This is a genomic window from Desulfovibrio intestinivivus, from assembly GCF_053570665.1.
On record NZ_JBRBQT010000001.1, the window covers coordinates 1,309,115 to 1,365,951 of the forward strand.

General features: G+C 56.3%; 49 protein-coding genes and 2 tRNA genes (2 of these 51 running past the window's edge). 22 read left to right on the plus strand and 29 right to left on the minus strand.

What is annotated here, in order from left to right; all coding sequences use genetic code 11:
- The 3 genes from ACUZ9P_RS05570 to ACUZ9P_RS05580 all read right to left on the minus strand — a co-directional run.
- On the minus strand, window positions 1-399 hold the 5' portion of the coding sequence (locus ACUZ9P_RS05570) for a hypothetical protein (RefSeq protein ID WP_022659880.1). The gene continues 72 nt to the left of window position 1, outside the view; 399 of the gene's 471 nt are visible here — the first part of the coding sequence; its start codon is at window positions 397-399; its stop codon lies off the left edge, out of view.
- Window positions 396-1,286 (minus strand): rod shape-determining protein MreC, encoded by an 891-nt coding sequence (gene mreC, locus ACUZ9P_RS05575; RefSeq protein ID WP_022659879.1) that lies wholly within the window; start codon window positions 1,284-1,286, stop codon window positions 396-398. The genes ACUZ9P_RS05570 and mreC overlap by 4 nt, the downstream gene beginning before the upstream one ends.
- 121 nt (window positions 1,287-1,407) lie before the next feature.
- Window positions 1,408-2,448, minus strand: a complete 1,041-nt coding sequence (locus tag ACUZ9P_RS05580; RefSeq protein WP_022659878.1) for a rod shape-determining protein — start codon at window positions 2,446-2,448, stop codon at window positions 1,408-1,410.
- A 226-nt stretch (window positions 2,449-2,674) separates the two neighbouring features.
- On the opposite strand from ACUZ9P_RS05580, the gene ACUZ9P_RS05585 reads away from it, so the two are divergent.
- The 4 genes from ACUZ9P_RS05585 (at window position 2,675) to ACUZ9P_RS05600 (ending at window position 6,956) form a co-directional block, all read left to right on the plus strand.
- Window positions 2,675-3,676 (plus strand): TIGR01212 family radical SAM protein, encoded by a 1,002-nt coding sequence (locus ACUZ9P_RS05585; RefSeq protein WP_449248970.1) that lies wholly within the window; start codon window positions 2,675-2,677, stop codon window positions 3,674-3,676.
- Between the two features lie 252 nt (window positions 3,677-3,928).
- Window positions 3,929-4,585 (plus strand): GntR family transcriptional regulator, encoded by a 657-nt coding sequence (locus tag ACUZ9P_RS05590; protein WP_022659876.1) that lies wholly within the window; start codon window positions 3,929-3,931, stop codon window positions 4,583-4,585.
- A gap of 67 nt (window positions 4,586-4,652) precedes the next feature.
- Window positions 4,653-5,888: a dicarboxylate/amino acid:cation symporter gene (locus tag ACUZ9P_RS05595; RefSeq protein WP_027181017.1), complete on the plus strand. Its 1,236-nt coding sequence runs from the start codon at window positions 4,653-4,655 to the stop codon at window positions 5,886-5,888.
- Between the two features lie 12 nt (window positions 5,889-5,900).
- A complete protein-coding gene (locus ACUZ9P_RS05600) occupies window positions 5,901-6,956 on the plus strand; it encodes a GntG family PLP-dependent aldolase (protein ID WP_449248971.1) in 1,056 nt (351 codons plus the stop codon).
- 95 nt (window positions 6,957-7,051) lie between these two features.
- Here ACUZ9P_RS05600 and ACUZ9P_RS05605 read toward each other — a convergent pair whose 3' ends face one another.
- Entirely contained in the window at window positions 7,052-8,176 is a 1,125-nt protein-coding gene (locus ACUZ9P_RS05605; protein WP_022659873.1) for a TOBE domain-containing protein, read from the minus strand.
- 154 nt (window positions 8,177-8,330) lie between these two features.
- Between ACUZ9P_RS05605 and modA the strand changes: the two genes are divergently transcribed.
- The 3 genes from modA to ACUZ9P_RS05620 all read left to right on the plus strand — a co-directional run bounded on the left by modA (window position 8,331) and on the right by ACUZ9P_RS05620 (window position 10,687).
- A complete protein-coding gene (gene modA, locus ACUZ9P_RS05610; RefSeq protein WP_449248972.1) occupies window positions 8,331-9,098 on the plus strand; it encodes a molybdate ABC transporter substrate-binding protein in 768 nt (255 codons plus the stop codon).
- 150 nt (window positions 9,099-9,248) lie between these two features.
- The gene (gene modB / locus ACUZ9P_RS05615) at window positions 9,249-9,929 is read left to right on the plus strand and encodes a molybdate ABC transporter permease subunit (protein ID WP_449248973.1); all 681 of its coding nucleotides are present in this window, start codon (window positions 9,249-9,251) and stop codon (window positions 9,927-9,929) included.
- Window positions 9,926-10,687 carry an ATP-binding cassette domain-containing protein gene (locus tag ACUZ9P_RS05620; RefSeq protein WP_449248974.1) on the plus strand — a complete coding sequence of 254 codons (762 nt, stop codon included), beginning with the start codon at window positions 9,926-9,928 and terminating at the stop codon, window positions 10,685-10,687. The genes modB and ACUZ9P_RS05620 overlap by 4 nt, the downstream gene beginning before the upstream one ends.
- Window positions 10,688-10,778: 91 nt before the next feature.
- Here the strand turns inward: ACUZ9P_RS05620 and ACUZ9P_RS05625 are convergent, their stop codons facing one another.
- The 3 genes from ACUZ9P_RS05625 to ACUZ9P_RS05635 all read right to left on the minus strand — a co-directional run bounded on the left by ACUZ9P_RS05625 (window position 10,779) and on the right by ACUZ9P_RS05635 (window position 14,203).
- Window positions 10,779-12,386, minus strand: a complete 1,608-nt coding sequence (locus ACUZ9P_RS05625) for a diguanylate cyclase domain-containing protein (RefSeq protein WP_449248975.1) — start codon at window positions 12,384-12,386, stop codon at window positions 10,779-10,781.
- Window positions 12,387-12,595: 209 nt separating this feature from the next.
- Complete coding sequence (locus ACUZ9P_RS05630) at window positions 12,596-13,666, minus strand: sulfite exporter TauE/SafE family protein (RefSeq protein WP_449248976.1); 1,071 nt, start codon at window positions 13,664-13,666, stop codon at window positions 12,596-12,598.
- 123 nt (window positions 13,667-13,789) lie between these two features.
- Window positions 13,790-14,203 (minus strand): hypothetical protein, encoded by a 414-nt coding sequence (locus ACUZ9P_RS05635; protein ID WP_449248977.1) that lies wholly within the window; start codon window positions 14,201-14,203, stop codon window positions 13,790-13,792.
- Window positions 14,204-14,462: 259 nt separating this feature from the next.
- Between ACUZ9P_RS05635 and ACUZ9P_RS05640 the strand changes: the two genes are divergently transcribed.
- From ACUZ9P_RS05640 to ACUZ9P_RS05650, 3 genes are all read left to right on the plus strand, one after another.
- Window positions 14,463-15,935: a sensor histidine kinase gene (locus ACUZ9P_RS05640; RefSeq protein ID WP_449248978.1), complete on the plus strand. Its 1,473-nt coding sequence runs from the start codon at window positions 14,463-14,465 to the stop codon at window positions 15,933-15,935.
- Window positions 15,932-17,497 (plus strand): sigma-54-dependent transcriptional regulator, encoded by a 1,566-nt coding sequence (locus ACUZ9P_RS05645; protein WP_449248979.1) that lies wholly within the window; start codon window positions 15,932-15,934, stop codon window positions 17,495-17,497. Before ACUZ9P_RS05640 ends, ACUZ9P_RS05645 begins: the two co-directional genes overlap by 4 nt.
- A gap of 281 nt (window positions 17,498-17,778) precedes the next feature.
- Window positions 17,779-18,246 (plus strand): pyridoxamine 5'-phosphate oxidase family protein, encoded by a 468-nt coding sequence (locus ACUZ9P_RS05650; RefSeq protein ID WP_449248980.1) that lies wholly within the window; start codon window positions 17,779-17,781, stop codon window positions 18,244-18,246.
- Between the two features lie 201 nt (window positions 18,247-18,447).
- On the opposite strand, the gene ACUZ9P_RS05655 is transcribed toward ACUZ9P_RS05650, so the two are convergent.
- Together ACUZ9P_RS05655 and ACUZ9P_RS05660 are read right to left on the minus strand one after the other, a co-directional pair.
- Window positions 18,448-19,401 carry a glycosyltransferase family 2 protein gene (locus ACUZ9P_RS05655; RefSeq protein ID WP_449248981.1) on the minus strand — a complete coding sequence of 318 codons (954 nt, stop codon included), beginning with the start codon at window positions 19,399-19,401 and terminating at the stop codon, window positions 18,448-18,450.
- A 37-nt stretch (window positions 19,402-19,438) separates the two neighbouring features.
- The gene (locus tag ACUZ9P_RS05660) at window positions 19,439-21,094 is read right to left on the minus strand and encodes a DUF6056 family protein (protein ID WP_449248982.1); all 1,656 of its coding nucleotides are present in this window, start codon (window positions 21,092-21,094) and stop codon (window positions 19,439-19,441) included.
- Between the two features lie 285 nt (window positions 21,095-21,379).
- Between ACUZ9P_RS05660 and ACUZ9P_RS05665 the strand changes: the two genes are divergently transcribed.
- Entirely contained in the window at window positions 21,380-23,692 is a 2,313-nt protein-coding gene (locus ACUZ9P_RS05665; protein ID WP_449248983.1) for a methyl-accepting chemotaxis protein, read from the plus strand.
- Between the two features lie 93 nt (window positions 23,693-23,785).
- Here the strand turns inward: ACUZ9P_RS05665 and ACUZ9P_RS05670 are convergent, their stop codons facing one another.
- Window positions 23,786-24,250 (minus strand): VOC family protein, encoded by a 465-nt coding sequence (locus ACUZ9P_RS05670; RefSeq protein ID WP_449248984.1) that lies wholly within the window; start codon window positions 24,248-24,250, stop codon window positions 23,786-23,788.
- A 438-nt stretch (window positions 24,251-24,688) separates the two neighbouring features.
- Here ACUZ9P_RS05670 and ACUZ9P_RS05675 point away from each other — a divergent pair, with 438 nt between their 5' ends.
- Window positions 24,689-25,939: an HD-GYP domain-containing protein gene (locus ACUZ9P_RS05675; RefSeq protein WP_449248985.1), complete on the plus strand. Its 1,251-nt coding sequence runs from the start codon at window positions 24,689-24,691 to the stop codon at window positions 25,937-25,939.
- Window positions 25,940-25,992: 53 nt separating this feature from the next.
- Here the strand turns inward: ACUZ9P_RS05675 and ACUZ9P_RS05680 are convergent, their stop codons facing one another.
- From ACUZ9P_RS05680 to ACUZ9P_RS05690, 3 genes are all read right to left on the minus strand, one after another.
- Window positions 25,993-26,733, minus strand: a complete 741-nt coding sequence (locus tag ACUZ9P_RS05680; protein WP_449248986.1) for a hypothetical protein — start codon at window positions 26,731-26,733, stop codon at window positions 25,993-25,995.
- A 304-nt stretch (window positions 26,734-27,037) separates the two neighbouring features.
- Window positions 27,038-28,072 (minus strand): glycosyltransferase WbsX family protein, encoded by a 1,035-nt coding sequence (locus ACUZ9P_RS05685; protein ID WP_449248987.1) that lies wholly within the window; start codon window positions 28,070-28,072, stop codon window positions 27,038-27,040.
- A gap of 741 nt (window positions 28,073-28,813) precedes the next feature.
- Window positions 28,814-29,035: a hypothetical protein gene (locus ACUZ9P_RS05690; protein WP_449248988.1), complete on the minus strand. Its 222-nt coding sequence runs from the start codon at window positions 29,033-29,035 to the stop codon at window positions 28,814-28,816.
- Window positions 29,036-29,108: 73 nt separating this feature from the next.
- On the opposite strand from ACUZ9P_RS05690, the gene ACUZ9P_RS05695 reads away from it, so the two are divergent.
- Complete coding sequence (locus tag ACUZ9P_RS05695; protein ID WP_449248989.1) at window positions 29,109-30,533, plus strand: diguanylate cyclase; 1,425 nt, start codon at window positions 29,109-29,111, stop codon at window positions 30,531-30,533.
- 345 nt (window positions 30,534-30,878) lie between these two features.
- On the opposite strand, the gene ACUZ9P_RS05700 is transcribed toward ACUZ9P_RS05695, so the two are convergent.
- Complete coding sequence (locus ACUZ9P_RS05700) at window positions 30,879-31,241, minus strand: diacylglycerol kinase (protein WP_449248990.1); 363 nt, start codon at window positions 31,239-31,241, stop codon at window positions 30,879-30,881.
- 37 nt (window positions 31,242-31,278) lie between these two features.
- The gene (locus ACUZ9P_RS05705; protein WP_449248991.1) at window positions 31,279-32,757 is read right to left on the minus strand and encodes a sulfatase-like hydrolase/transferase; all 1,479 of its coding nucleotides are present in this window, start codon (window positions 32,755-32,757) and stop codon (window positions 31,279-31,281) included.
- A gap of 416 nt (window positions 32,758-33,173) precedes the next feature.
- Between ACUZ9P_RS05705 and ACUZ9P_RS05710 the strand changes: the two genes are divergently transcribed.
- Window positions 33,174-34,349 (plus strand): ISL3 family transposase, encoded by a 1,176-nt coding sequence (locus ACUZ9P_RS05710; protein WP_449248906.1) that lies wholly within the window; start codon window positions 33,174-33,176, stop codon window positions 34,347-34,349.
- Between the two features lie 162 nt (window positions 34,350-34,511).
- Here the strand turns inward: ACUZ9P_RS05710 and ACUZ9P_RS05715 are convergent.
- A tRNA-Ser gene (locus ACUZ9P_RS05715) sits at window positions 34,512-34,606 on the minus strand.
- 207 nt (window positions 34,607-34,813) lie between these two features.
- Here ACUZ9P_RS05715 and ACUZ9P_RS05720 point away from each other — a divergent pair.
- A complete protein-coding gene (locus ACUZ9P_RS05720; protein ID WP_449248992.1) occupies window positions 34,814-36,547 on the plus strand; it encodes a glutamine--tRNA ligase/YqeY domain fusion protein in 1,734 nt (577 codons plus the stop codon).
- 92 nt (window positions 36,548-36,639) lie between these two features.
- A tRNA-Lys gene (locus ACUZ9P_RS05725) sits at window positions 36,640-36,715 on the plus strand.
- Window positions 36,716-36,966: 251 nt separating this feature from the next.
- Here the strand turns inward: ACUZ9P_RS05725 and ACUZ9P_RS05730 are convergent.
- Window positions 36,967-38,829: a DEAD/DEAH box helicase gene (locus ACUZ9P_RS05730; protein WP_449248993.1), complete on the minus strand. Its 1,863-nt coding sequence runs from the start codon at window positions 38,827-38,829 to the stop codon at window positions 36,967-36,969.
- Window positions 38,830-39,107: 278 nt separating this feature from the next.
- Between ACUZ9P_RS05730 and ACUZ9P_RS05735 the strand changes: the two genes are divergently transcribed.
- Both ACUZ9P_RS05735 and ACUZ9P_RS05740 read left to right on the plus strand, forming a co-directional pair.
- Window positions 39,108-39,731 (plus strand): ABC transporter ATP-binding protein, encoded by a 624-nt coding sequence (locus ACUZ9P_RS05735; protein WP_449248994.1) that lies wholly within the window; start codon window positions 39,108-39,110, stop codon window positions 39,729-39,731.
- Between the two features lie 2 nt (window positions 39,732-39,733).
- A complete protein-coding gene (locus ACUZ9P_RS05740; RefSeq protein ID WP_298998460.1) occupies window positions 39,734-40,507 on the plus strand; it encodes an ABC transporter permease in 774 nt (257 codons plus the stop codon).
- A gap of 153 nt (window positions 40,508-40,660) precedes the next feature.
- On the opposite strand, the gene ACUZ9P_RS05745 is transcribed toward ACUZ9P_RS05740, so the two are convergent.
- The 3 genes from ACUZ9P_RS05745 to ACUZ9P_RS05755 all read right to left on the minus strand — a co-directional run bounded on the left by ACUZ9P_RS05745 (window position 40,661) and on the right by ACUZ9P_RS05755 (window position 43,097).
- Window positions 40,661-41,047, minus strand: coding sequence for a hypothetical protein (locus tag ACUZ9P_RS05745; protein ID WP_449248995.1), 387 nt, complete (start codon window positions 41,045-41,047; stop codon window positions 40,661-40,663).
- Window positions 41,048-41,186: 139 nt separating this feature from the next.
- Window positions 41,187-42,122, minus strand: coding sequence for a TIGR01777 family oxidoreductase (locus tag ACUZ9P_RS05750; protein ID WP_449248996.1), 936 nt, complete (start codon window positions 42,120-42,122; stop codon window positions 41,187-41,189).
- 72 nt (window positions 42,123-42,194) lie between these two features.
- Window positions 42,195-43,097 (minus strand): LysR family transcriptional regulator, encoded by a 903-nt coding sequence (locus tag ACUZ9P_RS05755; RefSeq protein ID WP_449248997.1) that lies wholly within the window; start codon window positions 43,095-43,097, stop codon window positions 42,195-42,197.
- Window positions 43,098-43,236: 139 nt separating this feature from the next.
- On the opposite strand from ACUZ9P_RS05755, the gene ACUZ9P_RS05760 reads away from it, so the two are divergent.
- Complete coding sequence (locus ACUZ9P_RS05760) at window positions 43,237-44,229, plus strand: DMT family transporter (RefSeq protein ID WP_449248998.1); 993 nt, start codon at window positions 43,237-43,239, stop codon at window positions 44,227-44,229.
- Here the strand turns inward: ACUZ9P_RS05760 and ACUZ9P_RS05765 are convergent.
- Entirely contained in the window at window positions 44,157-44,618 is a 462-nt protein-coding gene (locus tag ACUZ9P_RS05765; RefSeq protein ID WP_449248999.1) for a winged helix-turn-helix transcriptional regulator, read from the minus strand. The genes ACUZ9P_RS05760 and ACUZ9P_RS05765 overlap by 73 nt on opposite strands.
- 119 nt (window positions 44,619-44,737) lie before the next feature.
- Here ACUZ9P_RS05765 and ACUZ9P_RS05770 point away from each other — a divergent pair, with 119 nt between their 5' ends.
- Window positions 44,738-45,400, plus strand: coding sequence for a flavodoxin family protein (locus ACUZ9P_RS05770; RefSeq protein WP_449249000.1), 663 nt, complete (start codon window positions 44,738-44,740; stop codon window positions 45,398-45,400).
- Window positions 45,401-45,483: 83 nt separating this feature from the next.
- On the opposite strand, the gene ACUZ9P_RS05775 is transcribed toward ACUZ9P_RS05770, so the two are convergent.
- The 6 genes from ACUZ9P_RS05775 to ggt form a co-directional block, all read right to left on the minus strand.
- Complete coding sequence (locus tag ACUZ9P_RS05775; RefSeq protein ID WP_209819340.1) at window positions 45,484-46,206, minus strand: ABC transporter ATP-binding protein; 723 nt, start codon at window positions 46,204-46,206, stop codon at window positions 45,484-45,486.
- Window positions 46,206-46,976 (minus strand): ABC transporter ATP-binding protein, encoded by a 771-nt coding sequence (locus ACUZ9P_RS05780; RefSeq protein WP_192112140.1) that lies wholly within the window; start codon window positions 46,974-46,976, stop codon window positions 46,206-46,208. Before ACUZ9P_RS05780 ends, ACUZ9P_RS05775 begins: the two co-directional genes overlap by 1 nt.
- 78 nt (window positions 46,977-47,054) lie before the next feature.
- Window positions 47,055-48,218, minus strand: a complete 1,164-nt coding sequence (locus tag ACUZ9P_RS05785; protein ID WP_449249001.1) for a branched-chain amino acid ABC transporter permease — start codon at window positions 48,216-48,218, stop codon at window positions 47,055-47,057.
- 13 nt (window positions 48,219-48,231) lie between these two features.
- A complete protein-coding gene (locus ACUZ9P_RS05790; protein WP_022657564.1) occupies window positions 48,232-49,146 on the minus strand; it encodes a branched-chain amino acid ABC transporter permease in 915 nt (304 codons plus the stop codon).
- A gap of 377 nt (window positions 49,147-49,523) precedes the next feature.
- Window positions 49,524-50,693, minus strand: a complete 1,170-nt coding sequence (locus ACUZ9P_RS05795; RefSeq protein WP_034604807.1) for an ABC transporter substrate-binding protein — start codon at window positions 50,691-50,693, stop codon at window positions 49,524-49,526.
- A gap of 755 nt (window positions 50,694-51,448) precedes the next feature.
- Window positions 51,449-53,113 carry a gamma-glutamyltransferase gene (gene ggt / locus ACUZ9P_RS05800; protein WP_449249002.1) on the minus strand — a complete coding sequence of 555 codons (1,665 nt, stop codon included), beginning with the start codon at window positions 53,111-53,113 and terminating at the stop codon, window positions 51,449-51,451.
- A gap of 317 nt (window positions 53,114-53,430) precedes the next feature.
- Between ggt and ACUZ9P_RS05805 the strand changes: the two genes are divergently transcribed.
- Window positions 53,431-53,931, plus strand: a complete 501-nt coding sequence (locus ACUZ9P_RS05805) for an AbrB family transcriptional regulator (protein WP_192112144.1) — start codon at window positions 53,431-53,433, stop codon at window positions 53,929-53,931.
- A 107-nt stretch (window positions 53,932-54,038) separates the two neighbouring features.
- Here ACUZ9P_RS05805 and ACUZ9P_RS05810 read toward each other — a convergent pair whose 3' ends face one another.
- Together ACUZ9P_RS05810 and ACUZ9P_RS05815 are read right to left on the minus strand one after the other, a co-directional pair.
- Entirely contained in the window at window positions 54,039-54,776 is a 738-nt protein-coding gene (locus tag ACUZ9P_RS05810; RefSeq protein WP_449249003.1) for a sulfite exporter TauE/SafE family protein, read from the minus strand.
- A gap of 140 nt (window positions 54,777-54,916) precedes the next feature.
- Window positions 54,917-55,900 (minus strand): TDT family transporter, encoded by a 984-nt coding sequence (locus ACUZ9P_RS05815; protein ID WP_449249004.1) that lies wholly within the window; start codon window positions 55,898-55,900, stop codon window positions 54,917-54,919.
- 103 nt (window positions 55,901-56,003) lie between these two features.
- On the opposite strand from ACUZ9P_RS05815, the gene ACUZ9P_RS05820 reads away from it, so the two are divergent.
- Window positions 56,004-56,837, plus strand: the 5' portion of a protein-coding gene (locus ACUZ9P_RS05820; protein WP_449249005.1) for a LysR substrate-binding domain-containing protein. It continues 45 nt past the right edge of the window; 834 of the gene's 879 nt are visible here — the first part of the coding sequence; it begins with the start codon at window positions 56,004-56,006; its stop codon lies off the right edge, out of view.

Sequence of the window (56,837 nt, forward strand, 5' to 3'; positions counted from 1 at the left end):
TGCCTGAATCAGGCTTGTGTCCAGGGTTCCCTGCACATCGAAAGGCAGGTTCTGCAAAGGGGCCATGAGCCACGCAATGGCGTAGTATGCGGCGCCCAGACAGGCTGACAGCAGAAAGACAAAAATGAAATTTTCCACTTCAAACAGCCAGCGGCCCATCTTGAACAGCAAAATGACTGCGGCATACCAGACAATGACGGCCCCGAAGGGGCGCGTGCCCATGCCTTCCTGCAACAGGATGAACACGGGCAGCAGCCAGAGCATATTTTTATAATCCCGTTCCTGCAACAGGATGATCAGGCCCACCGTGAGCACGTCAAGCCCCGGTACCGCCGCCTGCAAAACAATGGCGCAGGCCATGAAAAAGGCCCACCATGCAATGCTGCGGAGCGTCCTCATGGCGTGGCGCTTTTGGGCGCGGGCGGGCCCACGAATTCTTTGGGAGCTTCGCTGGGTTCCAGCGGGCGGGGCGCGCCGGTGGATTCGAGCAGCAGCACTTCTTCAAGGTGTTGCAGGTCAACCAGCGGTTCAGCCTTGATGGCCATGAACTGGGTGTAGTCCGAAGGAGCCACGCGCAGTACGCGCGCCACGGGTATGCCCTTGGGGTACTTGCCGTCCAGACCGGAGGTGATGATTATTTCGCCTGGCTTGACCTTGGCATCGCGCTGCACAAAGTTGACTTCAAGCTTCTGGCCCGTGCCCATGCCCATGAGGATGCCGGGAGCCCGGCTTTCTTGCGAAAAAACGGCTATGCGGCTGCTGGGATCAGTGAGCAGCAACACAATGGAGCTGTGGGCGCTGGCCTTGAGAACGCGGCCAACCAAGCCAAGGTGGGTAACCAGCGGCGTGCCCGGCCGCCCGCCCGTGCTGTAACCCCGGCTGATGGTGATGCTGTCAAGAACGGCGTTGGGGCCCATGCGGCCGGAAAGAACGCGGGCGCCAAGGGGGCGCCATGTCTGGTCTACCGGCAGTTGCACCAGTGCGCGCAGGCGTTTGAGCTCGGCCAGGTCTTCACCATTGGCAAGCAGGCGCGCTTCAAGCTCGTCCACCTTTTGCTTGAGGGCTTCGTTTTCTTCACGCACGCCCACAAGGTCAAAGTAGCGATCCCACATGGTTTCCGCAGCGTCCTGCGCGGAACGAACAGGCGTGAGCACCGCGCCGGTGATTTCAAGCCCCAGTTTCGCGGCCAGGTCATCCAGAACGCGCGTGCGCTGATTCCAGGAGTACATGCCCAGAAACAGGATGAGCAAAATGCCCGAAAGGAGGAGAAGACGCCGCAGTGTCACAGGCGGAAGCTCCTGAAAGCCGGTGCGGAATAAACCGCGCCCCTGAGCCGGAGACGCAAAACCGGAAGCTTGTGTTCCGGCATTGCGTCAGCCGCACAGGGGCGCGAGGACAAGGTCGGTTCTAGTCGATGCACACTTCTTTGAGAATGTGCAGGTTGTCCAGCGCTTTGCCAGTACCCACCACAACCGTGGACAAGGGATCGTCCACAACCGTAATGGGCAACGAGGTTTCTTCGCGCAGCAGTTGGTCAAGGCCCTTGAGCAGCGCGCCGCCGCCCGTGAGCACAATGCCCCTGTCCACAATATCCGCCGCCAGTTCCGGCGGGGTCTGTTCCAGGGCGATGCGCACAGCCTGAACGATGCTGTCCACCTGTTCAGAAATGGCTTTGCGCACTTCTTCAGAGGTGATGATAATGTTCTGCGGAATACCCGTCACAAGGTCGCGGCCCTTGACTTCGATCTGTTGTTCCGGATCGAGCGGGTAGGCGGATGCGATCTTGATCTTGATTTCTTCAGCGGAAGATTCACCGATGAGCATGTTATACTTGCGCTTGACGTGGGTCATGATGGCTTCGTCCATCTTGTCGCCGCCCACGCGCACAGAGCGCGAGTACACAATGCCCGAAAGGGAGATGACCGCCACTTCAGTGGTGCCGCCGCCGATATCCACCACCATGTTGGAGGTGGGTTCCTGAATGGGCAGATCCGCGCCGATGGCCGCTGCCATGGGTTCTTCGATGAGGTACACTTCACGTGCGCCAGCGGACTGGGCCGACTCTTTCACGGCGCGCTTTTCCACCTGGGTGATGCCCGTAGGTACGCAGATCATGATACGCGGGCGCACAAGACGCCGCGAATTGTGAACCTTGGCGATAAAGTGGCGCAGCATGGCCTCGGTAACTTCAAAGTCGGCGATAACGCCGTCTTTCATGGGGCGGATAGCCCAGATGTTGCCAGGGGTTCTGCCCAGCATGCGCTTGGCATCGTGCCCAACGGCAAGAACTACATTGTTGCCGCGCGGGTCTTTTTTGACCGCGACCACCGAGGGCTCGCGCAACACAATTCCCTGCCCCTTGACATAAACGCAGGTGTTGGCTGTGCCAAGGTCAATGGCCAGATCATTGGAAAACAATCCTAGTGCGAAATCCAGAATTTTGGACATTACTCTAACTTGCCTCGCTGTGCTGGTGTGCTACCTTACCGTCATGTTGAAACAACTCCCGCACCCGGCGAGGCGAAGAGGCCTGGAGTGGGGGCGCTGTTGGAATTGGTAACGTCAGGCTGAAAACTGTTCTGCTAAAACTGGCATGAAGTCAAGACGGTGGACGCAGGGTTAAAATATTTGTCCCGCCGGAAGGCGCGGAAATAAGCCTTCAAGGGACGCAAACATGCAGCGCTGGCATACTCTGGCCGCTTATTATAATCGACGCTATGGCAGCCGGGTGCAAAAAATTCCACTTGACGCCGGGGCCTCCTGCCCCAACCGCGACGGTACGCTTTCATTTTCCGGCTGCACGTTTTGCAATGCCGATGGGTCCGGCTCGGGCCGTGCAAAACAAGGCGATTCCCTACTGCAACAGTGGAATTTCTGGCGTTCCATATATCTGCGGGACGACCCCAATACGCGCTTTATTGCATACCTGCAATCCTTCTCTAACACGTATGGGCCATCAGAACGCCTGCAACAACTGCTCCAAACGATTCGCCAACTGCCCGGCTGTTTTGGAATTGCCGTGGGAACCCGCCCCGATTGTCTTGATGACGAGAAGCTCGACCTGCTCGCAGCCCTTGATTGCGACCTCTGGCTGGAGCTGGGCTTGCAGACGGCCCATGACCAAACCCTGGCCCGCATTAACCGGGGCCATTCCGCAGCCAGCGCTGAAAATGCCGTGCGCATGGCCGCAGCGCGCGGCATTGCCGTAAGCGCTCACCTCATGGCCGGGCTGCCCGGTGAAGGCGAAGGCCATTTTCTGCAAAGTCTGGACTGGGCGCTCTCCCTGCCGATAAGCGGCCTCAAACTGCACAACGTTTACGTGCCCAAGGGGACGGAACTTGCCCGCCAGTACGCCGCAGGCCAGTATCATCCCCTCTGGCGCGATGAATATGTCGACCTTCTCTGCGCCGCCCTGCCGCGCATCCCTTCGCACATTGTCATGCACCGCCTCCAGAGCGACCCAGCCCCCGGTGAACTGCTGGCCCCCACCTGGGCCACGGACAAGCGCGGCCTGCTGGGGGATTTGCGGCGGGCGCTGGGGGCGAGGGAGTTGTGGCAAGGCAAGTTCTGCGACTCCCCTGAGGGGTGTCCGACGGTCTTTTTGAGCGCTGGCTGCGTCAGAAGTAATTTTGCTCGGGTCGAGTACTGTCAGAGTACACTCCCTTCGCAAAAATAACTACTTCCTTGCCAGCGCCCAAAAATCTTTGTCGGACACAATCGTTGGCTCTGGGGGGCTGGTTGCGTCATTAACGGCTTTGCTCAGCTGGTTTCATAAGAATTCCTGTTGGTTTCACTTGGTGTTGCCGCAAATCAACTCGTTTATTCTCGGTCAAAAAACTCCACCCCTCTGTAATATTATAAGGTTAACATGCTGGAGCCGCCCTGTGGCGTATGGACATTTATTTGGCTTTGTGCTGGTATACCAGTTATGAAGCAGACAAACACCAAGGCATCTTCCACAGCGTATGAGGCCATCCGTTCCATGATCGCGCAAGGGCAGCTCAGCCCCGGCGAAGAACTGTCGGAACGCAGCCTGGCTGAAAGCCTGCAACTTGGGCGCACGCCAGTGCGCGAGGCCATCAAGGATCTGTGCAGGGAGGGCGTTCTCATGAGCGTGCCCCTGCGGGGTACCTTTGTGCAGCGCCTGTCTGTGGAAGACCTGAAAGAAATTCACGAGGTGCGTCTGGCGCTCGAAGGCATGGCCGCCAAGCTGGCGGCAGAAAAAGGCGGCAGCCCTGAGCTGCGGGCCTGTCTTGCCGAACTTCAGGCCCTGCCCAACGGGCCGGAGCTTGATACCTTTGAAGCGCAGCGCATCGGCTGGGATTTCCACAAAGCCATATTTCAGGCCGCTGGCAACACGCGGCTGGCAAAACTCTATGCAGACGTGCGCGTGCAGAACTCCTTGGCCATGCAGCGCGTCAAAAATTACGATGCAGAACGGACACGCGTGGTGATCAAGGAACATATCGCCATTGGCAACGCCATTCTGGATCGCAATCAAACCCTGGCTCACCAGCTTGTCTGGGATCATCTGCAAAAGGCCATGGAAACGAAACTGCGCTCACTGCTTGCAGTTCTCGACTAAACTTGGCCGCTGAGCATCACAAGGCGTTTTACGTGCAAGGAACAGAGGGGGAAGAGAGGCGATGGAAATGACAAAAACCAGCAAAAAGCGGCCCATTCCGCTGCCAATTCAGATGGTGCTCGGCCTTGTTCTGGGCATTGTGTTCGGCTTTATTGCGCCGCACTTTTCCCAGGCTCTGGCCCCGGTGGGTACGGCCTTTGTGCAGGCCATCAAGATGATCGTGGTGCCGCTGGTGTTCACGGCCATCACCCTTGGCATCTACCAGATGGGCAACAGCGCCAAGCAGTTGGGCAAGGTTTCCGTTATCAGCCTGCTCTATTTTTTTATTGCCACGGTGGTGGCGATCATCATTGGCCTTGCCCTCAACGGCATGTTCCACCCCGGCGTGGGCGTCAATCTGTCGCACACCGCAGAACTGCCCAAGAACATCAATACCACGGTCAACTGGACAAAGTTTTTCCTCGACATGATCCCCTCCAACGTGTTCGCGGCCATGTCGGGCACCAACCTCCTGCCCGTGCTGGTGTTTGCTGTGCTGCTGGGTCTTGCTCTGGCCTCCACCGGCAGCAGGGCAAAGCCTCTCGTTGACGTGCTGGACGCTCTGATGGGCGCTGTTTTCAAGCTCACGGGCTGGATCATCGCCCTGTCGCCCATTGCCATCTTCGCCATCATTGCCTGGCTGTTTTCCACGCAGGGCATGCACACCATTTTGGCCCTGCTCAAGCTGGTCCTAGTCATGTATCTGGGGCTTGGCGTGCTGCTGGTGCTGTTTGCCATTTTGATGCTCTGCATCGGCGAGCACCCCCTCAAGACCGCCAAGGCCGTGAGCGAGCCTGTGATTCTGGCCTTTGCCACGCGCTCGTCAGAGGCGACACTGCCCCTGCACATGGAAAAACTGGTGGAAATGGGCGTTCCCAAGGCCGTAGCCTCTGTGGTGCTGCCTCTGGGCTATGCCTTCAACCGCGACGGCTCCATCATGTATTTTGCGCTGGCCGTGGGCTTTCTGGCGGATGCCTATAACATTCCGCTGGATCCCAGCACCCTGCTTTCCATCATCGTGGTGACCACGCTTGCCAGCAAGGGCAGCGCCAACGTGCCCTCAGGCGGCCTTGTGGCCATTGCCATGGTGCTGACCACCATTGGCATTCCTGTGGAGGCTCTGGCCATCATCGCGGGGGTGGACGCTTTTCTGGACATGGGCCGTACAGCCGTCAACGTGGTCAGCAACACCGTCGCGGTGAAGCTTGTCATGCGCTGGGCGGGCATTGCCTATGAACCGACGGAAGAAACCGCCGAAGTCTAAAAGGTGAAATTCATGCCTGTAGTCGATCTGCGCAGTGATACCCTGACCATTCCCACCGAGGCCATGCGCGCCGCCATGCGCGAGGCCGAAGTGGGCGATGATGGCCGTGTTGATGCGGAAGGGCGCGGCGGCGACCCCACAGTCAATCGGCTGGAAGATTATGCTGCCGAACTGCTGGGCAAGGAAGCCGCGCTTTTTTGCCCGTCGGGAACCATGGCCAATCTCGTCGCGCTGGCAACCTGGTGCGACCGTGGCGATGCTGCGGCTCTGGAGCCGGACCTGCATGTGTTCCGCACCGAAAAGTCGCCATTCATGGAAAAGTTCCTGGCCGTTAAGCCGGTGTTTTATACGCGTGATGCGGAGGGCATGCCCGAAGTCGCGTCCTTTGCATCCGCTTGCGCGACGCCGGGCCTCAAGCTGGCTTGTGTGGAAAACAGCCACAACTTCGGCGGCGGCATCTGCGTGTCGCTGGCGCGGCAGCAGGCGCTCGCCGCTACGGCCCGCAAGGCGGCGGTTCCCGTGCATATGGACGGCGCGCGTCTGTTCAACGCCGCCGTGGCCCTCGGGGTGGACGCCGCGCATCTGGCCGCCTGCGCGGACAGCGTGATGTTCTGCCTTTCCAAGGGGCTGGGCGCTCCGTTCGGTTCCGTGCTGTGCGGAACGCGCGAGTTCGTTGCCCAGGCGCGGCAGACGCGCAAATTGCTTGGCGGCGGCATGCGGCAGGCGGGCATTATGGCCGCTGCCGGGCTGGTGGCCTTGCGAAGGGGCATTGAGCGCCTTGCGGAAGACCACGAAAACGCCCGCCATCTCGGCGCGGCCTTGGCGGCCTATGACGAGTTTGTGCTCACGCCTGTGCAGAGCAATATTGTGATGCTGGATATAAGCGCTTCCGGCAGGTCTTCAGAATGGTTCGAGCAAAAGCTTGCACCTCTGGGGCTGCTGGCTAAGGGCATGGGCAAGAATCATCTGCGGCTGACAACTTACAATGGCGTGGGGCGTCAGGATATGGCGCGAGCCATTGAGGCCTTTGAGCGCTTTATGGAAGAAAACCGCGCCCTGTGGAAGTAATGCCTGCCAGTAAACTGTCGCTGCAATAAAAAAATGATAAAGCCGCGCCGATGGTCATAACGACTGTTGGCGCGGCTTTGTTTGTGAGTTTCTGGCTAATCTACGGTGAGAATGACGGAAAAAGCCTTGAAAAATACCGTTACGGTTTGCCCGGCCACAAGATTGATGGGGTTTTCCGGCCCACGGTTGCGCAGGGCGCAGACCTGACTGCCTTCGCCGAGCGCCACCAGAATTTCAGCCACCATTTCATCTTCCCGCACCCTTTCCACTACGCCGGTAAAGCAGTTCTCCGCCGGAGGAGAGCTTTTGGGCGAGAGTTCGCCCCCCTGCACCAGCACCCAGGGTGCCTTGATGCTGGCATTGACCAGCTTGCCTTCATTGAGGGCCAGGGTCTTGGCGCTTTCGTCCGTAATGAGCGAGGCCACACGCAGGCCGCCTGCGGTACGCAGCACCACTTCGACCAGCAGCCCGCTCTGGCGCAATGAGGTTATGCGCCCCTGAAAGACGTTGCGCGCACTGGTTTTCATGGGTCGCTCCCTTTGCAGTTGTTCGCGCAGCAGGCGTTTGGCCTCCTGCGGGTCGCAGCGGACAATGCCGCTCTGGCCGGGCGCGGATCGCCGGCCAAGAAAAATATCCACAACGGGCAGGGGCAGGCCTTGTCTGCCCAGCTCAAGGGCGCGGGTATGGCGCAGGGCGCGGGCGCTCAAAAGGCCTTTGGGCAGGCCGCAGGCAGCGCCGCACTGTTGCAGGCAGCGGCGCACATAACTGGCGTCGCAGCGCATGAGCTCGCGGGTTTCAGGAAACAGCGCCGGGTCTTCCAGCACACGCTTGAGGCGGCGGCTGATGGTAAGCGGCAGGGGAACCTCGCGACCGGGGGCATCGTTGCTGCCCGGCACATGGATAACGCCGTCCTGAAAATCAAGATGCGCAGGCATGATTTCAAAAATTTCCACAAGCCGCAGGGCTGCGTAGCGCAGCAGCATGAAAATCAGCCACATGCGCAGGCGAGGGCGCTTTTCGCGCGGGCCACGGGCAGCGCTGGCCCGTTCCCACAGCCATGTTTCCACGGCCAGAAGCTCGCGCGGGCTGATGCGCCCTGTATCCTGCAGCAGAGCGGCGGAGTCGCGCCGCATAAGGCGCTGGCGCAGCCATGCCCTGTCTGCGGAAGAGAGGGAGCGCAAAAGCGCGGCCATTTCCTCACGGTTTTTGTTTTTTTCCATGCTGATTCCCGTCAGTTTTCCTGCCTTATACAAGTAAAACCCTTTTGTTGTACAGTGTTCACGCTTTCATCAAAAAACGTGACTGTATTGCTCGCCCTCAAGGGTTCTGTACTGTTGATGTACAAACCGCGCTTCTGGCGCACGGAGGAATTTCATGAAAAAGACTGCATACGCTCGTGGGGCCTTTTGCCGCATAGCTTTGGCGCTGGGTTGCGTGGCCTTGCTCAGCCTTCCCGTTCAGGCTGCGGAAATAACCGTTTCTGCCGCTGCCAGCCTTACAAATGCCTTTAACGAAATCAAAGGCGTGTTTGAAAAGAAGCACACCGGCTTGCAGGTGCACACCAACTATGCTGCCTCCAATCCGCTGCTCAAACAGATTCAGGAAGGCGCGCCCGTAGACGTCTTTGCCTCTGCCGACCAGGGCACCATGGACAAGGCCGTGGCCGCCAAGGTTGTTGACCCCGCTACGCGGAAGGACTTTGCGCTCAACGACCTCGTGCTTATCGTGCCCGCTGGCTCCAAAAAGCCCGCCAAGCTTGAAGACATCAAGGCATTCAAGCGTATTGCCATCGGCAATCCCGATTCGGTGCCCGCCGGACGTTACACCAAGGACGCGCTGAACACCGCCAAACTGTGGGAAGCCGTGCAGCCCCAGCTTATCATGGGCAACAGTGTGCGTCAGGTGCTGGACTATGTAGCCCGTGGCGAGGTTGATGCTGGTTTTGTTTACCGTACAGATGCCAAGCAGCTTGCGGACAAGGTTGAAGTGGTCATGATTGTGGAAGGTCACGATCCCGTGAGCTATCCCATTGCCGTTGCCACCACTGGCAAGGATGCCAAGATGGGCCAGGAATTTCTGAACTTTGTGCTTTCGCCTGAAGGGCAGGCAGTGCTCGCCAAGTACGGTTTCTCCAAGCCGTAGTGCATGAAGGCGCGGCCCGTGCCCTTGCGCACCGGCCTGCAATGATGGATTGTGCTTACTGGCGGTTGCCGTTTTGGCAGAAGCGGCAACCGCCTTCAGTATTTTTTACGTATCAACGGATCAGTTCAGTGGCAGGGGGCAGAGTTGGAAATGGATTTTGACCTGGCGTTTATCTGGAGCCCGCTGGAGCTTTCGTTGCGCGTGGCAGGAGCGGCTACGGCTGTTTCCTTTGTTGTGGCAACGCTGGCGGCCTGGCGGCTGGCCCGCAAAAAAGGCCCCATGCCCGCCCTGCTGGACGCCCTGTGCTCGTTGCCGCTGGTGCTGCCCCCCACAGTGCTTGGCTACTATCTTATCTTGCTGGTGGGGCGGCGCGGCGTTTTTGGGCATGGGCTGGCAGAACTGGGCATCAATCTGATTTTTTCCTGGCAGGGGGCTGTGGTTGCAGCCACTGTTGTGGTTTTTCCGCTTATCTACAAGTCGGCCCGCGCAGCGCTGGAGCAGGTGGACAAACATCTGGAAGACGCGGCCCGCACGCTTGGGGCCTCGGAATGGAGGGTGTTTGTCAGCGTGTCTCTACCCTTGGCCTGGAAGGGTATTTTTGCGGGCATCATGCTGGCCTTTGCGCGCGGCATGGGCGAATTTGGCGCAACCCTGATGATTGCGGGCAATATCCCCGGCAAGACCCAGACTCTGGCCCTTGCCATCTACGATGCCTTTCAGGCGGGTAATGACCTCCAGGCCTCCTGGCTTGTGTTCATTACCTCCGCCGTGTGCGTGACCCTGCTGATGGCGGCGGAACTGCTTGTGAAACTCAAGAGGCGGCGCAGATGATCTCGTTGCGGCTGGTAAAAAGTTTCAGGAACGGGGTTACGCCCTTCAATCTGGATGTGCGCTACGATATCGGCGACGAGCACAAGTGCGCGGTGCTTTTTGGCCCTTCCGGTTCCGGAAAATCGCTGACCATGCAGTGCCTGGCGGGGCTGACAAAGCCCGATGCAGGCCACATCCGCATTGGCGACTGCACGTTGTACGATGATGCGCAGGGCGTGTTTGTTTCTGTGCAGAAGCGGCGTATCGGCTATATGTTTCAGGATTACGCACTGTTTCCACACCTGAGCCTGTTGCAGAACGTGGCCTATCCGCGCACGGGCTGCTGGCCCTGGAAGGTGCGCGGCGAGGAGCGCGACAAGGCGCAGGCCATGCTGGAACGCTTGGGCATCGGGCATCTGGCGGCCCACCTGCCCTCGCAGATATCTGGCGGGCAGCGGCAACGCGCGGCTCTGGCGCGGGCGCTCAATGCAGACCCCTTGCTTCTGCTGCTTGATGAGCCTTTTTCCGCCCTTGATCCTCTGCTGCGCGAACGCCTGCGCGAAGAACTGCTCGAACTGATGGATGACCTGACCATCCCTGCCGTGATTATCAGTCACGACCCTGACGATGTGGATACCTTTGCGGGCGGGCTTGTGCTCTATGACCGGGGCGGCGCGCGCACGGTGCCGGACTATGCAGATCTGCGCAAGGCTTTTGCCACAGCGGGCAAGTGTCTGCGGCATTTGCAGGAGCAGGCCTGGGCCTGTCAATCGGCCTGACGGCGTATCGCTCTTTTAAGCCGAGTGCAAAAAAAATAGCCGGTGGTGACAGTCTGCGAGGGAAAGGTGGGCTAATGCTGGCGGCGTTCTGCTACAGCATTTCCTGCGAGGATTTTGACATCCGTTTGACCATGTAAAGTTCGCTGTCGGCCCGTTTGAGCGCATCTTCAACAGACTCGTTCGCGCAGTGCCATGTGGCGTGCCCTATGCTGATGCCGATGCGCAGCATGAGGCCGTCGATGGAAATGGGCGCTCCCACATCCTCGCGGATGCGGTTAATTGTGCGCAGTATGTCTGGCGTGCCCCTGGTATGGCCGAGCAGGGCCAGAAATTCATCGCCTCCCAGCCGCACCAGCACATCATCCTTACGCAAGCAACGCGTAAGGCGCTGCCCCAGAATGGTCAGCACGGCATCGCCCACGTGGTGCCCGTGCGCATCGTTGACTGGTTTGAAGCCGTCCAGATCCATATACAGCAGTTCGACCAGCCCCTGGCTTTGCATCAGGCTGGGCATGGCCTCTTCAATGCGCGCAGCCAGACCGTGCCTGTTCAACAGGCCTGTGAGGGCATCGCGTTCTGCGGCATGCTGTATGCGGTTCCGGTCTTTTTCTGTGCGGGTGAGGTTTTCGACCAGTGTGGACAAGGAGGCTGAAAGTACCTCGATTTCGCGTATGCCCCGATTGCGCGGAATGGTGACGCGTTCGCCCCGGCTGAGCCTGTCTGCTGCTGCGGTAAGCGCCTTGAGGGGGGCAATGGTGCGCTGGGCAATGTATCCGGCAACCAGTGCGAACAGCACCGCCAGCAAGAGGCCAGCCACAAGAATGCGCGCCACAAGGCGACGCACGGGTTCGTAGGCGGCATCCAGCGATTGCCGCGCAACCACGCTCCACTGCAAGCCATCGTAGTCTTTAAATCCCGTGCAGCTTACTGCCGCGGTGAGGTAGGCAATGCCATCGGGCCATGTTTCTACGGCCCAGGCCGAAGTGGAGCGCTCAAGTTCTTGCAGCAGGGGCAGGGCCAGGGGCTTTTCAGTGTCGCCGCCCAGAATGACGCTACCGTCTGCACCTAGAACCATAATCTTGGTGTTAGTATCCGATCCTTCGCCCGAAAGGATGAATTCCTCAACCTCTCTGGCCCACGCCCAGCTCAGATGGGCTACCAGCACCCAGTCTTTCAGATCGCCCTCGCCAATGGGCATGCTGATGTCCACAAATTTCATCGGGGAGTTTTCTGGGTGGGGCAGCAGCTGGGCAAGCAGGGTGGCCTTGCGCACGTCGCCCACAAAGAGGCCGTTTTTGCCCTGGCGGAAGATGGCGCAGATGGAAAGATCTGCTCCTTCCAGCACTCCATCGGTGGCGACCAGAACCTTGCCCTGGGGATTCATGAGGCCGATCCAGGCAAAGGCGGGCATGGTGTCCTGCAACCGGTTCACGGCGGTGGATAGTTTTTTCATATCGCCGCCGATCAGCCCCACCGTGTGGCGCAGAGTGCCCACCTCCTTGATCCAGAACCACATGGACTGATCAAGGGCCTTGGCAAGGGATTGCACACGGTTGGTCAGCAGCAGGCCGCGTTCGTAGCGGGCCTCGCTGCTGGCTTCGCGCCCGGTTATGGCCGCAAGAAAGCATGATGACAGCAGGATAAGCAGCGTGAATGCCTCAATAAACTGCGCCTTGAGGCTGCGCGTGAATATGCGCATGGCTCCTCCTGCGAAGGGATGGCAGAAAAGCTGGTAAAGTATGCTGGTGATTTTGAAACCATACAGAAAATCAGGAAATAGGCAATGGGTTTAACTGTTCGCGCACTGCCTTTGTCAGGAAAATAAAAGGGGGGTGCAGACGCAATGCACCCCCCTTTTGCTATAGGGTTTGAGGAGAAGATGTTATTGGTTTTTTTATGAGAGATGCTTCAGGCCGCGCTGCCCAGCGCCGCTTCTTTGCGGTTGCGCTTTTGCCCGCGCCACATGCCGCCAAGGATCATGCCCGCGCCAACGAGTAATCCGGCGCACATGGTTATGAAGCTCACGACCTTGAGCAGATAGAGAATCCCCGGGCCCATCTGGATAAGCCCCAGCGCGCTGAGGTAGCCCGGCAGGGCGACAATGCGGCTTGCGGCAACAATAAGCATGATGGCGGCCATGACGTACTTGATCATGATGGGTTTGACGTAGGTGGTGCCGATGGCCCCAAGCTGCACGCCAAGCAGGGAGCCCGCCAGGATGATAAAGACGAGGCGGATGTCTATCATGCCGTGCATGGCCCAGTTGACCGAGCCGCACAGGCCCATGACAAAGGCTGTGACAAGTTCCGTGCCGGATGCAATGAGTCCGGGTACGCCGATCACATAGATAAGCCCCGGCACGCCCACGAATCCGCCCACGGCAATGGTGGCAGCCAGCATACCTGTGGCTATGCCCACGGGCAGGGTAAACCACAGCGAAATACGCAAGCCGGATTTGGGAAAGGACATCATGGGGGGCAGGTTGATAGCCTGCAACTTTTGGGCAAGGGGCGGCGTGCTTTCGTCATCCTCCTTGCCGGAATGGCTTGAGTGCAGGGCATCCTTGAGAATGTAGCTGCCCACCACAACGAGAACCACCACAAAGGAAACGCTGACGTAAAGATCAGACCCGGCCTGGCCCCATTTTTCCAGAATAAAACGCTGAATGCGGATGCCAACCTGTACGCCTATGCCAGCGGTTGCAGCGATAACCAGACCCAGTTTTACATCCACCTGACCGAAGCGGTAGCGCTTGATGGCGCCCACCATGGCCTTGGGGAACTTGTGGCACATGTTGCTGGCAACAGCCACGGCACCGGGCACACCCAGGCCCATCATGCCCGGCGTGAGAATAAAGGCCCCGCCGGAACCGATAAAACCGCTTACAAGCCCGCCCACAAATCCCACGGCCAGCAGAAAGGCCACGGAAACGGGCGTGAGTGTGATGAACTGGGACGGGTCAAGACTGAGCAGATCCATGTTACCTCCGGCTGGCAGGCTGCCTGGGCGTACTGTTGTGCGCTGGCGCAAGGCCAGGCATGCCGTCGCTGAACAAAAAAATTGAGCCGGGCGGCGCGGCCCGGACTTGTGAAAAACGGTCGGTTAGCCGTGAACCACGGCAGTGGTGTCCAGCCGGGGGGCAGGTGCGGCGCTCTGACGGCTCGCAACCTTTGCAGTGGGTTGCGCGCTCTTCTTTTGCATGCCGGTAATACCGCACAATTCCCAGAGCGCACCGGCAAAGTGACCGTGCACGTAAGAGAGCAGCAGCACCGAGGCGATGGGCAGGGCTGTCCACAGACCGCCCTTTGCGCACAGGGCGGCAAAGGCATCGGCATTACTAAAAGCCAGTACGTAAATGACAATGCTGCCCGCGCCATAAAGCAAGGTCTGCTTCAGCACCGTGTTTTCGCGCTTGCCGTTCAGATTCCACAAATCGTCTGTCCAGCCGGATTGCCCGGCATCGGCATACGCCACAGCGGTAAACCAGTTTTCCATCGTTTTTTGCAGGGTGTTCATGTCGGCCTCCTGCGTTTGTGACTACAACTATTGTGCCAAAAAGTTCAATCTGTAACATGCTGAATTTATATTAATTTATTTGTTACGCAATGTGTGGCATGCTGCCCCGTTACTGTTTCATTCTGACATGCTCAAACAGGAAAGGGCTGCAATGTGTTGCAGACCAGGGCTTGTCAGTTTTGTTTTATTTTTATACGCTGTTGCAAATTGAAACAGCGTCGGGCGCGGGTGTAAACTCTTGCGCCTGCGGGGGTGAGGCATGCTTCCGCATTTTTTCATATGGCATACCATTCGCGGCAAGATTGCCGTGGGCACGGGCCTGTTTCTGGTCATGCTGCTGCTTTTGGGCGGCATTGCCTGTTATGATCTGGGGCGCATCGACAGGGCAGCCCGCCTGATCGATATGGTGGACGACCTGCGCAGCGATGTGCTCGAGATGCGCAGGTACGAAAAAAATCTGCAACTTTTTCCCGGCAGAAAGGGCGACCTGCTTGCCCTGCGCAGTTTTGTGGAGCTGGCGCGGGAGCGGGCCACATCCGTGGGGCAGGATTATAACGCAGCCATGGGCCGCCGGGTGGGCGACGGCGCGCACCATAATCTCGACCTGTTGCTGGAAGGCATCGGTACCTATGAGGCCCTGCTGGAGGATCAGCCCACAGACGGCGCTGCGCTCACCGATCAGGGGCAGCGCCTTAGCGAGCTGGCTGATTCGGCGGTGCGCCGCATGCGTCAGGGCATTTTTACCGCCGTGGGGGATCTGCGCACTCAGCTGCTGGGGGCCATTGCGGCCCTGCTGGCCTGCGGGGTGGCCTTTGCCTGGCTCATAGGCAGGCATATCATGCGCGCCCTTGGGGCCATTGAAAGCGCCGCGCGCAGTGTTGGCGCGGGCATGCCCCTGCCGCCGCCCCCGCCGCAGCTTGAGGAAGAAGCGCGCCATGTGCTCCAGACGCTTGACGGTATGGCGGCGGAGTTGGAAAAGCGCCACGCCCTGCTGTTGCAGGAAAAAAAGCTGGCTTCTCTTGGCGTGCTGACCTCCGGCGTGGCCCACCAGCTGAATAATCCCCTCAACAATATTTCCGTTGGCTGTCAGCTGCTTGGCGAGGATGTCAACGATGCCCGGCAGGGGCTGCGCCCCATGCCCACGGCGGAAGACGTGACGGCGCAGCTGGATGAAATCCAGGCCGAGGTTGTGCGCGCCCGCGATATTGTGCGCGGGCTGCTGGATTTTGCGCGTGACCGGCCCTTTACCGTTGCCCTGCATGATCTTTCCGGTCTTGTGCGCAGAGCTGTGGGCCTTGTGCGGCACGACATGGGTGCGGCCGTGCGTATAACGGTAGACGTGCCTGAAGGGCTGCAACTGCCCGTGGACGCCCAGCGCATGCAGGAGGTGCTTATCAACCTCCTCCTCAATGCGGCACAGGCCATGAACGGCAAGGGCGAAGTGCATATCACCGCCTCTGTGGACGAACCGGCGGGTATGGCGGAACTGCGCGTGCGCGACTCTGGCAAAGGTATTGAACCCGAGAATCTTGGCCGGGTGTTTGATCCTTTTTTCAGCCTCAAGCCCGTGGGCGAGGGGACGGGCCTTGGTTTGTCCATAGCCTTTGGCATTGTGGGCAAGCACAAGGGAACGCTCGAAGTACAGAGCCAACCGGGGCAAGGGGCGTGTTTTACCGTGCGTCTGCCTCTTGCGGAACGGCATGACGCAGACGGTTCAGGAGCAGAGGCATGACTACGGAACGGTTCCGGCTTTCGGAGCAATCACCCGCACAGACAAACTCCGGCGAAGCTCGGCACGGGCACGGGCTTGACGCCGCGCAGCGGGCTGGGGGCGGTGGTCGGTTGCTGATCATTGACGATGAGCGCATGGCCCGCGCCAACCTTGCGCGCGCCCTGGAGCGCGGCGGGCATGAATCGGCTCAGGCGGGCAGCGGCGAAGAAGGCCTGAAACTGCTGGCCGAGCAGGATTTTGACGTGGTCATCACCGATATCGCCATGGCGGGCATGAACGGCATGGAAGTGCTCAAGGCGGTACGCTCCAGCAAACCGGATGTGGAAGTCATCATGGTCACGGGCTACCCGATGATTGAAAGCGCCGTGGAGGCCATGCGGCTGGGGGCCTTTCATTATCTGGCAAAACCCTATTCGCTGGAAGAAGCGCGCATGCTCGTGGCGCGGGCGCTGGAGAAGCGCCGCCTGCGTCAACAGGTCGTCCAGATGCGCGCCCAGCTTGAGGCCAGCGGCTCCGTGCCGGAAATGGTGGGCATGTCGCCAGCCATGTGCGGCCTGCGGCAGGCGCTCATGCGGCTGGCCCCCACAGATGTGGCCGTGCTGCTGCAAGGTGAAACAGGCACCGGCAAGGAACTGGCGGCCCGCACCATGCATGCCCAGAGCCAGCGGGCGCGTCGGCGCTTTCTGGCGATCAACTGTGGCGCGCTCTCGCCGGAGCTGCTCGAAAGTGAGCTTTTCGGGCATGAGCAGGGGGCGTTTTCCGGCGCGGTGCGGCGCAAGGAAGGTCTGTTTGAGGCCGCCAGCGGCGGCACGCTGTTTCTGGACGAGATGGGTGAAATGTCGGCGGGCATGCAGGTCAAGCTGTTGCGCGTCTTGCAGGAGCAGAACCTGCGCCGTGTGGGCGGCACCGTGGACATACCCGTGGACGTGCGCATTATCGCCGCCACCAACCGCAACCTTAAGGAAGAGGTGGAGGCCGGGCGCTTCCGGCGCGATCTGTATTACCGCGTGGCTGTGGTAACGCAGGAATTGCCGCCCCTGCGCAGCAGGGCTGAGGACATTCCCCTGCTGGCGCGGTTTTTTCTTGCGCGGCTGGCGGAGCAGGGCGGGGCAGTGCCGCTGGAGATTGAAGATAACGCCCTTGATGCGCTGCGGCAGTATCCCTTCCCCGGCAACGTGCGCGAGCTGGCCAATATTCTTGAGCGGGCGGCGGTGTTTTGCCCGCCGGGCGGCAGCATAGGGCTGGCGCATTTGCCTCCGGAAGTCTCCGAAGCGGCCGCCCCTCTGTCCGTCCGCAATCCCGGTTCTTCTTCTGTCGCCGTCCGGCAAGAGGATGCCGCCGCTGCAACCCCGGTTTGCCCCCAGGCAACAAAGCCATGTGCACCGGTGCCAGCCGCGCCAGCACCAGGCGCAGCGACCCCCCTTGTTCCGCTGGCCGAAATGGAAAAGCAGCACATCTTGCACGCACTTGAACTGGCGGGCGACAACCGTACTCTGGCCGCCGACATGTTGGGCATCAGCCGATCATCCCTGTGGCGGAAGCTGCGGGAATACGGCGTGTAACTCTGCGGCAGCGCGACAGCCCGATGCGTATTGTGCTGGCAGCGCACGTTCATGATTTTGCCTGTGATAATCCCGTGCGTGAATAAATATACTTGCCCGGTGCGCAGTATTTCACTTTGAAATGCAACAGAACTGAAATATAGTGATTCTTTGGAGAGAGCGAGTGAGCGAAAAGTTTTTTTATTCTGCACCGAGCAAGTGCATATTTTCAGCACGCGCAGCACGATGCAGGCAAGGTCTCTCACACTGCGCTTTCTGTATCTGTTTACCTTGGAGGAACCATGCAGGCACGTATGAAAGAACACCCCTTGACCACTGAACAGATAGATTCCCTGTTGGGCTCTGTTCAGGTTGGGCATCTGGCCACTCTGGGCGAAAATGGTTTCCCCTACGTAACACCAGTACATTTTGTGTTTATGAACGGGCATATTTACTTTCACGGGTTGGCAGCGGGGCAAAAGCTGAAAAACCTGCGCGCCGACTCCAGGGTCTGCTTTGAAGTTGAAGGACAGCATTCATTTATTCAGGCAGATGTCCCCTGCGACACCAATACCGCCTATCAGAGCGTGATCATTACAGGCAACGCCGCTGTAGTGAATGACCGGGCCGTAAAAATCGCCGCTCTTGACGCCATTGTGGCCAAGCACACGCCCCAGCACGCAGGTGCGGCTTACCCTGAAAATATGCTTAAAATGACGGCAGTGGTTGAGATTAAGATTCAGGAAATCACTGGCAAATATTATTCCTGACGCGGCTATTGGCTATGCGAAAATAAAAACAGCCCAATGCATCAGCATTGGGCTGTTTTTATACTAGACGCGGGCTTGTTGCAGATGTTGCCTTGCCAGCGTGCTCGTGGCAGTTCGGCAACTCAGTTTCGCGCCGACGGCTAGGCAGCTTCCTCAAATCTCTTGCGGGAGGTGCCGCGCGTATTCCGTTACAGCGTGCGTCTACAGTTTTTTGGCAATGATGTAGCGGGGCCTCTGGCGCACTTCAGTAAAGACTTTGGCAAGATATTCACCAACCAGCGCCATGCAGAAAAGCTGCACAGAGCCCAGCAGCAAGACTACAATAATCAGTGATGTCCAGCCCTGAATGGTTTCGCCCATGACGTATTTGAGCAGGGAAACACCGCTGAAGGCCAGCGCCGCCAGCATGCAGAGCATGCTCATAAGGCCCGCAATGCGCAGGGGCGCAACGCTGCATGCCGTAATGCCCTTCCAGGCAAAAGACACCATCTTCCAGAAAGGATACTTGCTTTCGCCAGCCATGCGGCATTGGCGCACGTAGAAGACCTGCGCGCTTTTAAAGCCGAGAGCCGGAAAAATTCCGCGCAGAAAAAGTGAATGCTCGTGAATTTCGTCCAGCGCTTCCAGCACGGGGCGGGCCACAAGTCGGTAGTCGGCATGGTCGGGGATCAACGGCACCTTGAGCCAGCGCATGAATCCGTAAAACAGGTGCGCAGTGCGCCGTTTGAAAGGCGTATCAGTGCTGCGGTCGTTACGCACGCCGTAGACGATATCGTTGCCTTCCATATAGCGGTCAATCATTTCAGGGATGGCGGCAATGTCATCCTGCAAGTCGGCATCAAGGCTGATGATGCAGTCCACGCTCATGTCGCGCGCCGTGACCATGCCCGCCCAAACGGCGTTCTGGTGCCCTGCATTGGCGGCAAAGCTTGCAGCCCGGCAAAAGGGATCACTTGCGTGCCGTTCTTCAAGCAGCTCCCAAGTGCGGTCACGGCTGCCATCGTTCACATAGAGGGCAAAACTCTCCGCATGCACACGGCCCTGTTCTTTGAGGTCGGTCAACAGACCGGCCAGGGCATCAAGGGTGCGCGGCAGGGTTTCCTCTTCATTATAGCAGGGTACAACCAGTGCCAACAATGGGGCGGTGCGGGACAAGGCTTATTCCTCCATGCGGAGAGTACGTTGGGTGCGATCAGTTTTGCGAATGAGACGCACTTGCTCTGCGCCACACAAGGGGCGCTCCAGGCTGTTCTACAGCGATATAGGCAATGTCGTCCACAGATTTGATGCCGGGAATAAACACCGCTGCCTTGCCATCGTCCGTAACAGTGGCGGATGCGGGAAAATACCGCAGAGCAACTGTTCTGGCTGAAATAAGTCCTTCGTCGGGGCTTTCAAACAAGGCCCTTGCTGCCTGTTGCAACAGGCTTGCAGTGGTGGCTGTACGTATCCTGGCTGCCACATGGACTTTGCCCTGGGGCAGGTTGCCGAAAAACGCAATATTGCATGCCACCAGCGCGCGAGCACCGGGCGCTTCAAAGACGCGCAACGTTTGCGACTCGTTCCACGGCACAAGACCACGCCAATCCGTTGAAAAAAGGTTTACCTCGCGGATGTCGTAGCCGGGAAAGAAATACTTGTCTGTTTCCGGGTAGTCTACGCTGCGCAGGGTGTTTTGGTGGTGCGTGGCAATGACCGGCTGCGCCATAAGAAAAACGCGGGCCTCAAGCAGTACGCTTGAGAGCAGCAGGGTGCAGAATATGATAAAAAGAGCTTTGGCCCTGATGCTTGAGGGGTTCAGGGCTGCAAGCAGGGAAAACGGGCAGAGCACGGCAAAAAAGAAAGTTGCGCTCATGGCCCTGTAGGGTGTTGAGGGGCTGGCAATAAAGGCTGCAAGGCTGGCCTGGGCCATGAGAAAGAAAATTACGGAAGGGACCCAGGCGGCAGGCTTTAAAAGCCCCCGGCGGCGCAACAGCCATGCAAGCGCCAGGGCTGCAAGAAAATAAGGCAGCATTTCAATCTGTTGCGTGCCCCAGAACTCCAAAAAGCGCAAAAAAGCAGGCAGGGACAACAGCGGGATTTTTTCCGCGCCGCCAACGGCTGCGAGGCGCACGGCATTGCCCGGCGCGGCCATCATCATGCCCCAGCCAAAGGCTGCCCCCACAATGCCCGAGAGTGCCCACTCAGGCACGCTGCGAGATGTGCGCCAGCGGAACAGCGTCACGCCCAGAGCTGCAAGCAGAACCAGCATGCCGACATTTTCGTTGCTCCAGCCTGCAAGAACACCCACAAGCGCATAAAGCAGGCCGCCGGGCATGCGGAAGTCTGCCTTGTCGGCCCAAATGCGGTACGGCACAAGAAAAAGAACGCCCCACACGAGGCTGTATCCGTAATCACCCGTGCCGGTGCGCCAGAAAAAAACGGTTCCAAAGGCGGGCAGGGCAATCCACACAAGCCCGGCCATGACAGCGAGGTGCCACGCGCTCAGGCGTTCACGCCACTGCGCGCCCAAGGCCAGTAGCGAGCCGCTGGCAACGAGCAGCAGAAACATGGCTGGAGTGAGCAGGGGGTGCAGCCAGGCAGGCCCGCGCAGCAGCACGCGAGACATGAAATGCCCGATAAATTTTCCACTCCATTCCTGGTATTCGAGCACCTGCATGTCCCACAGGCCGGTGCAGCCAGGATAAATGCTCGAAAAGGCATGATCATCGCTGACCCACGGCGTCATGGCGCAGAACCATGACATGATGGTTATAATGAGCAGGCCTGTGAAAATAAGGCGATTGCGACGTAATTGAGTGGATTTTTGAGCCGCCTGTGCGGCGGAATTTAATTCAGTGTGTTGCATTTCGTAAAAGTCCTGGCCCATGCTGTCAGGGAAAAGGGCTGAAAGCCCGAGATGCGTTTCTGTAGCAGGTATCTATTAGTAAATATCTTTCGGTGTCAATGTGTTTATATGCAGCCCAAGGGGGTGTTCTGCTGATGCCGGGGAGCAGGCTGTTGTTCTAATGTTTTGACAGGTATTGTCGTTAAGAAGCAATACTGGTAGAAATTAATGCGAAAATGTCTCTCAGCCTTCAGCCCCGAACCCCCTGTAGCGAACCACGCCCACCTCTGCTTTTCGGAGTTTTCCATGCGCCAGATCAGCATCAATACTATCTGCACATTGTCCGTAACGGCAGCGGTTGTTGCCGTGATTACCGTGCTAGTCATCTACGTGTCCACCTCGTCCTACCGCATGGTTGCCGGAGTGCAGACCGAGGCCTTGAACGAAGCCAGCAAAACTGTGGCGCGTTCGGCTGAAATATACATCCAGCAGTCCGTGGACGTGGCCACCATCCTTTCCCGGCAGGAACCTGTGCTGAAAGCCTTTGCCGGTCAGCCCCAGGAAGCGCAGGAATTGTTGACAAGCTATGTCAAATCCTTGCCGGGGTATTGGTCATTTCTGCTTTTTGACCTCAAGGGGCGTATTGTTGCCGGGGTCAATTCTGATATGGGCGACCTGACCGGGGGCAACAGGGCTGATCGGGATTATGCCCGCCAGATATTCAGCGGCAAGGATGTAGCCCTGAGCGGAAGCGTCATGAAAGCCACCTCGGGCGACGTGCTGATCTACGTGGCGGCCAAAGCAGTGCGCGGCAAGGATGGCTCGTTGCTCGGCGCTGTGGCCGTGTGCCCCCGCTGGACGGATTTCACGGAAAAAACCATTGATCCTATCCGGCTGGGGCGGCGCGGATACGGCTTTACCATCGACCAGAGTGGCCGTTTCATTTCCCACAGCATGGACAAAAAGCTGCTGCTTCAGGATTATTCCAAGGAAAAATTCATCCAGGATGCGCTCGCAAAGGGCAGCGGAACCTTCAGCTATGAATGGAAAGGTGAGGACAAGTTCATGTCTGTGGCCAAAATCCCGGTTACAGGGTGGCTTGTGTGCATGAGCGCCTATGATTCCGAGCTTACAGCGCCAGCGGCGGATCAGCGGTCTGTGCTGTACATGGTGGGCCTGGGCGCGGTTGTTCTGCTGACTCTGGTGATACGCGTTGTGAACCGCAAGCTTGTGTTCGCTCCCCTGCAACAGCTCACAGATTTTACAGAAGCCGTGGCGCAGGGCGATTTCAAGGCCGTGCTCGCAGGCAAATACCGTGCAGAGATGAAACGCTTTGCCGGGCACCTCTGCACCATGGTGGACGAGCTGAAAAAACGCCTTGGTTTTGCGCAGGGGGTGCTGAACGGCATACCTACGCCATGCTACATCGTGGGCAGCGATTTCAAGGTGACCTGGCTGAATGAGCAGGTGTGCAGCTTGCTGGGCAAGGCAGATCCCAAAGATACATATCTGGGGCAGCGCTCGGGGCTTTTCACGTGGGGGGATGCCAATCATGAGACGCTGTCTGACCGGGCCATCAAGGAACGCAAGGCTCTGAACCGTGAGTTTGACTATACGACGCAGTCTGGAAAACAATTGCGGGTTTCCGTGCAGACAACGCCATTTTTTGATCTGGACGGCGGCATGCTGGGTTCCATTACATTCTGGACGGATCTGACGGAAATTTACGGTCAGAAAACGCGCATTGAAGCGCAGAATACGGCCATTGCCCAGACTGCCGTTGAGGTTTCGCAAGTGGCGGAAAATATCGCTACAGCCTCACAGCAGCTTTCGCAGCAGATCGCGCATTCGAGCGAGGGCGCGCGCGAGCAGAGTGGTCGCGTGAGCGACACCGCCAATGCCGTGGAAGAGATGAACGCCACAATTCTTGAGGTAGCCAGAAGTGCCTCGGCCACATCGGAGAATGCCGAAAAAGCCAAGCTGAAGGCGCAGGATGGCGCCCGGCTGGTGGAGGAAGTCAGTGCCGCAGTGCTGAGCATCCGCAATGAAGCAGGGCAGATGACCGACAGCATGCGCAGCCTGGGCGAGCAGGCGCAAGGCATTGGAGCCATCATGGGCGTTATTTCAGACATCGCCGATCAGACCAACCTTCTGGCGCTCAATGCAGCCATTGAGGCGGCGCGCGCTGGCGAGGCCGGACGTGGTTTTGCCGTGGTGGCCGACGAAGTGCGCAAGCTGGCGGAAAAAACCGCCCACGCTACCACCGAGGTGCGCACGGCCATTGGTGGCATACAAAGCGGCACCAATACCGCTGCGGCACAGATGGATGCCGCTGTGGAGCGCGTAACCCAGGCCACAGGGCTGGCCCAACGCTCTGGCGAGGCCCTGGCTGAAATCGTTGAGATGGTTGAATCTGCAGGGGACCAGGTGCGTTCCATTGCTACTGCCGCCGAGCAGCAGTCTGCCACATCTGAAGAGATAAACCGTGCGGTCAGTTCCATCAGCGTTATCGCAACTGAGACGGACGATGCCATGGCTCAGTCAACCGAGGCGGTTGAAGCCCTCGTGGCTCAGACCAAAAAGCTTGAACAGCTTATAGCGGCCTTGCGCTCCAGTTAGCACCGGCTACCGTGTTTTGCAAAAGCCCCTGCTGCCCGAAATTACCGGGCAGCAGGGGCTTTTGTCTGTCTGGAAGAGCAGTGGAAAAGCTGATTATGAATTTGTCTCCATCTTGCGCCAGCTTTGCAGCTCAATAATGTTGCCCTCTGGGTCGCGCGCGTACACAAAAACCGCTTCCATGTCTTTGGGGTAGGCGGCTGTGACAACCTCGCCAACCTGCCCACCACCTGCGGCAACGATCTCTGCCAGGGTTGTTTCCACGTCATCCACTTCAAATGCAATGTGCGCAAAGCCGGGGCGGTTGACCTCCGGCGGCAGGGTGTCGCGCAGACTGTCGTATGAAAAAATTTCAAGCGTTGGGTGGCTGTCGTCATAGCCGGGCAGCAGCAGATGCTCGCCAGTAATGTGGGGCTTGGGCAAACCGGTGAGCCGGTCAAGCCACGGCCCTCGCAGATCACGCGTTTGCCCTATGCTCGAGCAATGCAGCGTCTGCTTGTAAAAGGCAATGAGTCTGGCGGCATCCTTTGCAATGATATTTGTGTGCACATAGCGGAACATGGCGTCTCCTGAAGCGGTATATGGGGAATGGAAAGGCCAAAAGGCAAGCAGGCACTAGCTCGGCGCAAGACCTCGGCGCGTGGATTCTTGGGGGGGGTCCGATATGTATGCCATGCGGACGGCATTATCAATGCCAACGCCCTGCCAAAACAGGGTTTTATGACTTCTGTGATCGTTGGGTAAGAGTTATCCGGCAGTTTATTGCATGGCTATCGATTGTTGTTATTATCGATAAGGATAACTTATTACTGTTATCGTATTGATTGAATGCGCCTAAATACTATCCTTGCTTGTTGACCATGTTCTTGTCATAAAAAATGTCTAACTGTAGTGTTGAATTGGATTGTTTTTGCGTTTACTGGTAAACCTCTTGCTATGCGCTGCATGGTTTAGTAAAAAAAGTTATCTTTGCCTTACTCTAACGCAAGGATGCCTGTCATGGAAGCTATCTCCCTTAAAGAATTGGCTGTCCCTATCATAAAATCCATCGATAGCTGCAATTACCTGTTAAAGTCGCACCATAGGCGTACAGCAGTCATTGCATACCATATTGGCAAAAAAATGAATCTTGACTGTGATCAGCTCTTCAGACTGATCATTGCAGCTGCGGTTCATGATGTTGGAGCCTTGTCTGTTCAGGAGCGCGATGCGCTCATTCAGGCAGATGTGCATAATCCAAGGCCGCACTGTGAAATGGGATACAGAATGCTTTCGTCATTCGGCCCGTTCAAGGACGTTGCCAGGATCATCAGGCATCATCATATCCACTATGATGCATCGCTGGATATGGAAGAAGGCGAGGTGCTGCTGGACAGTCACATACTTCACCTTGCGGACCGGGTTGACGTGCTGATCAAGCCAGATGTTTTTGTGCTCAAGCAAAAAGCCTCGGTCATAGAAAAAATCAGGGACAACGTTTCGACCACGTTTCATCCGGATGTCTTTGCTGCCTTTGTGCAGGCATCAGCCCCGGATATCTTCTGGATTGAAATCAATAATCTCGAGCTTGATCAGCTTTTCAGGCTGGTCGATTCGTCGATGAATTTTGATCTTACACTTGAAAATGTTCTCGATTTTGCCTTGACCATTTCGCGCATCATTGATTTTCGAAGCCATTTTACTGCCTCACATTCCTACACGGTAGCCAATCTTGCCTGCGAACTAGGCAAAATATTTGGTTTTTCCCGCGAACGCTGCCTGAAGCTGAAGATCAGCGGCTATCTGCACGATATAGGTAAAATTGGGATCGACCCCGGTCTTATTGAAAAGGGAGGCCCGCTCACCGATGATGAATTCGATCAGGTCAAACTGCATACGTATTATACGGGGCAGATACTGAGCAGTCTCAGCATTTCTGAGTGGTTTTATGAAATTGTGCTCTGGGCCAAGAACCATCACGAAAAGGTCGATGGATCTGGGTATCCGTATTCCCTGCAAGATGAGAATCTGGATGTGGGTTCAAAAATACTGGCGTTTTCAGATGTGATTGCGGCCTTGATGGAAGATCGCCCGTATCGCAAAAGTCTGCCTATTGATACGGCCTTTGAGATAATCAGAAAAAGTATTTCTGCAAAGATTTCCGATCAAATGTTTGATGCCATAGAAGGGCACAAGGATGAAATAAACGCTATTGTGTTGCAGTGCCAGCAGAACATCAGGGAACAATACAGGCCGGAGTCAGTCAGTTAGCTGGCATTGCCAGTGCACTGCGCCGGGCCGCTCGGCTCTGCATTGCTCTCAGGCTATTCAGCGTATTTTTTTACGATGGCGTGAGCCAGTTCCGCATATGCCTGGGCTTTAAGAACAGACACTTGTTGCTGATCTGAAGACGCGCGTGTGTAGCGCGCACTGGCCGATGTATCCTGAATCGGCTTGGGTGAAAAAGCTTCCCACTGACCTGTTGCAACATCAATGAGAGCCATTTTCAGGCGGATTCGCATTTCCTGCGATTCATCTGGAATAATGCCGCCAACTATGGGAACCCAGGAAACCGCTTTTGTGCTCATATCTTTTTGCGCTGTTTCCAGAACCCCCCAATAGACCAGTATTTTTGTGCAATTGCCCTTTGCCGCAGCCAACCGTAAAGCTGCTGCATGACTGCTGTCGCCCTGGCCCGCAGGAATGCCGGAAAATGCCGCAACCCGATAATGCGCTTCCAAAGCCTGGATCATGCTGTCATCCGGCATGATGGCCCCTGACTGGATAAGCATGACAGAGGAGCCTTTCGGCAGGGAAAACTGTTGCCTGTTTTCCAGTGCGCGCTGGATTTCTTCCTGCGAGACTGAAGCGGTAGGATTGACCCCCAACACTTCAAATTCGGTCAACTCTCCTTTGTAAAGAGAATGGCCTGCTTGCCGCAATCTGCCCGCCTCCGCCTGATAGCCGGAATCAGAGATGGATCTGACGCCGCATCCTTGTAACGCGAGAACAACAAGTAAAATTGAAATAGCCGCGGCATAACGTAGCGGCGCGTGAGTATTCATGGTGTGTCCCGGCTATAACGAATGATTGGGCGTGTTGACAGGCTTTAATTTGCCCAGCGCACGAATATTTGTAAAGTATGGTTCTGATAAAATATGATTTCGTATCGGCTCGCAAGTGGGTGAGTTGTCAGAAAAAAAGGCGAGTTACGCGCCATTTGGGATTTTCATTACACCGGTATGGGGCAGAGCGTAAATGATGCTTGCGTTGCAATAGAAAGGGTGGGTTGCATCGCGGTACTTCGCCCTTTTGCTTGCCCACTAGATCTTTTGCTGTCGTAAAACACCTCCCCAATGGGGATGCAGTCTAGGTGTTGAATTCGTTCATGATCATGCGCACTGCGTGCAGATACGCAAAGCCGTCTTTTTGATCCGGCTCCAGATGGCAACCCTCGCCCCATTCATTCCATGCGTTGATAAAAATATATTGCAAGTTCTCCGGCAGATACTCGCGGGTGTGCTGCGCCATGGCGCGCAGGGCAGCGGTGAACACATCCACTGAGGTGCGCTCAAAAGATAGTCCGTGGCTGCCGCGCCGTGGTGTGTTGTCCCAGCCGGGGAAGACGCAGCGTAGCCGCGTGTAGGCGGGGGTTTCTTTCAGCAGCATGTCTTGCACGGTGGCAGCATAATCAAAACGGCGGGGTTCTTCTCCTGCAGTGGAGAGCATGTTCATGGGGTTCAGGTTTGGGGCAAATTCCACCATCATGTCAAACCCCAGATTGGCGGGATGCTGCCCCACGTGACATTCCACGCCAGCCAGACAAAGTTCTGTGTGCCCCATGGCCCACGCTTCTTCGCGCCATATCTGGCTATACACAGACATCAGGGGATTGCGCTCCGGTGCAAAGACCAGCAGCAGGGGTTTGCCGTCTATTCTGATATGGCGCGGGTTGTCAAAATACTGCGCCAGGTCGCGGATAATCTTCCTGGCATTTTCCGGTGAATATCCCTGCGCGATGAACGGTTTTATCCTCTGGGGCTGGGTATTGTCGTACCATGATTCGTGCGCCCAGCAGAGGCAAAATTCGTTCCGTATCAGGCGGCTTTTGTTGATGATGTGCAGGGGCGCATCTAAAAGTGCGCGGCCAGCCATGTTGTAGTAATAATAGCAGAATGCCGTAACGTTGTTATCCCAGGCGATGTGATGCTGCTTTGTCAGGATCTTTTCGTCTGTAAGATCATAGTAGCCCAGAATATCGTGAGGAATATGCGGCTGGGCATGCCCATCATACAGAGGAACGGCCCCTCGAACGTTGCACCATTCCGTAAAATTTTTGCCGTAGATGTCATTTTCTGGAATGACATGAAATTGCGGCAAATAGAACGCGATAGCTTTCATCATATTTTGCCATAGCTGTTCATTGAACATCAACAAAACCCGCCCATATTGTCTGAAGAACAAACGATACGGGAGGAGGCCGGTTACTGACGATAACGGTGAATTCTTTTTACAGAAACATGAAGAAGCCTGAAAGTCACTATGGGAAAGTGTGCCGAGGCGCATAAGGGGCTGGCAGCCGTTGAGAAGAGGCCCACACAGGCAAGCTTGCCCCAATACCGCGGGGGCAAGCCCGAATGCGCGCTTGGCTGGCGATCCTGTCATCCCATTTATCCAGCCGCACTCGGTTAGTGAAGCTCCATGCCGTTGGTGTTACACCCGCGCGTCGCATAATGCTGTTTACAATCAGTCAGCCCTGTGTTGATGTAAGCAAGCCGAAGTAGGTGATCCCTTAACCGTGAGTTTTAGCAATATGCTTGAATTTATTGATATAAAAACTTTAGTTGTTTGCTATGGTTTGTGCTGCTGTACCCAGTTTGTCGCCTTTATACTCCAGTATCGGATCAACAAGGGCGGGCAGGGAATTCAGTGGTGGATAGCGGGCAGCGTGCTGATGGTTTTTGGATTTTTCATGAATTCGTTCAGAGACGTCCAGTTAGTAGCCAGTATTGCAATATTTACTTATACAGCTTCGTTTTTGCTTTGCTTTTTGTGCATATATATTGGCCTTGCCGAATTTGTGGAAAATAAAAAACTGCTGCGTCCTGTGCTGAGTATAGTGATTGTGTCGCTGATTGCGCTGAGCTATTTGGCGTTTATTGAAGGCAGCATATTTTTACGGCGAACACTCCTTTCTTTCTCCTGTTCCATCCTATCGCTGTTTTCAGCCATTACAGTTGCTGGCGGCAACTGTAAGCATACGCTGCCTGCCAAATTTTTAAAGTATGTGTTTATTTTTAATACGCTGTGGCTTTTTGTTTTCGCGTTTTTTCCCTGGTGGGGAGGGCCGGGGATGGCCTTGTTCACAAGCCCATCCCCTCTGGCTGCAACGTATTTTCTCCTTATGACCACCAGCACCTTTTGGACAATAGGGCTCATTATGCTGGTGAGCCAGAAGCTGTCCGACCAGTTGCGTGCTTCCAAGCAGTTTCTGGAGTCCACGCTCGACGGCCTTTCCGCCAATATCGCACTCATCAACGCCGAAGGTGAGATTGTGCTGGTCAATCAGGCCTGGCGCAACTTTGCTGTTGCAAATGGCATGTCGCAGGAGTTTGTTTCCGAAGGGGTAAATTATCTACGTGTCTGCGAAGGCGTGCGTGTTGATAATGCCCTGGAAGCCAATTCATTTGCTCAGGGCATAAGGGATGTTCTTGAATGTAAGCTTGAAACGTTCTCCATGGAATATGGCTGCCACTCGCCAGAGCAAAAGCGCTGGTTTTTGGGCAGGGTCAACCCTTTCTGCGGAGACGGCCCGCGCATGGTTGTGGTGGCGCACGAAGACATTACGGAACGAAAGCTTGCAGAGATCGCCCTCGCGGAATCCAACCGCAAGCTCGAACTCATGACCAACGAGGATGGCCTGACAAAAATTTCCAACAGGCGGCATTTTGACGCCATGCTCGCTTATGAGCGAAATCGCCACATCCGCTCCGGGGCAAGGCTTTCGCTTATCATGTTGGACATAGATTTTTTCAAGAATTACAATGACACATACGGCCATGTGAAGGGTGATGAATGCCTTCAGGCTGTTGCTCAGACCGTAGCGCAATGCCTTAACCGTCCCACAGATATGGCCGCGCGGTATGGTGGAGAGGAATTTGTCTGCCTGTTGCCCGAAACCGACATTCTTGGCGCAGTGAGCCTGGCCGAACGCATACGCAAGGCTGTCATGCAGAGCGGGATTCCCCATGCGGCGTCACAGGTAGCCAGGGTGGTGACGGTCAGTGTTGGGGTCGTGTCCTGCATCTGTCAGGAATCCACGACTCCAGAGCTGATTGTGCAACGCGCGGATGAACAGCTCTATCTGGCAAAGCATGAAGGCCGTAACTGCGTTAAATTCCGGTCAGATGAAGACGGGATGTATGCCCAGATGCACAATGGGAACAGCTTGGGGCTGAAAGTGCTATGGAACAGCGAGTATGCTTCCGGCAATGCGGAGCTGGACGAGCAACACATGGAGCTGGTTTCCATTGTGAACAGCCTGCTTGAGCGAGTGCTCGCAGAGGGAGATGCTCTTGACCTCACTCCCCGGTTTAACGATGTGTACCATATTGTAGAAAAACATTTTAATGACGAAGAAGCCGTGCTGCGCAGCAGTGGGTACCCGGAGGTTGACGAGCATGCGGCCCGGCACAAAGAATTGCTGCAAAAGTGCGCTGGTCTGCTCAAACAGGATGGGGAAAACCCGGTGTCCCCTGTGCAAATGCTGCAATGCATAATACACGACCTCGTGCTGAACCACATGGTTAAGGAAGACGGCAAATACTTCGCTTTTTTAACCGGGGTTGAGACTACAGCTAAGTAACGTGGCCGCATGGATAAATTGGGGAGGCAGGCATCATTTCCACACAACGCCTCTGAGGCTGTCTTTCCAAGAGGGGGGCAGGCAGTGCTGCGGGGGGGAATAAGTTCCCTGATTTTTGTTCAGCTGGGCGATATTGCAACCGTATATAGCCGCGCCGCATTCCATCTCTTTCAGACGCAAAAACGGTGAGTTACCTTTAATGGTGACTCGCCGTTTTATTCGCTAGTGTGGCGGTGAGAGAGATTGATCCGATCTCTCATTACTTTTCATCTGTCAAAGGCTATTGATGATTAAATTGGCCAGCAGTTTCATTTGCAATAATGTCCATCAATAGGGATATGGCAACTAAGCAACTATCAAAGCAAGAAGAAGGAAAAAATTTGCAATCAAAGCAATCAATACCGCCATGGAACCTTTGTCTTTTGCGGCTTTTACAAGCTTTGATTCCTGTGGATGAATTATATCGCAAATATTTTCTATGGCTGAATTTAGTAATTCAGCCAAAAGCACGAGTGTAAAACCTGTTGGCAGTAAAATTTTCTTCCATAACGGCCATGGAACAAAAAAAAGAACAACTATCAAAACAATAAAAACAAGAAGCTCTAGCCGAAAGGCTTCCTCATGGCGAAAGGCGTCAGTAAAACCATCGATAGAATATTTTGTAGCGGAGATAAGTCGCCGACGTACTAATTCAATAAAGTTTTTCATAAGATTAAAACCTGTATTTAATCCGTCTTGTTTTTGACTATAGAATAGGCCGAATGATTTTTTCAAGGTAGAAATGCATTTTACTGCGCGTCAGACCCTGAAGATGAGAGCCGTCAAAGGGGTGTTCTTCGCCTTTGATGAAGGCAATGAATGGAATTTTTCCAGAGCCATCTCTGGAGTACGAACGATGATCCCCCCATATTGCCACTAACGTGCCTGCAGGAACCTGTGTGATATAGTCTCGTATGGCATCATCTGTCGATCTGCTGCACGAGTAAAAACCGTTATCATCTCCGGTAGTAAAATGCATTTGTGGGCACACGTCGCGCGGATTTTCAAAGGTGTGCATATTCATTGTAATTATGAATTGAAAAAAGTTTCCACTTTGAGGAATTTTGCTTAAAGCGAGCGGGAACATGTCTTGATCGGCAATTACGCCGTCTCCCCACATGTGGCGCGGCGTGATTCCTTCGCTCTGCATTTCTTCAAGGCATAAGACGTGCTCAACGCCCTGGGCCGTATATGCTGGCCCCTGGTTCATATAAAAATAGGGCATTCCATGAAAAGCAAATGAGGGTGAAATTTTCTTTGATATCTCTGACAAAAGGGAGTTTGGGAATGTTTTGGTGAATGTATAATGTATATAATTCGATGATGCAATATTTCCTGTGAAAATTTCAAAGTCAGAATTTGCAGATCCAAGCTTTTTTGCACCGTCAATGGGAATAATTATCGCGGCTTTTTGCAGGTCGTGCAAAAAAGGCATTACATATTCATCCCCAACGGTAGTGTTGAGCAGATCGTAGTCAAGACTTTCAACTTGGATAAAGATAATCTTCCCTGTTGCTTTTAAGGCAGGTATCTCTTCAATGCCGTTGGGTGTATCCATAACTGGCTGAAGTTGCATGACCCTTGAGGTATATCCTGTGAAGAGTTCTATAAGGTATGTGGCTAGATAGCCACGTTTGTGTAAAGATCGTCTTTCCGGTGGGTTCCAGTTTACAACTTCGCCAGGCTCAATTTTTTCATTTGGCCAGAATGCAGACAGCGGCAGGGAAATAAAACTTATGGCATAAACTGAAAGCAGTGCAATTAGAGAAATGATGCCAATTTTCGTTCTTTTAACGTTCAGGTTGATCTTATAAACACAAATTAGTTGAAGAATTAGGCATATTACAAAAAATAATGCCATATGTACGTGAATATAAATGTAAATAGACGATCCAAAATCAAGAGCATAATCCATGCCATTCAGAATAGCCGTTAGTGTGAGCGGCTCTTTTAGGGCTGAAGCAGCTGAAGTTAGTATGATGCTCGATATGCACTGCAATAAAAAAATAATCACACAAGTTTTTTTAGTTGCAAAAGAAAGAGCAGCAAGGCTTGCCAGAAAGTTAATGCCTATGATCGGGGCAGACGGGTGGATGCTCCAGATTTGGCAAAAAGTACTTATGCCTGCGGTGAGAGATACCAGGAAAAAGAATGGAATCCATTCTTTGATTGCGCGAAAGTTCAAGGTTGCCTCCTGGTATATTGTCGAAAATCACTATATGCCAAGAACAAAGATGTCAACGGAGCTGTATGGCGTTGCCTTTATTTCGACCGGATGTCCCCCTGACTTGGCTTGGGAGGGGCGGAACGTTGTCTGAAGCTGCGCTGAAACTAGTTTAACAGTTGATATGGATAACAGAGAGTTTTCTTGCTCCCGCCCGATTACGTTTGCCGACTGCGTGCCCAGTGCTGTTGCTGCGCGGCAGCTCAAATATCTGTCGGTAAGGCCCGCCGTTGGCTTGATCAAAATTCCCGACATCCGGCTCTACCTCAAAGACGGGGGCATAGCGGCTCCAAGAAAAAATGGGCATACCAAGCAAAGCTGGTATGCCCACCAGGGCAACCTTTGTTTTCCGACCAAAGAAAAGAAGAGAAGGCCCTGTGGAACAATTTTTAATTGGCTTGCGGGATTTTGCAATCGAAAAAGTGGTGAGTCGTATGCCCCCGGTTTTTGAGGCAAGGTGGACGGGCAAGAATACGTGCCCACACTGCGCATGCGAGAAACTACGCATCAAGGACTCATTCTGGCGGACGATCCGTAATATTTCCATTCATGGAAGGGCGTCACGCCTGGTGATTCGCTGCCACAAATACCGATGCGAAGAATGCGGTAGATATTTTAATACCAGACTTGCAGGCATAAAAGTGTGGAGCAGAACAACAGAGCTGCTCAAGCGCAACATTTTTCAGGCCTACAACAAAGGTGTTTCCTGCAAGGACATCGCCGACGAGCACCGCATAGGCGTAGCCAGCGTGGAGCGCTATTACCACCAGATGATGCAGCACAAGAGCAGCCACTGGGCAAACCGCACATGCCCGCGCATTCTGGGCATTGATGAGCATAGATTTACGCGCAGGCAGGGCTTTGCAACCACATTTTGCGACTTGGCCCGCCGCAGGGTCTTTGATGTGGTTAAAGGGCGCAGCGCCGCCGATATGCGCGATTTTTTGCAATCGTTGCAAGGCCGCCACAAAGTTAAAATGGTCTGTATTGATATGAACTCTGCGTATCGGCGACTTGTGAGGGAGTGGTTTCCCAATGCGCACATTGTTGCGGACAGATTTCATGTTATCAGGCTGGTGAATCAGCACTTTTCAGAGCTGTGCAAGGCAATTGATGAAAAACAACTTGCTTATGGGCGAGGCGGTATGATGCGTCTTTTGCTGACTCGCCGTGATCGGTTAACAAACTCACAGAAAGAGCGATTACGAGCATACTTTGCTGACAGGCCGGACATTGAATCACTGTATGAATTTTTACATGAAACAGCGGACTTATTGCGTGTACGGGCGCAAAGTGTCGATTGCTGTCGCAGGTATGTAGCTGAATTGTTAGATAAAATTGATCACCTTCGAAAAACGCCCTTCGCGCCATTGCGCACCCTGGGTAAGACGTTGCATAATTGGCGGGAAGAAGTGGCCCGAATGTTCCGGTTTACCCGAAATAACGGCATCACAGAAGGTTTTCACCGTAAAATGAAGTTGATCCAGCGGCGTGCGTATGGCTTCCGTAATTTCGAAAATTATAGGTTGAGAGTGCGCGTTCTGTGCTGCTGAAATGGCTGGAGAATTGTTCAGAAACCTGGCGGAAAAATGCCCGCTGAAGGGGCTTGCCCCCGTCTTTGGTGTAGAGCCCGCAACACTCGGAATTTCACCCCCGCTAGAACGCAAAAACGGCGAGTTACCTTTAACAGTAACTCGCCGTTTTACTTGCGTATGTGGCGGAGAGGGAGAGATTTGAACTCTCGATACAGGTTTAAGCCCGTATACTCGCTTAGCAGGCGAGCTCCTTCGGCCGGCTCGGACACCTCTCCGCATGCATCAGGCCAGCAATTAAGCGAACCGGAATGCAGAAAAGCAAGCTAGCCTAGACGGCGGCACCTGTCAAGAATGTTCTGCCATCTATAAATAAAAGGGCATCGCAAGCGGATCGTACGGCTGACACAGCCACACATTGACCGGGGGCGCAGCTTGGCGTAATTTTATGGACTTCTCATTAAATGGAACTATTGGAGCGCATTATGGCCCCCGAAAATGATACGACACCCGCCACTGTTGCTGAAGGCACCGCCACTGGCGATACCGCAAAAGTCGGCCTGGATTTCATCCGCACCCGTATAACTGAAGACAACGCTTCGGGCCGATTCGGCAATCGCGTACATACGCGTTTTCCTCCAGAGCCGAACGGGTATCTGCATCTGGGGCATGCCAAGTCCATCTGCCTTAACTTTGGCGTTGCCAAAGAGTTTGGCGGGCTGTGCAACCTGCGCTTTGACGACACCAACCCCACCAAGGAAGAAACGGAATACGTTGATTCCATCCGTGAGGATGTGCGCTGGCTTGGCGGCGTGTGGGACGACCGCGAATTTTACGCTTCCAACTACTTCGAGAAGCTGTATGACTACGCCGAACAGCTCATCAAGATGGGCAAGGCCTATGTGGACGACCTCTCGGCGGAAGAAATCCGCGAATATCGCGGCACGCTGACCGAGCCCGGGCGCGAAAGCCCCTGGCGCAACCGGGGCGTGGACGAAAATCTTGATCTGTTCCGCCGCATGCGCGCGGGCGAATTTGGCGATGGTCAAAAGGTGCTGCGCGCCAAGATCGACATGTCCTCGCCCAACGTGGTCATGCGCGATCCCACGCTGTACCGCATCCGCCATGCGGAACATCATCGCACGGGCAACAAGTGGTGCATCTACCCCATGTACGACTATACCCATTGCCTGTCCGACTCCATCGAGGGTATTACCCACTCACTCTGCACGCTGGAATTCATCAATAACCGCGAACTGTACGACTGGGTGCTCAAAACCCTCGGTGCATACCGTCCGCAGCAGATCGAATTTGCGCGGCTCAATGTCACCTATACGGTACTCTCCAAGCGCAAGCTCATTCAGCTTGTGAAGGAAGGACACGTTACAGGCTGGGATGATCCCCGCATGCCCACCCTGAGCGGTATGCGCCGCCGGGGCATCCCGCCCGAGGCCCTGCGCGAATTCTGCTCCCGTATCGGTCTGGCCCGCGCCGATTCCACCGTGGAATACTCCATGCTCGAGTTCTGCGTGCGCGAATATCTTAATGAGCATACCCCGCGCGTTATGGCCGTTCTCGACCCGGTGAAGGTGGTTATTGAGAACTATCCCGTAGGCCAGGTGGAAGAGTTTGACATGCCCTACCACCCGGAAGATGCCTCCTATGGCAGCCGCAAGGTGCCGTTCTCGCGCGAGCTGTATATTGAGCGGGACGACTTCCGCCTTGAGCCGCCCAAGAAGTTCCACCGGCTGGCCCCGGGTGCGGAAGTGCGCCTGCGCTACGCCTACTTTATCACCTGCCGCGAGGCCGTGCTGGACGATGCGGGCAATGTGGTTGAACTGCGCTGCGTGTACGACCCGGAAAGCAAGGGCGGGCAAAGCCCCGATGGCCGCAAGGTGAAGGGAACCATCCATTGGGTGTCGGCGGCACACGCCATCCCCGCAGAAGTGCGCCTGTACGACCAGCTTTTCGCGGTGGAAAACCCCAATGCCGCACCCGAGGGCAAGACGTTTCTGGATAACCTTAATCCCGAATCGCTCACAAAGGTGGAGGCCCTGCTGGAACCAGCCCTGGCTACTTTCAAGGCAGGGGACAAGATGCAGTTCGAGCGCCTTGGCTACTACTGCAAGGACAAGGACAGCACCGATGCCAAGCCCGTGTTCAACCGCACAACCACGCTGCGCGACACATGGGCCAAGCTGGAAAAGAAGGGCGCATAGCTGCTTTTTGAGCAAATATGGGTTTGATCGGCATTTTGTTGCAAGACGCGCTTGACAGTTGCTAAGGCTGTCGCTATATTCCGCGTCTCTACGGGTCGTTAACTCAGTAGGTAGAGTATCTGCCTTTTAAGCAGAGAGTCGCAGGTTCGATCCCCGCACGACCCACCATATATTTCAAGGGCTTATGGCTAACCGCCATAAGCCCTTTTTTTGGGGTATATAAAGGGATAAGCGCATCTGAGATTGGGGCGTCACCCAATATAAGAGGGAAGGAGCCTCCCGTGCTGGTCTGCGTGGTCTTGATGGCGGATGGGGGGGCAGTTTCCATTCTCTGGCAATCCTGACGGGTGGCACGTAGATGAAATAAAAACGGCCCGTTGACTCTAAGAGCCAACGGGCCGTTGTGCTAGCAACAAAGCTTAATCCTTTTCGTCTTCTGCGCCGCGCGGTTTTCTGCCCCATTTGTCGGGGTGTGTAAAACGCTTGCCGCCGCCACTGTTTCCGCCGCCATCACGCGGATTGCGGGCAGGGTATCCTGGCCGGGGGCCACGCGGTGCGCGGGGGCCGGGGCCGAAGCTCTTGCGCTGGAACGAGCCGCCGCCAGCGTCCAGCTTGGCGGTCACGCGGGTACCAGCAATAAATACGCCCCGGTTGAGAACGGCCAGCACGTCATCGGCAAACTCGCTCTGCACTTCAACAAGGCTGAAATGCTTCTGAATGCTGATGGCACCGATGCTGCGGCCAGCAATGCCGCATTCTCCGGTGATGGCACCCACCATTTCACCGGGCGAAACCTTGTGGGCATGGCCCACGCTGATGTGCAGGCGGGTCATGGGCGCATCGTTGCGGCGCGGGCGGGCGCCATCGCGGTCGCCCTGACGGAACCCGTCACGGCCATCGCGACCATCACGACCATCGCGGCCAAAGCGGCGGGGCGCTTCGGACAGCGGATCTTCTTCGGGCACGTTGGTGGCATCGCCAAAATCGCGCTGCATCAGCAGCTTGAGCAGGGCTGCGGCCACATCGCGGCTGGTGATGACATCATCGGCAAACTGTTCGGACAAAAAGTCTTCAACCATCTGCATGCAGCTTTCCAGCGCCCCTGCGGTGAGCGTGGCGCGCACTTCATCCAGCAGCCGCGAGGTGCGGATGTTGGCAACGTCGCGCAACGAGGGCAGGCGTTCCTGCTGGATGCGGGCCTTGGTATGCCGGATAATATCGCGCAGCTTGTGCTGCTCGCGCAGGGTCACAAAGGTAAAGGCCTTGCCCACGCGGCCAGCGCGCCCGGTGCGGCCAATGCGGTGCACGTAGCGCTCTGCGTCATGGGGAATGTCGTAGTTGACCACGGCATCCACATCGTCCACGTCAATGCCGCGCGCGGCAACGTCTGTGGCGATCAGAATGTCCAGCCCTTCACCGCGAAAACGCTGCATGACCCTGTCGCGCTGCGACTGGGCAAGGTCGCCGTGCAGGCCATCGCTCTGATAGCCGCGCTGCTGCAGGTGGGCCGTCACTTCGTCCACGCTGCGCTTGGTGGAGCAGAACACCAGGGCCTTGCGGAATCCCTGTGCGTCCAGCACCCGGCACAGCGCGTCCATCTTCTGATGGGGGCGCACTTCGTAGTAGACCTGTTCAATGGCGGGCACGGTCAGAGTCTTCTGGGCAATGGCCAGCATTTCCGGCTCACGCAGAAAACGCTTGCTCAACTGCAAAATAGCCGGGGGCATGGTGGCCGAAAAAAGCACGCGCTGGCATTCAGCGGGCACCCGCTCCAGAATGGCTTCTATATCTTCGCGAAAGCCCATATCGAGCATTTCGTCGGCTTCATCAAGCACAACAGTAGTTGCGCCACCCAGGCGGAGGGTGCCGCGCTGGAGGTGATCCATGACGCGGCCAGGGGTGCCTACCACCACCTGCACGCCGCGTTCAAGAGCGCGGAGCTGGCGTTCAATGGCCTGACCGCCGTATATGGGCAAAATGGCAACGCCGCGCATGCGGGCGGCCAGTTTGCTGAACTCTTCGGCGACCTGAATGGCAAGCTCGCGCGTGGGGCAAAGCACCAGCGACTGCACCGCTCTTGCGGGGGTGAGCTTTTCCAGAATGGGCATGCCAAAGGCCGCTGTTTTGCCGGTGCCGGTCTGGGCCTGGCCTACCGCGTCGCGGCCAGTCAGCAGAAAGGGTACGGCAAGCACCTGAATAGGAGAGGGTTCTTCAAAACCCATATCCTTGACGGCCTGCAACAATTCCGGGGACAAATGAAAATCTTCGAACGATGGGGACATGCTGTTCCTGTACATAAAAAATTACTTGGTAGCGTACCATAGCCTCATACACGCCAATGCACAATGCCCCATCAGCCCCAGATTGCGGCAGACGGCGGCCTGACTGAAAAAAACCGCCCAGAAGCCGCCCCGTGCAAGGGATGACGATTCTGGCGCAGATGTAAAAAATTTCTGCTGCACGGCACAAAACGTTTACAGGCTGTTGACCTTGCCGCGCTCCTCTGTAGGATGGCCTACGCCGGGATAGCCCTGCACCACGTCAGCCATCAGGAGAAACCATGTCCTGTATACAGACACGCGGCCTTGCCTACGGCCAGATATCCTACAAGGATCTGGACATAGAAGAGGGCAAGGCCACATTTATCAGCGGCCCCAGCGGCTGCGGCAAAAGTACGCTGCTGCGGCTGTTCAACAAAACTCTGGCCCCTACGGCAGGCTCTGTGCTGTACCAGGGGCAGGACATGGCCGACATCGACAGCATTGCCCAGCGGCGCGAGGTTTTGCTGGCAGGGCAATCCGTGTTTCTTTTTGAGGGCACGGTGGGCGAAAATTTTGACGCCTTTTGCGAAGCCAGAGAATCCGCCAACCTTGCGGCGGAAGACAAACAGAAATTTTTGCGCCTGTGTTGCGCCAATTTTCCGCTGGATGCGCCCTGCGTGCATCTTTCCGGCGGTGAACGCCAGCGCGTGTTTTTGGCCATCTGCCTTTCATTCCTGCCCAAGGTGCTGATGCTGGATGAACCCACCTCAGCCCTGGATCAGGAAACGGCAGAACGCTTTATGGCGCAGGTGCTGGCCTTTTGCCGCGAGCGCGCCATGACCGTGGTAGCCGTGAGCCATGATCCCGCCCTGACAGAGCGGCATGCGGAAAATATCATCAGCCTGCGGGCAGAGGCGGAATAACCATGAACGGCGTTGCCCAGATTCAGTTAGGCTCGTTTTTGCTCGTCTATGTGCTCTTGCTGGTAGTGCTGGCGGTTATGAAAAAATGCCGCATCAGCCAGACCAAACTGCTGGTGCTGGCAAGCGCGCGCATGACCTTGCAGCTCATTGCCGCAGGCTACGCGCTGACCTTTCTTTTCGAGCATCCGCACCCGCTGCTCACCATGGGCTATCTGCTCATATTGGTGTTTTTTACCATCTATCTGGTGCTTTCCCGCAACAAAAGGCTCAACCCGCGCTTTCGGGTAATAGTGTCTGTTTCCATTGCCAGTTGCGGGCTGGGCATCATCATATTTTTCGTGACCTGTATTGTGGGGCAGAGCGTGTTTGATCCGCAATACCTCATCCCCATCAGCGGCATGCTCATGGGCAATGCGCTCACGGGCGTTTCACTGGGGCTCAAGTCGTTCTGGAACGGCCTTGAGGGGCAGCGAGCGCGTGTGGAGGCGCTGCTGAACATTGGGGCCACGCCGGAAAAGGTTCTCTTTCCCTTTGTGTGCCAGGCGCTGGAAACCGCGCTCGTGCCCACGCTCAACTCCATGCTGGGCATGGGCATCGTGGTGCTGCCAGGCATGATGACAGGCCAGATTCTTTCCGGCACCGCGCCCACCACTGCCATCCTTTACCAGATAACCATCATGGTGGCTATTTGCGCCTGCGTGTGCCTGTGCTGTTTTTGCTCGCTCTATTTCGGCTACAGAACGCTCTGGAACGCGCAAAAACAGGTGGCCTTCTAGGCGCAGGTTGCCAGTGGAAAAGCTTCAGGTTCAGCGCGCCAACACGTTGTTCACCCTCACTCCCCGTTGATACAAAATATTGTCTTGCTCCGGATTTTTAAAATCCGGAGCAGTTGCCCAAGTATTTGCTCGGAGAGTATCCATAAAAATTAGCTATTGGTCAGCCTTGTTCTGAAATTTTTTCACATTTTGTTGGGCGTCTGATAACTGGGCGTTCAGCGCACTTACGTCATTCCCTTGGGCTTTTTCTTCCGCAATCTTTGCTGTAAGCTGTTTTTGTTTATCTTTCGCGTCCTGTAGCTGCTGCGATATTTTCATATTGCTTACAGTAAGCCCTGAATCGCTATTGGTAGACGGCTCATTTTCAGTGTTTTTATCAACACTTTTTGACAGTTTTTTCCCTTCTTCTGAGATTGTGACAGTGTCTCCCTGCTGTTGTTCAGAAGAATCGTTCTTTTTTGACACATTCGTTCCATTTGTTGTTGCTGATATGTTAGAAGGCTGTACGGAATTATTGCTAGCGCTTGTGATAGAATCCATAACTAACTCCAATGGTTGTTGTTAATATGTTCGTTCCACAATTGAGTTATTGACGGCCTTAAACCTTTGTCATTGCTATCCGTCTAATTAGTATGCCAACACGGTTCGTCCTCCCAGCCTTGAAGCTGGAGGTTTTCGGTTAGCGGAGCACACTCCGCAGGGCCGATTCCAGATCCGGCTGGCGAAAGGCATAGCCAGCAGCCTGCAAGCGCGCCGGAACAGGATTCTGCCCTGCGAGCAGCAGCTCATCGGCCATCTGCCCCAACATCAGGCGCAGTACCAACGCTGGCACGGGCAGCCACGAGGGTCTGCCGCAGGCCTTGCCAAGGGTGTGGGTGAATTCGCTCATGCTGGGGGTGCGCGGCGCGCAGATGTTGAACGTGCCCGCAAGGTCGGGCCTTTGCAGCAGCAGAGATGCGGCTCCGGCTACGTCTTCAAGGTGCGTCCAGCAGAAGGGCTGTTTGCCTGAGCCCAGCGGCCCGCCCACAAACATGCGGAAGGGCGGCAGCATGCGCTCCAGAAATCCGCCGGGGGTTCCATCCGCCTTTTTGCCCAGCACCGGGGCAAAGCGCAATACGCAACGGCGGATGCCCAATGCTTCAACGGGCACGGTGCTCTGTTCCCACTGGCGGCATGTTTCGGCCAGAAATCCCGTGCCGGAGGGTGCATCTTCATCGCAGGGCGGCGCGCTGTTTTGCCACAGGCCATAGTATCCACTGGCCGAGGCCTGCAGGAGCGTTGCGGGCGCTTGCTGGGATTGTTCCTTGCGCAGGCGCAGGGCAACGCACAAGGCTTGCCCGGTTTCTACCCGGCTGTTCACAATGGCCTGCTTGCGCTCCGGCGTCCAGCGGCCTCCGCCGATATTTTCGCCTTGAAGATTGATGATGGCGTCCACGCCGTCCAGTAATCCGGCCAGGGCAGCTCCATCCCAGCCGTTCCAGACCACGCGCCTCGGGCCGTTGCCGTCCTTGCCCGCCCTGCGTGAAACCACGCTTACGGTGAGGCCCTGGCGCATGAGCGCCGTTGCCATGTATCGCCCCACAAAGCCTGTGCCGCCCAGAATGAGAACATGCATGGTGAACCCCCTCTGTTGTGCGAAGCCGTGCGTTTGATGCAATCTATACCATTTGCCGGGGAACAGGCAATTTTATCGTTTTGTCGTCCTTGCGGCGGACTGGACAGGTTGCGGAAAAACCTCCTGCGCCATGTGGATGAACTCCCGCGCTGCGGGCGACATGCGGCGTGCGTCCGGCGTTGCCAGGGCTACCTGTCGCCGGGCGGCAGGACGGAGGGGCTTTTTGACATAGTCCTGTGCTTTATTTGGCGGCAGGGCGGATTCCGCCACAATGCTCACGGCCTCGCCCCGTGCCACAGCGGCAATGGTGCTCACAAGCTGCAACGAGCGCCAACGGATAGTGGGTTGCAGGCGCAACGCGCGGAACAGACCCCCGATAATGTCTTCAGACCCGGCTCTGGTCATGGCAAAGGGGCTGGCGCAAAGTTCCTCAAGGGTGACGGCGTTTTTTTTCGCCAGCGGGTGCGCCAGAGGCAGCAGGGCCACCAGCTGGTCTTCCATGAGGGGAAAGGTGTCAAACCGGTCATCCGGCAGGGTTACAAAACCAATGTCCACCCGGTGGTCTGTGAGCCATTGGGCCACCTCACCGTCAGGGCCTTCATCCACGTGAATTTCAATGCCGGGGTAAACCGCGCGGTATTTTTCAAGCACCGGGGGCAGCAGGCGCAGCGAGGCCGTGGGGCCAAAAGAACCGATGCGCAACGTGCCGCGCTTCATACCGCGCGCGTCCGAGGCCTCCTGCCGCATGGATTCCGCCAGCCCCAGCATTGCCTGAGCCTGCCGCAGCAGGCGAGCACCCACATCTGTAAGCTCCAGATTTTTGCCGCGCCGCAGCAGGGCCACGCCAAATTCCTGCTCAAGCGCTTCAATGGCGTGGGATACACCCGATTGCGAAATCCCCAGTTGCAGGGCTGCGGCAGTGAAGCCTCGCCTCGCGGCCACGGTGGAGAATATTTCAAGCTGGGTCAGCGTCATTGCAATTTACCATGAGTTATTGCTCATTTCTCTATGAATGAGCATGCACGTAAATGTATGCCGTTCAGCTTGCGGCTGCAATGGGTGCGGCCTGTGCAATGCCTTTGGTCGCAGAATTTCAGTAAAGTCAGGGATTGAAATGAGTGTTGCAAAAGAACGCGCGGGGGACGCCGCCGTGTACGTGCGGTTGGCACTTGTGGCCGTGGCCTGGGGGGGCACCTTCATTGCGGGCAGAAGCCTGGCTGGCATTGCGCCAATGTTCTCGGCCAGCCTGCGGTTTTTGCTGGCCTCGGCAGCGCTGAGTCTGTTTCTTGTGGTTTCCGGCAAGGGTTTTCGCCGGGTGACGGCGGGGCAGGCTCTGGTGGTGACCCTGCTGGGGTTTTGCGGCATATTTTCGTACAGCTTTTTCTTTTTCAGCGGCTTGCAGCACATCAGCGCTTCGCGCGCGGCGCTGATTGTGGCCTTGAACCCGGCGGTCATGGCCCTTATCGCCTATCTTTTTTACCATGAGCGCGTGAGCGCGCTGAAAATGCTTGGCATTGCCCTGTGTTTCGGCGGTGTGGCTCTGGTGGTCGGCGGCGGCGATCCCCAGCGGGCGGGGGGTGGCGGCAGCGGTTGGCTGGGCGAGGCGCTTATAGGCGGCTGCGTGCTGAGCTGGAGCGCCTACAGCGTGTTTTGCAAATCAGTGGTGCGGCAGCTTGGGCCGTTGCACACGGTTACGTATTCCATCTATGCCGGAACCCTCATGCTTGCGGCCTATACCGTCTGCACGGGCGCGCTGGATTTTGCCGCTGTGCCGCGTTTTAGCACCGGTGAGATGCTCAGCCTGTTCTATCTGGGCATAGTTGGCTCCGCCGTGGCCTATATCTGGTATTATGACGGCATCCAGAAAATTGGCGTTGCGCGCGCTGGCGTATTTATTGCGCTCAATCCTCTGGCGGCGGTGCTGCTTGGCGCGGCCATGCTGGGTGAACAGATGACCCTTGCGACTCTGCTGGGCGGTGCGCTGATTATCACCGGCATTGTGGTGGAAAACTGCCGCAGCGGAGCCGGATGCGCTCAGGCTGCTGAGCCGCCCTTGGAAGTATCCGCCGAACCCTCCACCAAACTATCTGGGCAGGCGCGGGGCTGACAGCCGCAATCGTCTGTTCCCGTCATTCCCGAGCTTACTGCAAAGTCCAGATGCTCCCGGCCCCAGGCGTACAGCGCCTCTAGCGCCGGGAGTAGTTTTTTGCCGCGCTCTGTGAGCGAATATTCAACCTTTGGCGGAATTTCGTTGTACTGCCTGCGATGTACAAGGCCAAAATCTTCCAGCTCGCGCAGGCATTTGGTCAGCATCATGTTGGTGACGCCCCGCACGCTGCGTTTCAGTTCGTTGTAGCGCATGGTGTCTTTTTCGGCCAGGTGCCACAGAACGGGCAACTTCCACTTGCCGCCAATGCACCTGAAAACGTGCAGGATGGGGCATTCAGTCTTGTCATCATACAGGCCGCTGGTGGCGCGTGAAGGAGATTTTGTCATGGTATGCTCGCTAAAAGTAGGGAAGAAAAAAATGCGTACTTGCGAAAATAGTTTTAGAGCAGGTATACATGGTGGTCAAGAAGTCTCATGCCATCAACCAATTCCCACAGGAGGATATAATGAAAATTTACGCCATAAACGGTGGCCCTCGAAAGAAGTTCAATACCGCCAAGCTGCTTCAGGCGGCACTGGGCGGCGCGGCAGCCGCACCCTGTAGCGAAACCGTAGAAACCGAGATGATCCACCTGCATGATCTCAACTACAAAGGTTGCGTGAGCTGTTTTTCGTGCAAAAGGGTGGGCGGCAAGAGCTACGGGCATTGCGCAGTCAAGGATGATCTGGCCCCGGTGCTGGAAAAGCTCTCGCAGGCGGACGGGCTTATATTTGGCAGCCCCATTTATTTTGGCAATGTCACGGGCATGATGCGCAGCTTTCTTGAGCGCCTGATGTTTCCCTTTTTCGTGTATGACAAGGACTACAGTTCGCTTGCTCCCAAGCGCATGCCCACGGCCTTTATCTACCCCATGAACGTGAGCAGCGAAGAAATGGAGCAGTACGGCTACCTCCAGAACCTCAAGGGGATGGAAACCTTTGTGGGCCGTCTTTTTGGCGAGCCGCAAGTGCAGCATGTGCACAATACCTACCAGTTTGACGACTACAGCAAGTATAAGTGCGAACGGTTCTCCGAGCCCGAAAAAGCCGCTTATCGCGACGCGCATTTTCCGCAAGATCTGGAGCAGGCCCGCCGCATAGGAGCTGCAATGGTTGCAGCTGCCAAGTAGCTTTCGTACTGCCCACGGCAAAACGCAAAGCCCCCGTTTTTCAACGGGGGCTTTGTCATTACTGATAGTTGCGCCAGCGGGGATTATGCACCCAGATAGGCTGCCTTGATTTCCGGCGTGTCGGCCAGATGGGCGGCGGAACCTTCCGCCACGATACTGCCCGTGTCGAGCACATAGCCGCGATCCGCCACCTGAAGCGCCAGCCGGGCGTTCTGCTCCACAACCACAACGGTCAGACCTTCGCTGTTGAGTTGTTTGAAGGTGCGGAACATGTCGTACATCAGCAGGGGCGAAAGGCCCATGGAGGGTTCGTCCAGCAGCAGCACCGAGCAGTTGGTCATAAGCGCGCGGCCCACGGCCAGCATTTGCTGTTCGCCGCCAGAGAGCGTGTCGCTGCGCTGGTGCATGCGTTCTTTAAGGCGCGGAAAAAGCTCAAAAACCTTGTCCACATCCCGCTGGATGTTGTTGTCCTTGCGCGTCCAGGTAGCCAGCTTGAGATTTTCATTCACCGTGAGGTTGCCGAAAATATGGCGGCCTTCTGGTACAAGATCCATCTTGAGGCGGGCAACCACATGGTGCGGCTCTGTTTTCAATATGGATTCGCCGTTAAAGCGGATGTCGCCGCTGATGACCGTGGGCGATTCCGGCGGCGTGAGGCGCATGACGGCCTTGAGCGTGGTGGATTTGCCAGCGCCGTTGGCCCCGATGAGGGTGACTATTTCGCCCTTGTTCACGTGAAATGAAATGCCGTGAAGGGCTTCAATCTTGCCATAGCCGGCGTAGAGATTTTCAACTTCCAGTAGCATCACACGTTCTCGTCGCCCAAGTAGGCCTTGATGACATCGGGGTTGGACTGAATTTCCTGCGGCGTGCCCTTGGCAATGGTCTTGCCGAATTCCACCACGGTAATGTGCTGACACAGCGACATGACAACCTTCATCTGATGTTCGATCATCCAGATGGCGATTTTGAATTCGTCAAAGATCCAACGGATGTGCTTGATGAGGCCGTCCACATCCGAGGAGTTCAGGCCAGCGGCGGGTTCATCAAGCAGCAGCAGCTTGGGGTCTGTGGAAAGGGCGCGGGCCAGCTCCACCCGGCGCTGCAGGCCGTAGGGCAGGTTTTTGGGAAATTCATTGGCCACATCGGCCAGTTCCATGATTTCAAGAATCTTTGAGGCCTTTTGCCGCACGCGTTTTTCTTCGCGGCTGTAGCGCTCGTTGCAGAGCCACGCGTCAAGCAGCCCGTATCCCAGCCGGTGGTATTGCGACACGCAGATGTTGTCGAGCACCGTCATGTCGTTCCACAGGCGGATGTTCTGAAAGGTGCGGGCCATGCCCATGGCCGTAACCTGATGCGGTTCCAGGCGTGTATCGTATGTATGGCCGTTAAAGACAATCTGCCCCTCAGTGGCGTGATAAAAGCCAGAGGCCAGATTGAACACCGTTGTTTTGCCCGCGCCGTTGGGGCCGATAAGGCCCACAAGGCTGTGGTCTTCAACGGCGATGGAAAAATCCGTTAACGCAATCAGCCCGCCGAAGCGTTGCGTGACTTCTTTCATTTCAAGCAGTGCCAAGGTCAGCCCCCACTCGTTCTGGTTGTATCTGCATCAATGGCGCTTTCAGGACGCGCCGCCCTGGGGCCAGCAATTGCTTTAGTTGCGCTTGCCGAAGCTTACCAGCCGTTTCAGTTTGGGGAACACATCGGTCAGTTCCCTGTTGCCCAAGAGGCCCTCGGGCCTGAACTGCATGAGCAGAATGAGAATCAGCGGGATGATGACCCACTTCCATTCCTGGCTGATGTTGAACGAATTGGGCACAAAGGGCAGCATGTGGGCCAGATCGCTCATGGCAGGCAGGGCGAAGCGCAAAAGCTCGATCAGCAGGGTAAACATTACGGCGGCCAGCACCGAGCCGGAAAGCGAACCCATGCCGCCCAGATACACCATGACCATGGCCTCGGTAGACTTCATGATGCCAAAGCTGTTGGCGTAGATGGAGCTGAACATGTGCGCGTAAAGCGCGCCCGCCACCCCGGCAATGCCCGCCGAAACCATAAAGGCCACCAGCTTCACCTTCTTGGTGTTGACGCTCATGATCTCTGCGGCAACTTCGTTCTGGCACACCGCAGGTATGCCCTTGCCCAGAGTGCTGTTTACCAGACGGTACAACATCATGGTGGTGATCATCACTCCAAGGAGCATCCAGATCATCATCCAGGGGATGTCGGCCACGTTCTCCATGGCGCGCACCACGCCGCGCATGCCTGTAAGGCCGCGCGGGCCGCCCACAAAGTCGATATTGATAATAAGCGAAATGATGATGTAGTTGGCCGCAATGGTGATGATTGCCAGATAGTCGTCACGGGTTTTGAACGAGGGCAGGGCCACCAGCAGGCCAAAGAGGGCCGCCACGCCGCCTGCTGCGGCAAGCACCAGGGGAAAGAGCAGGGGCGCAAGCTCTGGCGGCAGCAGCGGAGCGCCCAGCATTTTGTTCTTGGTGAACAGAATGATGGAGATAAGCCCGCCCACATAGGCCCCCACGCACATAAAGCCCGCATGACCACAGGAAAATTCGCCCATGTAGCCGTTCACAAGGTTCAGGCTGGTGGCAAAAATAACGTTGAGGCCCATGAACTTGATGACCGAAAGCCAGTAGCCGTCAATCCATGAAAAGTATTCGGCAAAAACAAGCACCAGCCCGCCGATCAGGAACAGAAGACAGTCTATCTTCTTCTGTTTGACAGCCCGTTTGATGGCATAGCCGAAGCAGAGCACGCCCAGTATTACAAGAACCGTTTGTACAAAAAGAGGCAGCATTCAGACACTCCGGCTAGATTTTGGTCGTTTGCGGCATGCCGAAAATGCCCGTGGGCCGCACCCACAGGATGAGCAGCAGGATGGTGAAGGAAAACAGATCCATGTAGGTGGACGGCAAAAAGGCCACCACCATGATTTCTACAAATGCCAGCATAAAGCCGCCCACAAATGCGCCGCGTATGTCGCCAATGCCGCCCACAACCGCCGCGATAAAGGCCTTCCAGCCGATCATGGCGCCCATGTATGGCTCAAGGTTGGGGTAGCACATGGCAAACAGCATGCCGCCAAGCCCGGCAATGCCCGAGCCAAGAACAAAGGTGACCACAATGACGCTGTCGAGCGGTATGCCCATGAGCGGCAGGGCAAAGCGATCCCAGGAAACAGCGCGCATGGCCATGCCCACCTTGGTGCGCGTGACAATGGTCTGCAAGAACAGAAACACCAGCACCGCTGCCACAATAACCCATACTTTCAGGTTGGTGATGACCAGCGGCCCGATGGAATATACGGTTTTGTCAATAAGCTCGGGCAGCTTGCGCTTGGTTGCCCCAAGCAGAGCAAGATTGCCGTTTTCAAGAATAAGGCCGCACATCAGTGCGGTAATGACCACATAGAGCCTGTGTGCGCCCTTGCGGCGCAGAGGCCGATAGGCAATGCGCTCAAGCGTAACACCCACAATGGCTGTGAGTCCCATTGTCAGAACAATGGTCAGACCCAGCGTCAGTGGCTTCGAAAGGCCAAGCCCGTCGGAAGAAACCAGATATGTGGCCACAAAAAATGAAATGTAGGCCCCAACCATAAAAATATCGCCGTGGGCGAAGTTGATGAGGCGCAGCACCCCGTAAACCAAGGTGTAGCCCAAGGCGATGAGGGCGTAAAAGCTGCCCCATTGCAAGGCGTTGAGGGTCTGTTGCAGCAGAAAGTCCATAGGCTACCCAAAAATGCTGATGGTTACAGTGTGCGAATTCTGTGGCGCAGTTTTTTCAAATCGTGGTCAAGCCCCGAATTTTGAGCGGCAGTGCGCGTACGCGGCCCCTGAACCGCCCGTTCAGGCGAAAGAACTGTTGTCCCAAGGGTGGGTGCGGGTGGCTTACGCCAGCGTCGCAAGGCAGGCCTTGCCTCTACATGCTTTTATGCCCAAAAAACGCAAAAAACCATTCCTGATTCGCAATGGGACGTTGCCAGAAGCAAAAAATATTGATCCGTTCGGAGGCGCAGTTTCCCATTCGCATTGGAGCTTTTTGCCGCCGCGCGGCCCCCTGGGGGTTGGGCCGCGCGGCAGTGCCAATTACCTGCTGATGTCTGCTATTTGGGGCAGACAGATTCCACAAAAGCGAACGCGCCGGTTTCCGTCACGCGCACGATAACCGCGCACTTGATGGGGTCGCGGTTTTCGTCAAACTTCATGCTGCCGGTGATGCCGTCAAAGTTGGCCATGCCAGCCATGTTGTCGCGAATGATCTTGCGTTCTTTCTTGAGGTCCGGATCAATCTTGCCGTTCTTCTGAATGGCCTGAAGCACGATGTTGATGGAGTCCCAGGTCAGAGCGGCAACGTCGTCAGGCACATAGCCGTACTTGGCCTTGTACTTGTCGATGAATTCCTTGGTTTTGCCGGTCGCGCCCTCGGCGGTGTAGTGGGTGGAGAAAAACTGGTCCACACAGTCCTTGCCGCAAAGGTTGAAAAGCTCGGCGGAACCCCAGGCATCGGAACCCATGAAGGGGCCCTTGTAGCCGAGGTCACGGGCCTGAGGCACAATAAGGGCCGCAAAGCTGTAGTTTTCAGGCACAAAGATGAAATCGGGCTTGGCGGCGATGATTTTGGTCAGCTGGGCAGAGAAATCCTGGTCTTTGGGACCATGCGATTCCATGGCCACCACAGAACCTTTGCCGTGGGTTTTTTCAAAGGATTCCTTGAAGTTGTCTGCAAGGCCCTTGGAATAGTCGTTGGATACTTCAAACAGGACTGCGGCCTTTTTGGCGTTGAACTTCTTGGTGGTGAAGTCCACGGCCACAGGAGCCTGGAAGGGGTCAAGGAAGGCCCCGCGGAACACCCAGGGGCGGTCCTTGGTGGCATCGGGGTTGGTGGACCAGGGGGTGATCATGGGTACCTGTTCGTCATTGGCAACAGCGCCCGCAGGCACGGCCTGACGCGAAGACTGGGGGCCGACAATGGCCATGACCTTGTCGCGCTCGATGAGCTTCAGGGTCACGTTGACGGCAGACTCGGGTTTGGATTCATTGTCTTCATAAATGAATTCAAGCGGGTACATCTTGTCACCCACTTTCAGTCCGCCCTTGCCATTGATCTCTTCTTTCAGCATTTCAGCCGCATACTTGGTTCCTTCGCCCACCTTGGGGATCTCACCAGTAAGCGGGATGGGGAACCCGATTTTGATCGGAGCTTCTGCGGCCATGGCCGCTTGCCCCACAAAGAGAGACAGGGCGCAAACTGACGCTACTTTCAGCAAATTCATGAAGGCCTCCCGAGTTTTATGCGTAGTTACAGGGGTGTACCAAAAATACGGTAAGGCTGAACAAAGCAAAAAATATTCCGTTTTGCTAAGTTATTGGGAATGAACACAATTTGTAAAATTTAGCCGCACAAAAAATACATTTTGGTAGTTCCTTGCGCGCCAGCACGACAAAACAGTGAAAAAATAAAGCGATAGCACGAGCATGAACCTTGTCGCATATGTGGTATCGCAAGTCAAATATGATACCAAGCCGGAGGAACCGGCTAGGTTCTTTTATGGGGTATTGCTATAATGTGCTGAATTAAAAAAACCTTTTTTGAATTGTTCGTCTGGCTGCATTACAGCCCAGCGGGGTTTCTGGCAGTGAGCACCAGTTTGGCGGCAAGAAAAGTATATCGCCTGAATAACTAACTATATGTTTATTAAGGCAAAATTGTTTTTAAGGAAAAAATACTTTTCGGTCGATTTTGTGGGGATGTTGTGCCCGTATTATCAGCATCGCCCCTGGAAAATCAAAAAATATATAATTATTTGAGCTTGTTATCATATCCTACGAACTGGTAGACCTTGCGTTCGCGCCTCTGCTGGAACCTGAGGAACCCCTGCTCGCAGCACTGCCGCCAGCTACGCTTCCTGCGCTGCTTTCGCGTGGAGTCAAGCCAGACAAAGCAGCGCGACTGGTTTAAAAAACCTGCGGTATATAAGCACGATTCAGCGGCAAAAGCCACAGAAAAAGATTGACTGCATTGCCTGGGTCAATAACCAGCAGCCAGCCCGTCGCTGCGCGGGTCGGTTGCTCCAAACAGCATCCCGGACTGCTGATCACAAAGAATGGCTCCGGCATGGCCCATCAGATCGCTAAAGTCTGCAATGCGTTCAACCGAGTGCCCCTGTTTCGTCAGGGTTTCGGCCAATTGCGGGCTGAAGCGGCCTTCGAGCCGGAGGTTGTTTACCGGCAGGCCCCAGCTTCGGCCATAAAGCCAGCGCGGTGCGGCCACGGCATCGTGCGGACTCAGGCCAAAATCTACCATTCGGGTGACTATGGCCGCCTGCGTCTGAGGTTGCCCCTCGCCGCCCATGGTGCCGTAAACCAGCCAGGGCTTGCCGTTCTTGCGCAGCATGGGCGGATTGAGCGTATGCATGGTGCGCTTGCGCGGTTCGAGCCTGTTAATATGGGTGGGATTGAGTGAAAAAAAGCTGCCACGGTTTTGCAGCAGGATGCCCGTGTCGCCTGCTACCAGGCCCGCGCCAAAGTCATGAAAAATACTCTGGATGGCAGAAACGGCGTTGCCCTGAGCGTCCACCACGCCGAACCAGCAAGTGTCGCCCTTGGGTTCCAGGGGGGCCGCATGGTTGAGGGCGCGGACAGGGTCAATGCGGTTGGCAAGCTCGCGCCCATGCTCCTGAGACAGTAGATAATCTACAGGTATGTCGGCAAAGTCGGGATCAGTCACGTGGGCATCGCGATCGGCGAAGGCCAGCTTGGTGGCTTCGACTATGGCATGCAGGTATTCGGCGCTGCCTTCGCCCATGCCTTGGATATCCAGATGTTCAAGGATGTTGAGTATGGAGAGCGAAGCCAGCCCCTGGGTATTGGGCGGCAGGTTGCAGCACTCAAGGCCCCGGTAGCGCACACGCAGGGGCGTGACGATTTCTGCCTGATGTGCGGCGAAATCCCGCGCTGTGAGCAGACCGCCGTTGCTTGCAAGCCAGCCGGTCAGGCGGTCGGCCAGTTCGCCTTCATAAAATACACGCGCGCCCTCGCGGGCGATAAGGTCAAGGGTCGCGGCAAGGTCGGGCAGACGCAGCACAGCCCCTGTTTGCGGGGGCGTGCCGTTGGGTAAAAATGTGCGCGCAAAGCCGGGAAACCTCTGCAATTGCCGATAGCCCGTGGGGTCAGGCTTGCAGTCCTCATGCAGCCAGTGGGCCAGAGATGGAGTTACGGCAAAACCTTCTGCCGCGAGGCTGATGGCCTCTTGCAACAGGTCTCCCAGAGCAAGAGGGCTGCCCCAGGAGCGGCTGAGCGTGTGGGCGGCATCCCAACCAGAAACCACACCGGGCACAGTGCAGGCAGCCAGCGGCCCGCGCAGAGGAATGGACACAAGGCCCTTTTGCGCAAAGAAATCCCGCGTGACATTTTCGCCAGAGCGCCCACAGGCGTTGATGCCGTGCAGTGCGCCTGTGGCCGCCTCGTGCGCCAGCCAGAAGTTGTCGCCGCCGATGCTGCACATCTGCGGGTACACAACGGCCAGCACCGCAGCCACGGCCACGGCGGCGTCAAGGGCGGTGCCGCCCTTGCGCAGGATATCCACGCCAGCCTGTGTGGCAAGGTAGTGCGGCGATGTGACCATGCCCCGTGTGGTCATGGGGTCAAAACGCTGGGATTCCGTTTTCGCATATGGGCTGGCTGCAAAATTCATGATGCTTCCTGTGTGAGTGGCTAGGTGTCGCATGGGTGCCGCCAGCAGGGCGCAAATCTGTGAAGACCCCAATGGCATGCAGTGGATAATCCGTGACCCTACAGCAGACTAGCGGCGGGAACGCGGCACGTCAAACCAGTGCTGTATTCCTGCCAGCAGATGATAATCAGTTGTGGCTTTTGCTCAAAACCGGGCGGGGCATGCCGGGCAAGCCTCATTGAGAGGTGACAAAAAAGGGCGTAAGCAGGTCTGACGCCGCGCAGGTGCGGCTACAGATCAGCAGGCAGCCGCGCATTGCGCGGCGCGAAGGACACGATATGGGTACAACAATAATGCTGTTTGCCGTGGGGCTTGCAGGAAGTTTTGTTTTTGACCGTTTTCACCTGCCCGGCGGGGCCATGACAGGGGCCATGATCGCCGTGGTGATTTTCAAAAGCTGCGGCTCCATTACCTCGCCCGACATGGCGCACTGGGTGCGCTTTATTGTCTACGGGTGCGTGGGCGTGCTTGTGGGCAACATGTATAATCCCGGGATGCTCGATGCCGTGCGCGACACCTGGCCCATGATGCTGCTTTCAACAGGCATTATTCTGATGGCGGGGCTTTTGTGCACCTGGATTGCCGTGCGCTGGGGCGGCCTCTCTGTAGGCGGGGCATATCTGGCGACCAGCCCCGGCGGATTCAACGCGGTGGTGGCGCTTTCCGGCGGCACAGGGGCGGAAGCCCCCATGGTGATGGTGTACCATCTGGTGCGCATCTATGCCATTGTGCTGCTCTCGCCCATTGTGGCCAAAATGCTGTCTTATTTAGTGAAGTAATCGGTCGACGCTCGGCATCTGCCCCTTCGCTGGGGGCCGCTGACCGACATCGATATTGAGCCTCCGTCGGATTCCGCCGGGGGCTTTTTAGCGGGCAAGCAGCAGGATCAGACCGCCCAGCCCCGGCAGCGCGACCATGCAGCCTTTGAGCAGCAATTGCGGAGCCATGCGGGTAAACTTTGCGCCCACATATGCGCCGATGACCTGACCCCAGCCAGAACCTGCAGGAACAGCACAAGATCCAGATGCCCGGCGGCGAGAAAACCCAGGCTGCCAAAGGCTGCGATGGGCAGAATGACCAGCATGGTTGTGCCTACGGTCTGATAGAGCGGCACATTGAAGATAATCAGCAGGGTCATCTGGATAAAGGGGGTTGCCCCCACGCCGCAGGCCCCGGAAACCAGACCGTTGAACACGCCCACCATGCCTGTCAGCAGCCAGAACTTCACGCCTCGGGTACTTGTGAAACGAAAGCTGAACAGCGGATTGGCCGGGTGAAAAACCCGCAAATAAATGAGGAAGGCAGAGAACATAAGCACCACGCCAGTCAACGGCTTGAGCGTGGCGGAGGCAAGCCCGGACGAGATATGCGCGCCGCAGAAGGCCCCGGCGGCGCCGAACGCGCCCAGCAGCAAGCCCAGCCTGCGGTTGACATTGCCCTCGCGAAAGTGGCTGACGGAGCCGGAGAGGGACGTAAACGTCATGGCCGCAAGAGAAGTGCCAAGGGCAACCTGCATGGGGATGTCAAAGCCCACGCTAAGCATGGTGATCATAACGCCAGCGCCGCCAGCGCCCACAAAGCCCAGCAATATCCCCAACAAAAGCATGGCGGCAAAAATAAGCATAGATCACCTGCTGCGCAGGCCGCCTCCACAGGCGGCGTAAAATTGAGCAATTACATGCAGCGGCAGAAATTGCCACGCAGTTCTGGCAGGCTAGCTCTACCGTGTGTGGGGCGCAAGGGTATTTTTCCCCGCCCGGCGGGTCAGGCGTGCGCCGCCCTTTGCGCGCGCAGCAGCGTATCCCACGCCCGAACGTAAAAGATCAGGTAGCGCCAGCACACATAGGCTACAACCAGAGTGGCGACAATCATTTCCAGCACTGCCAGCACCTTGAGTTGCAGGGCGTACTCCAGCGTTGCCGGATAGGCGGCCAGCAGTTCGGAGACCTTGTACAGCGCTGTTGCCCCCACGGCCATGGGGAAGGTGTAGGCCGCAAAGCCGGGGCTGAAAGGCAAACGCAGCAGCTTGAAAAAGGCCACATAGATGATGCTGGTCATCAGCACCGCCACCCCGAGCAACAGACTGCACAAGAGCAGGGAGGGGGTTGGCTCAAGGCTCAGATAGGCCACCAGCGAGAGGCTGGCCGGAGCGGCAAGCACAGCTATGGTTGGCTTGGACGCGTCCTCAATTTCCCGGGAAAATATGAGCCGGTACAACATGACTGGCAGCAGGGCCGCGTAATTGACCATGCCAAAAATCATCAGGTCGTAGGCAAGCTGGTAGTAGGCCGGGCCGGGAACCGTCATGGCCGCCACGCTGATGCCAACAAAGGGTACAAACCAGCTTGGCAGCATGTGGTGCAGGCTGAACTGCCGTGCCCTGAAGGCCACAAAGGCCAGCAAAAGGCAGAGATGCAGGGCCACGGCAAACAGCCAAAGCCACTGGGCCGCTTGCGCGTCCAGAATGCTCAGGCTCTTGGATTGCAGCATCAGGGCCATTGAGGTCGTGGGTAAAATGCTGCCAAGCACGGGATGGCGCAGTTCTTCGAGCAACAGCCTTGGGTTCATGGCAAATTTGCCTGCCAGGAGCAGGATCAGCGTCATGGATGTCAGCGCGCCAAGCACCTGCGCAAAATTGTGGAGCGGCAGGCTTTTTTCAAGCCCGATGCCCAGGCTGGCAATGCCAAGGGCCAAGCCCGCAAGGGGCGTGGGAACAGCGCGAAAGAAATTGCGAACACTCTGCAACATGGAACTATCCTCGGTTATGGTCTGCTTGCGTGTTTGCCACGGATCGTGCATTAAGAAAATCGAAATGAATTTAACGTAACGTATAAAAAAATTGAACACTGATATGACACTCAAGCAATTGCAGGTTTTTCTGGCTGTGGCGCGGTTTCAGAACCTCACACAGGCCGCAGAGGCTGTGTTTCTGACCAAGGGCGCGGTTTCCCAAGCCTTGCAGGAACTGGAGCGGCACCTCGGCGTGCGTCTGTTTGACAGGGTGCACCCGCATTTGCGGCTGAATCATGAAGGGGCGCGCCTGTGGCCGCTGGCGGACGAAATGATGCAAAGGGCCGAGGCCATCGAGCGGACATTTCAGGCTGGCGGGGCCTGCTTTTTGAGCATTGGGGCCAGCAAGACCATTGGCAACTATCTGCTGCCGCAACTGATGCACGATTTTGAAAAGGATCACGGATGGCTGCCCAAGGCGCAGATAGCCAACACCAATCGCCTGCTTGAACTGGTGGAAGGTTATGTTCTGGATGTGGTGCTGCTGGAGGGCGAGCAGCATCGGCCCGACATGGTGGCGGAAGAATGGCTCAAGGATGAAATGGCGGTGGTGGCACGCAAGGGGCATGCTCTGGCAGACGGCAAGGCCCATGCGCCGGAAGAGCTGGCGGGCCAGCGCTGGATTCTGCGAGAGCCGGATTCCGGCACGAGGGCGTTTTTTGCGCACACCCTAGGCACACTCATTGCGCCCTATACCGTGGCCCTGAGCCTCAGCTCCACCGAGGCGGTGCTGGGCATGGTGGAACAGGGGCTGGGCATTACCTTTGCTTCGCGGCTCATGGCCGAGCTGCCAGGTTTCAGCAGCCGTTTTTCAATAATCCGCCTGACACAGACGTTTTCACGCACGTTTTCTCTTTGCTGGCATGAGTCAAAATACCACTCTGCGGGCATGGAC

Bases quoted from the DNA above. Each gene is read 5' to 3' on its own strand.
- ACUZ9P_RS05580 (WP_022659878.1), bottom strand. From the start codon at position 2,448: ATGTCCAAAATTCTGGATTTCGCACTAGGATTGTTTTCCAATGATCTG.
- ACUZ9P_RS05635 (WP_449248977.1), bottom strand. From the start codon at position 14,203: ATGAACACCCTGCAAAAAACGATGGAAAACTGGTTTACCGCTGTGGCG.
- ACUZ9P_RS05740 (WP_298998460.1), top strand. From the start codon at position 39,734: ATGAACGGCGTTGCCCAGATTCAGTTAGGCTCGTTTTTGCTCGTCTAT.
- modA (WP_449248972.1), top strand. From the start codon at position 8,331: ATGAAAAAGACTGCATACGCTCGTGGGGCCTTTTGCCGCATAGCTTTG.
- ACUZ9P_RS05670 (WP_449248984.1), bottom strand. From the start codon at position 24,250: ATGTTCCGCTATGTGCACACAAATATCATTGCAAAGGATGCCGCCAGA.
- ACUZ9P_RS05785 (WP_449249001.1), bottom strand. From the start codon at position 48,218: ATGCTGCCTCTTTTTGTACAAACGGTTCTTGTAATACTGGGCGTGCTC.
- ACUZ9P_RS05795 (WP_034604807.1), bottom strand. From the start codon at position 50,693: ATGAATTTGCTGAAAGTAGCGTCAGTTTGCGCCCTGTCTCTCTTTGTG.
- ACUZ9P_RS05735 (WP_449248994.1), top strand. From the start codon at position 39,108: ATGTCCTGTATACAGACACGCGGCCTTGCCTACGGCCAGATATCCTAC.
- ACUZ9P_RS05660 (WP_449248982.1), bottom strand. From the start codon at position 21,094: ATGCAACACACTGAATTAAATTCCGCCGCACAGGCGGCTCAAAAATCC.
- ACUZ9P_RS05650 (WP_449248980.1), top strand. From the start codon at position 17,779: ATGCAGGCACGTATGAAAGAACACCCCTTGACCACTGAACAGATAGAT.
- ACUZ9P_RS05720 (WP_449248992.1), top strand. From the start codon at position 34,814: ATGGCCCCCGAAAATGATACGACACCCGCCACTGTTGCTGAAGGCACC.
- ACUZ9P_RS05700 (WP_449248990.1), bottom strand. From the start codon at position 31,241: ATGAAAAACTTTATTGAATTAGTACGTCGGCGACTTATCTCCGCTACA.
- modB (WP_449248973.1), top strand. From the start codon at position 9,249: ATGGATTTTGACCTGGCGTTTATCTGGAGCCCGCTGGAGCTTTCGTTG.
- ACUZ9P_RS05595 (WP_027181017.1), top strand. From the start codon at position 4,653: ATGACAAAAACCAGCAAAAAGCGGCCCATTCCGCTGCCAATTCAGATG.
- ACUZ9P_RS05750 (WP_449248996.1), bottom strand. From the start codon at position 42,122: ATGCATGTTCTCATTCTGGGCGGCACAGGCTTTGTGGGGCGATACATG.
- ACUZ9P_RS05810 (WP_449249003.1), bottom strand. From the start codon at position 54,776: ATGCTTATTTTTGCCGCCATGCTTTTGTTGGGGATATTGCTGGGCTTT.
- ACUZ9P_RS05680 (WP_449248986.1), bottom strand. From the start codon at position 26,733: ATGAATACTCACGCGCCGCTACGTTATGCCGCGGCTATTTCAATTTTA.
- ACUZ9P_RS05645 (WP_449248979.1), top strand. From the start codon at position 15,932: ATGACTACGGAACGGTTCCGGCTTTCGGAGCAATCACCCGCACAGACA.
- ACUZ9P_RS05600 (WP_449248971.1), top strand. From the start codon at position 5,901: ATGCCTGTAGTCGATCTGCGCAGTGATACCCTGACCATTCCCACCGAG.
- ACUZ9P_RS05665 (WP_449248983.1), top strand. From the start codon at position 21,380: ATGCGCCAGATCAGCATCAATACTATCTGCACATTGTCCGTAACGGCA.
- ACUZ9P_RS05730 (WP_449248993.1), bottom strand. From the start codon at position 38,829: ATGTCCCCATCGTTCGAAGATTTTCATTTGTCCCCGGAATTGTTGCAG.
- ACUZ9P_RS05745 (WP_449248995.1), bottom strand. From the start codon at position 41,047: ATGGATTCTATCACAAGCGCTAGCAATAATTCCGTACAGCCTTCTAAC.
- ACUZ9P_RS05695 (WP_449248989.1), top strand. From the start codon at position 29,109: ATGCTGGTGAGCCAGAAGCTGTCCGACCAGTTGCGTGCTTCCAAGCAG.
- ACUZ9P_RS05755 (WP_449248997.1), bottom strand. From the start codon at position 43,097: ATGACGCTGACCCAGCTTGAAATATTCTCCACCGTGGCCGCGAGGCGA.
- ACUZ9P_RS05590 (WP_022659876.1), top strand. From the start codon at position 3,929: ATGAAGCAGACAAACACCAAGGCATCTTCCACAGCGTATGAGGCCATC.
- ACUZ9P_RS05765 (WP_449248999.1), bottom strand. From the start codon at position 44,618: ATGACAAAATCTCCTTCACGCGCCACCAGCGGCCTGTATGATGACAAG.
- ACUZ9P_RS05815 (WP_449249004.1), bottom strand. From the start codon at position 55,900: ATGTTGCAGAGTGTTCGCAATTTCTTTCGCGCTGTTCCCACGCCCCTT.
- ACUZ9P_RS05605 (WP_022659873.1), bottom strand. From the start codon at position 8,176: ATGGAAAAAAACAAAAACCGTGAGGAAATGGCCGCGCTTTTGCGCTCC.
- ACUZ9P_RS05760 (WP_449248998.1), top strand. From the start codon at position 43,237: ATGAGTGTTGCAAAAGAACGCGCGGGGGACGCCGCCGTGTACGTGCGG.
- ACUZ9P_RS05620 (WP_449248974.1), top strand. From the start codon at position 9,926: ATGATCTCGTTGCGGCTGGTAAAAAGTTTCAGGAACGGGGTTACGCCC.
- ACUZ9P_RS05625 (WP_449248975.1), bottom strand. From the start codon at position 12,386: ATGCGCATATTCACGCGCAGCCTCAAGGCGCAGTTTATTGAGGCATTC.
- ACUZ9P_RS05775 (WP_209819340.1), bottom strand. From the start codon at position 46,206: ATGCTACTGGAAGTTGAAAATCTCTACGCCGGCTATGGCAAGATTGAA.
- ggt (WP_449249002.1), bottom strand. From the start codon at position 53,113: ATGAATTTTGCAGCCAGCCCATATGCGAAAACGGAATCCCAGCGTTTT.
- ACUZ9P_RS05790 (WP_022657564.1), bottom strand. From the start codon at position 49,146: ATGGACTTTCTGCTGCAACAGACCCTCAACGCCTTGCAATGGGGCAGC.
- ACUZ9P_RS05770 (WP_449249000.1), top strand. From the start codon at position 44,738: ATGAAAATTTACGCCATAAACGGTGGCCCTCGAAAGAAGTTCAATACC.
- ACUZ9P_RS05585 (WP_449248970.1), top strand. From the start codon at position 2,675: ATGCAGCGCTGGCATACTCTGGCCGCTTATTATAATCGACGCTATGGC.
- ACUZ9P_RS05675 (WP_449248985.1), top strand. From the start codon at position 24,689: ATGGAAGCTATCTCCCTTAAAGAATTGGCTGTCCCTATCATAAAATCC.
- ACUZ9P_RS05805 (WP_192112144.1), top strand. From the start codon at position 53,431: ATGGGTACAACAATAATGCTGTTTGCCGTGGGGCTTGCAGGAAGTTTT.
- ACUZ9P_RS05685 (WP_449248987.1), bottom strand. From the start codon at position 28,072: ATGATGAAAGCTATCGCGTTCTATTTGCCGCAATTTCATGTCATTCCA.
- ACUZ9P_RS05630 (WP_449248976.1), bottom strand. From the start codon at position 13,666: ATGGATCTGCTCAGTCTTGACCCGTCCCAGTTCATCACACTCACGCCC.
- ACUZ9P_RS05640 (WP_449248978.1), top strand. From the start codon at position 14,463: ATGCTTCCGCATTTTTTCATATGGCATACCATTCGCGGCAAGATTGCC.